The organism is Sphingopyxis sp. Soil_C_28 (genome assembly GCF_057657055.1).
On sequence record NZ_JBDGJE010000001.1, the window covers coordinates 1,359,800 to 1,416,112 of the forward strand.

A 56,313-nucleotide genomic window follows, 5' to 3' on the forward strand; every position below is an offset into this window, starting at 1 on the left:
TTGTCGGTATAGCGGTCACTCACGTCTGCTTCTCCATCCATTCATCGCGCAACAAGCCGAAAATCAGCGAATCGCGGATGCCGATATGCGTTTCCCATTCGCCGCGCAGCCGGCCCTCGCGCTGGAAACCCAGCCGTTCGAGCAGTCCGATCGAGCCAGGATTTTCCGGGTCGGTGTCGGCAAAGATGCGGCGCAGTCCGAGGTCGCCGAACCCATGATCGATCACCCGAGACACCGCTTCGCGCGCGATGCCGCTGCCCCAGCGATCGCGGCGCAGGATATAGCCGATCTCTTTGACGTCGGGTTTGCCGTCGATCAGGATCACCCAGCCGAGCGCGGTGTCGTCCTTTGCCTCGGTGATCGCCCAGCAGGCATAGCCACTATCCTCGGCCGCATTGCCTTTGACATAGTCCGCGGTCTCGGCGAGCGACTGGTGCGGTCCGCTCGACCACCAGATCATCACGTCCGGATCGGACAGCACGGGAAAAAGCGCGGCGGCGTCGTCCTCGCGCAACTGGCGCAGCACGAGGCGCGCGGTGGTTAGCATTGGCGCGGGCATGACGGTTATTTGCCCGCCTTTTTCTTGCGCATCGCGTCGTGGAAGCGGTCGGCCCAGCCGGGTTTGATCAGCTGCTCGCCGCGCACGAGGCGCAGCTCGCCATCGGCGACGTCGCGCGTCACGGCGCTGCCTGCGGCGACGATCGCGTCGCGCCCGATCTTTACCGGGGCGACAAGCGCGCTGTTCGATCCGATGAAGGCATTTTCGCCGATCTCGGTCTTATATTTGAAATAGCCGTCATAGTTGCAGGTGATCGTCCCCGCCCCGATGTTCGCGCCGGCCCCCACGGTAACGTCGCCGAGATAGGTCAGATGGTTCGCCTTCGCGCCCTTGCCCAACACCGCCTTCTTCGTCTCCACGAAATTGCCGATCTTCGCCTTCTCACCCAAAATGGTGCCCTCGCGCAGCCGTGCAAAGGGGCCGACTTCGCAGCCGGTGCCGATCGCCGCGCCCTCGATATGGCTGTTCGCACGGATCCGTACCTTGTCGGCGACGGTCACGCCGGGGCCGAAAAAGACGTTGGGTTCAATCGTAACGTCACGGCCGAGCTGGGTATCCCACGCGAACCAGACGGTGTCGGGCGCGATCAGGCTGGCGCCGTCGGCCATCGCCACAACGCGGCGCCGCACCTGCCACTCGCCCTCCATCGCGGCGAGCTCGCCGCGGCTGTTGATACCGGCGACGTCATACGGATCGGTGACGACCACCGCGCAGTGCCGCCCGTCGGCGTTCGCGATATTGACGATATCGACGAGATAATATTCCTTGGCCGCATTGTCGTCGGTGACACGCGCGAGCAGCGCGAACAGGTCGGCCGATTTCGCCGCCATCAGCCCCGAATTACAGAGGCGGACCGCGCGCTCGGCCTCGGTCGCGTCCTTGTGCTCGACCATTTTCGTGACGCGGTCGCCTTCGGTGATGACGCGCCCATATTGCTGCGCATCCGCAGGCTCGAACGCAAGCACGACGACCGCGGGCGCATCGGGGGCGTTCAGCCGGTCGATCATCGCCTGCATCGTCGCCGCGGGAACAAAAGGCACATCGCCATAGAGGATCAGCACATCGCCGTCGAAATCCGTCAGAGCGCCCGCACCCTGCTGTACCGCATGGCCGGTGCCGAGCTGCGGCTCCTGCACCGCCAGATCGGCGCTGCCACCAAGCGCGGCTTCGAGCTGGTCGGCCTTGTCGCCGACGATCACGACCTTCTTCGCCGGGTTCAGTTCGTCGACGCTCGCCATCAGGTGCAGCAGCATCGGCCGCCCGGCGATCGGGTGGAGCACCTTGTGGAGGTCGGACTTCATGCGGGTGCCCTTGCCCGCGGCGAGGATGATAGCGGCGATCGGATTGCTCATGCGCGCTGCCATGCCAGCAAATCATTGCGGTTTCCAGAGCATCGCGCCATGCGGCAAGGATGAACGGATTTCCTTTTGCGATCGTCGGCTTCGATCTCGACGGCACGCTTGTCGACACGCTGGGCGACCTGACCGCAGCGGTGAACCATGCCCTGTCGCTGGTCGGCCGCGCGCCGCTGACCGAAATCGAAGTCCGGCCGATGATCGGCCTCGGCGCAAAGCATATGCTCGAACAGGGATTAAAAGCGACGGGCGGCGTGCCGGATGGCTCCATCGAGCGGCTCTATCCCGAGCTGCTCAGCTATTATGAGGCGCATATCCTTGTCCACAGCCGCCCCTTCCCCGCCGTCACAGCGATGCTCGACCAGCTCGACGCTCTGGGGGTTCGAACCGCGGTCGTGACCAACAAGGCCGAGCATCTGGCGCGCAAGCTGCTCGGCGGGCTCGGCCTCGCCGACCGTATGGCGACCATTATCGGCGGCGACACGCTGGGTGTCCGCAAGCCCTCTCCTGCACCGATCCACGCGATGATCGATCAGTGCGGAGGTGGGCCCGCGACCTTTGTCGGCGACAGCATCTACGATGTGATGGCGGCAAAGAATGCCGACGTTCCCAGCGTCGCGGTCAGCTTCGGATTTCTGGACCGGCCCGTCGGCGAGCTCGGCGCCGACCATGTCATCGATCATTATGACGAACTGATCCCGCTGCTCGAAACCCTCTAGCGCTTTCGCCATTTGGTCCACAGATGCCGCGCCAGCAGCAGCGGCGGCATGCGCAGCCAGTGCGAGCGAATATAGAACGCCTGTTCCAGCAGCGGGCGCGTCACCCGGCCCCAATCGTCGCGCGCGAACAGGCGGCGCCGAAACCAGCCGTCGGCCGGATCGGCGCGGTCCCATCCCGCCGGCAATCGCGCTTCGTACAGGTCGCGTGAGAGCCGCGCGGCGCGGTGCACCGCATCCTGCAAGCCGTGAAGCGTGGCGCGCGCATCGAGTTTCCCCCAGAACCCCGGATCGGCGGCGGCGAAGTCGCGAGTCATCGTGTGGAAATCCCACAAATTGCGCAGGCCGCCCTGCAGGTCGCCGTCGGCCAGCACATGTGCGGCGCAATGGCATGCCATATCGGCGGGGTTCAGCACCGCAAATCCGTCCGCACCCATTGCCGCGTCGCTCATCAGCGCGAGCGCATCGGGAGTGATCCGGTGCGTGCGCGGCAAGATTGTGTGGTGGACGTCGATCATCCGGTCGCGCGCCTTGTGGATCAGCGGCGGCAGCTCGTGCATATGTTCGCGGTAATAGGCATCGTCATAGGGATCGGACTTCACCCATTCCCACCCGGCCTTGAGCAGCAAATTCTCGGCGCGGCGGATGTCGGATGCGAGTACCAGAATGTCGAGATCGCCGATCTGCCGTCCTTCGGAGCATGCCATCCCGGTGGCGGCGTAGGCCGCCCCCTTCAGCAACACGAACTCGATCCCCGCAGGAGCGAGCGCGCGCCGTGCCATCTCGGCCTCCCACAAGGCCTGGGTCTGGGCGACCTTCGCCGCGGCGCGCTGGTCGGCGAACAATGCCGCGATGGAAGGCGGCAGGCCCGTACCGTCCACCCGGTGTGCGAGCGTGGCGAGCATCGCTTCGCTGCGCGCAACGCCGATCACGCCATCCCAGTCGCGCGGCGCCAGCGCAGCCGGATTGCGGCGGCCCGCGAGCAGGTCAACGAAGGTCCGCACCGCGCTCATCGGGCGGTTTCCAACCATAATTGCTCGACCAGTGCGATCCCGGCCGCGCTGTCGGGATAGGAAATGCCAAAGGCTGGCGTCTCGCGGACCAGGCGCGTCAGCGCGGCAAAGCCCGCCTCGCCGAGCGCGACATAGTTGGTCGACGCTTCGGTCAGGCGCACAAAGGCTTCACCCTCGCCCATCGGCTCGACCGCAGCCTCGCCGCCGAAGCGCGGGAAGAGGAGCAGCGCGGGGCGCGCGGGTTCGTGCATCGCGGCGATGGCTTCGGGTCGGGGGATCAGGTGCCGAATATCGCCCTTTGGCGTTCCCGCGAGCAACGGCCCCATCCGGGCAGGGTCGACGCGCGCCGCAACCGCGGCGATCGCTTCATTCTTCAGGCTGACCGCACGCGGAAAGGCGAAGGCATCACCGCCGGCTGGATCGATCAACGTGAACTCGTCGCCCATCAAGCGCCAGCCATCCTCGCCCAGCAACGCCGCAAGGGTCGATTTGCCCGACCCCGATTCGCCCGACAGGATGACCGCGCGCCCATCCCGCGCGACCGCGCTCGCGTGGAGCAGCATATGCCGCCGCCATCCGAGCGCGACCTGCAAATTCATTCCCATCTCGGCCGCGAGCAGCCCCATCGACAGCGGCAGTGGCAGCGCGTCGGGAACGACAAAATCGCCGCCGATATGCACCGACGGGCGCAGCCAGCGCCGCCACGGCCGCGCCGCGAACAGCCGCACTGTCGCCTCGGCAGGGCGCGCATCGTCCTGCGGATAGCCCGCGTAAAGCCGTTCGAGCGCCGCGATCGGCTCCGGCCAGTCGCTGCCGATACGGAACTGCACGGGGCCGACCGCGATGCGTATGCTATGCCTCACGCGCGCTCCACCAGCCCCATTTCCGCGAGTTCAACGAGCCGCTCCGCCAGGATCGGCTCTACCGCATTCGCGCCTCCGAGGTCGAAGGCCGTGGCAAGGCGCGCGCCCAGGGTCGCGGCGCTACATGCGTCTTCGCCCATCGCGTCCAGGATCTCGGGCATCGGCGCGACGACAAGATGCGTCTGCATCGAACGCCGGTCGAAAATCGCGGTGAGTTCACCGAGGGGCTCGATGCGCAGCGCGCCGGGCGGCGCGGCGCGATAGACGCGATCAGTCATAATCTTCGGCGGCGGCAGTCAATTTCGCGAGGATGGCCATCAGCGTGGCGCGTTCGTCGGCGCTGATATTCGATTCGAGTTGTGCTTCGCTCGCCAGCGCCGCCGGCACGATCGCGTCGTAAAGCGAGCACCCGGTTTCGGTGAGCTCGAGATGGTGCGACCGGCCATCGGCCGCGTGCGCCTGGCGCGCAATCAGCTGGCGATCGGCCAGCGCCTTTGCCGCGCGGTTCACCGTCACCTTGTCCATGCGCGTCGCCTCGACCAGCTCGCGCTGCGTCTTCGGCTGCCCTTCGCCGAGCACCGCCATCAGCCGCCATTCGGGAATCTTCATGCCGAAACGATTTTCATATTCGGCGGCAATCCGGCTCGACAGGGCATTCGATGCGATGGACAGGCGGTACGGCAGGAAATTATCGAGATTCAGCTTCTTCGCGGCCATGCCTTATCAATCCCCAACGTCCCACCCGGTCGGCGCCATCCTATCGCCTGTTTCGGGCCTGTGAAGGGCGGACCGCCGGATAATCAGAAAGAAACGCGCGCGCCGACCCACAAGGTGCGCGGCGTTGCGCGCTCGACGATCCCCGCCGACGAGATCGCGGCGGGCACCAGTTCGTCGAACAGATTTTCGCCGCGCGCCTCGATGCTGATCGCCTTGGCCAGTTTCCACGAAAGCCCGGCGTCGAGCGTCAGCGCATCGTCCAGCTCGAGCAGGCCGAGGTCATCCTCATTCTGCTTGCCGACATAGCGCAGCGTCGCGAAGCCGCCGAACGGGCCGCTTGCGTTGCTCCGCAGCGACACGCTGCCGCCATGCTTCGCAATCTGCGCCGGGCGGCGGCCGTCGAGCGTCGCGGCGCCACCCGAAGCCTCGGCCTTGGCGTCGGTAAAGGCATAGGTCGCACGCAACGTCGCGGGGCCGATCCGCTGTTCGGCGCTGACCTCGACACCCTTGCTATCGATCGCGTCGAGATTTTGCCGCTGGTTGAGGTTCGGCGCGAGCGTCACATTGGCGATGGCGTTCGTCAGATGATTAACAAAGAGTGTCGCCGACAGCTTCGTGTCGCCGCTGTTCCAGTCGATCCCGACCTCGCCGCCCCACAGCCGTTCGGGCCTCAACATTTCGTTCGCGGTCGTCACCTCGGCGCCGACGCGAAACGGGCGATAGAGTTCGTTGAGCGTCGGCAGACGCCAGCCGCGATAACCCGCGGCGCGTAGCGCGAAGGCGTCGGAGGTCCAGCGTACGCCGGCACGCCCGCTGCCTTCCCAGCCCTGCCGTGCTGCAAAACCGAGGTTCGTGATGACCGGTCCTGCAATATTGCGTTCGAGCCGGTATCCCTCACCCAGCCACCAGCGGTCGACCCGGCCGCTCAGCGTCCAGAGGAAACCATCGGCGGCATCGCCCGACGTCCATTCGGCGAAAGCGCCGACCGTGTTGCTGCTGCCGCCCGCGATCCGGTGGCGGCCGGGGGTCGTGCCGGCAAAGAAGAAATCCTCTTCGGTACGCCCCACCGTCCGCCGCCAGTCGGCGCCGATCCGCAGCGGATTGGCGCCGTCGATCGCCGGGCGCCACTCGAAACGCGCGCCAAGGCCGGTAGCGGGCACGCGCTGAAAGAGCGCCGGCGCCACGCTATTCCGGCCGGCCGCGACGCTGGCGAAACCGCTTTCGAAATCGCGGAGTTGGACGTAGCCGAGCGCGAGCCACTGCGTCTCACCAACGGGATCGTGGACGAAGCGCAGGCTGGCGTCGATCCCGTCGAACTGGCTTTGGGTGAAATCGGTCCCGCGGTCGCGCCGGTCCGAAAAGCCTCGCACGCTTGCCTCAATCCGGCTGTCGTCTCCGGCATCGAAGCGCAGGCGCAGGCCAAGCCCGCCTTGCTCATATGGCGCCGCACGGTCGACCGAACCGCGCTGTCCCTTCGCGACCGGCACGAAGCCGTCGCCGCGACTGTAGCGGCCGTCGAGCGCGATCTGCCCGTTACCGATTTCGCCGCCAACCGATGCCGATGCATCCCAACTGTCGCGGCTGCCGTAAGCGAGACTCGCTTCGGCGCCATCGGTCATTTCCGAATAGAGGCCGACCGTGCCCGCCAGCGCGCCCGGACCATCGACCCCGCTGCCTCCGCCGCGCGTGACGATGATGCCGCCGAGGTTGATCGCGTCGTAGGCGCTCCACGCGACCCAGCCGCCGAACGGATCGGCTTGCGGCACGCCATCGAGCGTAACGAGCGCGCGCGCCGACGCATTGCCGCCAAGCCCGCGCAGCGTGATGCCCTGACTTGTCGGATGCGCCGACCGCCCGTCGGAGCGGCGGAACTGGACAATGCCCGCCTCGTCGCGCAGACGGTTCTCGATGCGCGCTCCCAGACCCTGTTCGGGATAGGCGATCAGGCTGGAGGCCTGGACCGTATCGCTGTCGGCCGGCTGAAGCGCACCGCTCCCCCTCACGACGATGATTTCGGTCGGAATGCGCGGAACCCAGAAGCTGCAGCAGCCGCCAGCTTCTTCGGCGGCCGCCTGGTCGATGGCAACTGCAGCCACTTCGTCGACGGCAGCGCCCTGCGCCATTGCCGCCGCCGGCAACGCCAGCACGGCACCCCCCACCAGAAGCCGGATCACGCTGGCTTGACCGCGTCGGGATGCGCCGTCTGGAACGCTTCAAGCTCCATGCACGCGGCGTCGATCTCAACCAGCCGGGGATAATCGTCCAGCGGAACCTCGAAACGCCGCGCGTTGTAGATTTGCGGCACAAGGCAGCAGTCGGCAATCCCCGGCGTCTCGCCGCCGAGATATTTGCCGTCGCCCGCCATCGCCTCCAATGCCTCGAACCCCTGCGCTATCCAGGTCGCGATCCAGCGATCCTTGGTCTGCTCGTTGAGCCCGAGGTCGCGCGTCAGATATTTGAGCACGCGGAGATTATTGAGCGGGTGGATGTCGCTCGCGATCAGCTGCGCCCGCGCCAGCGCCACGGCGCGCGGCATCGCCTCTTCGGGGATCAGCCGCGGTTCGGGATAGGCGCGGTCGATCCAGTCGATGATTGCCATGCTCTGGATGATCGGCTCGCCATCGACGACGAGCATCGGCACAAAACCCTGCGCATTCTGCTCAAGATAGGCATCGCTGCGCTGGTCGCCCGCGATCAGGCTGACCTCCACGCGTGCGTAATCGAGCCCCTTCAGGTTCATCGCGATGCGAACGCGAAAGCTGGCCGAGGAGCGGAAATAATCGTGAAGGACAAGCTGGGTCATGGCCCGCCTAATGCGATGCTTTCGGCATCTCCGCAATCCATTGCCGCAGCAGCGCCGCGCCCTCCTTATGCACCGTCGAGCGCCCGACCTCTGGCATCGCGATGCCGGGGTCGGTGCTTTCGAGGCGATAAATGAGGAAGCTGTGCGCGGGATCGCCGGGCGCGATGGCGAAATCCATCCCGCCGCTGCCGCGCCCCGCCGCGGTCGGGCGTTTTTCAATGCCGTAATTCACGCCTGCCGGATCATCGGTCCAGCGCAGGAATAGCCCGCTGTTCGACGCGCTGCCCGCCGGATTGTGGCAATGCGCGCAATTGACGTCGAGATAGGCGCGGGCGCGGTCGGTGACGCTGCCGCTTTTGGGATCGTCCCATTGCGGCATCGTCGGTTTGAGCGCGGCGGGGATCTCGAAATAGAGGCTGCGCAGCTTTTCGGATGCCGCCGGGTCGAGGATGAAGTTGCGCGCCTTCGGCCCGATCGGCACGATCTCGCCGTTCAGGCTGTGGCATTCCTTGCACTGGTTCTTGTTCGGCACCGCATAACGGATGCTGTGCGTCTCGCCATCGGGGCTCTTGAAAGTCACCGGCACGCGGCGCCCGCCAAGCGCAAGCGTCGCATCCTTGCCGTCGGCGTCCCAGATATAGGGCAGCGCGGTCCAGCCCGACGCGCGGCGGATCAGCAGCCGGGTTTCGACAGGGCGCCCCTCGTTGACGGCGCTCCAGCCAAAGCTTTTGACGAGCACGGTCCCCACGGGGAAATCGATCACCCCATCCGCGAGAATCTTTGCCTTCTTTCCGGCAGGGATCGAAATGAAACGGTGTTTGTCAGTGTAATCGCTAAACAGCGGCGCGCGGAGCGTATAGCCGATGCCGATCGACGGCGTTTTTGGATCATTGCCGCGAAACAGCCCGAACGCCGACAGTTTCGTCGGCATCGCATCGCCCTCGACCACCGCCTGATCGACCCCCGGCAGCGATCCCGCCGCACCGCCGCTCGCACACAGCAGCGCCGCTCCGACCGCAGCAAATACCCGTCTCACCGGACCTTCGCCTCCATCGCATCGGGCAGCTTAATCGCCGGCAGCGCCGCAGGCGGTGTGCCTTTCGACAGGTCGGCGGGCGATGGCTTCGCCTCGCTCTGCGGCGTTTTCACATCGGGCAGGTTCAGCGACAGTACGCCGACCTTGTCGAGCACCACGGCATCGCCCGCGCCGTCCCACAACACCGGCGGGATGCTGCCGCCCATTGCCGCCGCGATCATGTCGCCGCCCGCGAATTTCGGCGCATAGCCCGCCTTGCCATGCTGATTGTCGCGCACGACGATCTGCCGGGGCAGCGGCTGATATTTCGGATCCTTATGCTCGTAGCGATAACCGACGATCATCACGTTCGCGGTGCCATTGTCGGCGAACACATTGCCGAAAATCTCGACATTGCGGTTCGCCATCACCAGCACGCCCGTCCCGGTCGGCACGCTCGCGACGATATTGCCCTTCGGCGCGAAGTTCGGCGTGCTGTTGTCGTTCACGATATTTTCGAAGACGCGGACATTGTGCCCGCCCTGCATCGGCAGGCTCGGCAGGTCGAACACCAGGATGCCGCCGGTGTTCTTGGTCGCGATATTATCGTGGACGTCGGCGTCATAGCTGTTCTCGATCTCGATCCCCGCGACATTTTCGGTGGCGACCGAATCGCGGACGACGATATTCTTCGACTGGCCGACATAGATGCCGGCGTCGGACGCGCCGCGCACGAAAACACTGTCGATCAGCACATCGCTGCTTTCGACCGGATAGATGCCATAGGCGCCGTTGGTTTCCTTCGGCCCCGCGGTCCATTCGACGCGCAGCTTGTGATAGACGATGCGGTCGGCGCCCTTCGACTTGATGCCGTCGCCCTTGGTATTGAGCACCGCGAATGCGGTCAGATACACATCGTCGGAGGTGACGAGCAGCCCCTCGCCCGCGCCCTGTTGTCCGGTAAAATCGAGGATCGACCCGCCCTCGCCCGCCCCGGCACCCCGGATGGTGACATTGGCGACGTCGAGCGACAAGCCGTCGGTCAGCTTCCACACACCCGCGCCCAGCTGCACCACATCGCCGGGCGCCGCGAGGATCAGGGCTTCTTGCAGCTTTTCGTTCGCGTCGGGCGTTGTCGCACTGACGCTGATCACTTTCGCCGCCGCCGGATGGGCGGCAAGAACTGCCACGATGCAAAGCGTCGCCGCGTGGCGCAGGCCATGGAATCGCATATGTCTCTCCCCTTATTTTGGCGGAGCATGGTGCAAGACTTGACGGATGCCAAGCGATGTTGCTGACATATGTGTAGCTAACCGGGGAGAGGTCGCTTTGATTCACAGATACGCATTGGCGCTTGTCGCCTTGATTGCCGTGCCGTCGATGGCGGCGGCGCCCGCGTCGATTACCGGACGCTGGAAAACCGACGACGGCAAGGGTGTCGTCGTGATGGCCGCGTGCGGCAACAAGATGTGCGGGCGTGTCGAACGCCTGCTGATCAAACAGCCGGCCGGGGGCCAGCTCGACGAACGCAATCCGGACAAGGCGAAACGCACCCGCAAGGTCACGGGATTACAGATTTACTGGGATCTCGTGCCCCACGGCGATGGCTGGAAGGGCGAAGGCTATAGCCCGGAGGACGGCCGATATTACAAGGCGCATCTGCGCGCCAATGGCGGCAAGATGACGATGAAAGGCTGCGTCAGCCTGTTTTGTCGCACCGTGACATGGACGAAGATGAGCTAAGCCACATCCCCTCCCGCAAGCGGGAGGGGAGAAGGATCAACCCTCGCCCAAAATCCAGTCGACACCCGCCGCAACATGAATGCGCGTCGTGTCATAGATCGGCAGGACATTGGCGTCGGCGTCGACCAGCATCACCAGTTCGGTGCACGCGAGGACGATCGCCTGGATATCCTGTTTCGCGATGTCGGTGATGAAAGTCTTCATCGTGCGGCGCGAACTTTCGTTCACCTTGCCCAGCATCAGCTCTTCGTAAATGATGCGGTCGATTTCATCGACGCGCGTCGTGTCGTAGGGCGCCAGCGTCAAACCATGCTGGACGAGGCGCTGGCGGAACCAGGGCTCGGTCGTCACATTGCGCGTGCCGATGACCGCGGCGGCCTTGATCCCGTCGGCCTTCATCTTCTCGCCGGTTTCGTCGACGATATGCAGGATCGGGATCGAGATCGCCGCCGCGACATCTTCGGCGACCTTGTGCATCGAATTGGCCGCGATCATCAGCGCGGTCGCGCCCGCGGCCTCGAGCCGCTGCGCCGAGGCGATCAGCACCTCTTTTGCATGCGTCCACCCCTCAGGCGTCGTGATCCGCGACAACTCGCAATAGTTCAGGCTCTCCATCACGATCGGCGCCGAACAGGCGGTGCCGAGGCGCTTTTGCACGCCCTTGTTGAGATGGCGGTAATAAAGCTCGGTCGATGCCCAGCTCATTCCCCCGATCAGGCCGATTTTGCGCAAGATGGTCCTCCAAAAAACAACAGGACCGGGTCGTTGCCGGCCCGGTCCCGCGTATCGCTAGATAAAGTGATGCCCACGGGCAAGGCCGGGGGCAAAACTTTGCGGCAAAGCGTCAGTGTCCGCTGCCGTTCAGCGCCTTGACGATGTCGTCGGCCATCTTCTTGGCATCGCCGAGCAGCATCATCGTCTGGTCCATGTAGAAGACGTCGTTGTCGACGCCGGCATAGCCGACCCCGCCCATCGAGCGTTTCACGAACAATACGGTCTTGGCATTGGCGACATCGAGGATCGGCATGCCATAGATCGGCGACGTCTTGTCGGTCTTGGCCGACGGGTTGGTCACGTCGTTCGCGCCGATGACGAAAGCGACGTCGGCCTGCGCGAATTCGCCGTTGATGTCTTCCAGCTCGAACACCTCGTCATAGGGGACGTTCGCTTCGGCGAGCAGCACGTTCATATGGCCGGGCATACGCCCCGCGACCGGGTGGATCGCATATTTGACCGTCACGCCTTCCTTCTTCAGCTGGTCGGCCATTTCGCGCAGCGCGTGCTGTGCCTGCGCGACCGCCATGCCGTAACCGGGAACGATGATGACGGTATCCGCCTGGCTCATCAGGAAGGCGGCGTCTTCGGCGCTGCCGGGTTTCCACGGACGCTGTTCCTTCGACCCGCCGTCGCTCGGCCCCGCGTCGGCGCCAAAGCCGCCCGCGATGACGCTGATGAAGCTGCGGTTCATTGCGCGGCACATGATGTACGACAGGATCGCACCCGACGAGCCGACGAGCGCGCCGGTGATGATCATCGCGGTGTTACCGAGCGTGAAGCCCATCGCCGCCGCCGCCCAGCCCGAATAGCTGTTCAGCATCGACACGACGACAGGCATGTCGGCGCCGCCGATCGGGATGATCAGCAGGAAGCCGATCGCGAAGCTGAGCCCCGTGACCGTCCAGAACACCCAGGGCGACTGGTCGACGGTGAAATAGGCAACGAGACCGATGATCGCGGCGAGCGTCGCGAGGTTGATGACATGCCGCCCCGGCAGCATGATCGGCGACCCCGACATATTGCCGTTGAGTTTCAGGAAGGCGATGACCGAACCCGAGAAGGTGATCGCACCGATCGCGATGCCCAGACCCATTTCGATCCGGCTGACCGTGAAAATCTGACCCGCCGCGTCGGCGATACCGAACGCCTGCGGATTGAGATAGGCGGCGGCGGCCACAGCGACCGCGGCCAGGCCGACAAGGCTGTGGAAGGCCGCGACGAGCTGCGGCATCGCGGTCATCGCAATGCGGCGCGCCATGACGATGCCGATGACGGCACCGATGCCGATGGCGACGAGAATTTCGATCAGGCCGACCGTATCGAGAGCGCCGTCCATGTTGACGGGCGCGTGGGTCAGCAGCGTGGTGACGACCGCGATCGCCATGCCGGCCATGCCGAAACGGTTGCCGCTCTGCGCCGTCGCCGGGCTCGAAAGTCCGCGAAGCGCGAGAATGAACAGGACGCCCGCTACCAGATAGGCGACGGCCGCCCAGGGATTGACCGCGAGGCCGTGGCCGCCGGTTGCGGCGGAAAGGATCGACTGAAATTCCATCTCAGCGCTCCTTCTTCTTGTACATCGCGAGCATGCGCGCGGTGACGGCAAAGCCGCCGAAGATGTTGATGCTCGCCATCACGACCGCGGCCAGGCCGAGCCATTTCGACGAGGCCGAACCCGCCGCGGCGCTGGCGATCAGCGCGCCGACGATGATGACCGACGAAATGGCGTTGGTGACGCTCATCAGCGGCGTGTGCAGCGCCGGGGTCACCGACCACACGACGAAATAGCCGACAAAACAGGCCAGGACGAAAATCGAAAAAATAGCGATAAAATCCACGGCAAGCTCCCCTGCTGATTCCGCGAGCGCACCTCTTGCCGTGACGATGCCAGCCTGTCGACTCCAAAGCGGTCAAAAAGAAGGGCCCACATTCCGCCAGAGGAGAAAGGCAGGCCCTTTGAGACAGGAAATGTCGTCGGGCCGGGTACGCCGACCCAAAGGATTACATTTTGGGTACGAGCACCGCGTCGATGACGTGGATGATGCCATTCGACTGGCCAACGTCGGCCTGAGTGACCGTCGCCTTGTTGCCGCTCGCGCTGGTCAACAGGATCGAATCGCCGCTCTTCGTCGCTGTCAGGTCCTGCCCATCGGCGGTTTTAAGCATCGCCTTGCCGCCGCCTTCGGTGATCTTGGCAGACAGATCGGCCGCCGTAAACTTGCCGGGGACCACATGATATTTCAGGATTCCGGCAAGAACCTCTTTCTGCGCAGGACGCATCCAGCCGTCGCGCGTGACCGGCGTGACCTGGTTGAAAGCTTCGTCGGTCGGCGCGAAAACCGTGAACGGCCCTGCGCCCGAAAGCGTGTCGACCAGACCCGCCTGCTTTACGGCGGCGACCAGCGTCTTGTGGATCGGCGACGCCGACGCATTTTCAACGATGGTCTTTGTCGGGAACATCTCGGCGCCGCCAACGAGCGGATTGGTGGTCGCCGCTTCGGGCGTTGCCGTTTCACCGCCCGCGACGGTCGTCGTCTCGTTAGGGGTTTCGGTTTTGCTGCCGCAACCCGCCAGCGCGAGCGCAGCCGCTGCGGCCGTCAGTATCAGATGAGTTTGCATGTGCTTATCCTTTCAAAACGACCGCATTGGCCGGGAGTTTAGCCGAGGGTCGGCATCAACACGCCGTTGATGACATGAATGTTACCGTTCGACTGCTCGACGTCGGGCTGGGTGATGAAACCGCTGCTGCCCTGCGTGCCGTCGACCTTGATGTTGCCCTGCACCTCGGTGAAGGTCAGCGTCTCGCCTTCGACGGTGGTCAGCGTCGCCTTGCCGCCGCCGGCCTTGATCTTCGCGAACAGATCCTCGGACGTCACGCTGCCCGGGACGACATGATAGGTCAGCACCTTGGCAAGCGATTCGGTGTTGGACGGGTTCATCAGCCAATCGGTCATCGGCTGCGGCACTGCGGCAAACGCCTGATCGGTCGGGGCAAAGAGGGTGAAAGGCTGTCCGGCGAGCTTCTCGGAAACCCCCGCCGCGGTCAGCGCGGTTGCCAGCGTCTTGTGGTCGGGCTTGGCGGCGATTTCGAGCGCGATGCCGGTCGGCTGGGCGGGCGCAGCCGGCGCGGCAGCTTCAGCCGGCGCCGCAGCATCTACAGCAACGTCAGCAGGCTCGGCCGGCGCGGCCGTGTCCTGCGCATAAACGGGCGAGAGAGTAGCAAGCGCAAGGAGGGGAGTGGCGAAAAGCTTCGCAGACAACATCAATCATTCTCCAGTTGGTTGAACGTCAGGGATGGAAAACCCCGTACGCACCCTAACCGAAGAAAGTTTCATGAAAAGGCCGAAATCGGCCATTTCCACGATGGATTTAGCCCAAAAGGCGCTCGTTGACGACCTTGCCGCCCTGCGTCAGGCGCACCGCATTGCCGATTTCCTCGTCGAGCACGGGCTTGCCCGCTTCCTTGTCCCAGAAGGCCGACAGGAAGTTGAACAGGTTGCGGCTGAACAGCGCGCTGGTGTCGGCGGGCATCAGCGCGGCGATATTGCTCGCGCCGATCACGGTGACGCCATGAATGCGTTTCGCCTCACCCGATACCGAACCTTCGACATTGCCGCCGCTTTCGGCCGCCATGTCGACGATCACGCTGCCGGTGCGCATCGTCGCAAGCTGCGCGTCCGAAATCAGCCGCGGCGCGGGGCGCCCCGGAATCAGCGCGGTGGTGATCACGATGTCCTGCTTGGCGATGTGCGACGACACGAGTTCAGCCTGCGCCGCCTTATATTCGTCGGACATTTCGGTGGCATAGCCGCCCGCGCCCTCGCCCTCGATCCCCGCGACGCTTTCGACGAAGATCGGCTTGGCGCCGAGCGACAGGATCTGTTCCTTGGTCGCGGCGCGCACGTCGGTCGCGCTGACCTGCGCACCCAGACGGCGCGCGGTGGCGATCGCCTGCAGCCCGGCGACGCCGACGCCCATCACGAAGGCTTTCGCGGCGCTGACGGTGCCGGCCGCGGTCATCATCATCGGAAAGGCGCGGCCATAAGCGTTCGCCGCGATCAGCACCGCCTTGTAACCCGCAAGATTCGCCTGGCTCGACAGGATATCCATCGACTGCGCGCGCGTGATGCGCGGCATGAATTCCATCGCCAGCGCTTCGAGTCCCAGCTTCGCATAGGCATCGACGCGCGCGCGCTCGCCAAAAGGATTGAGCCCGGCGGCCAGCCACGCGCCGTCGGCAAAGCCCGAAAGCCCCTTGGGATCGGGCCCCTGAATCGCGAGAATGATGTTCGCGCCCTTCAGCGCATCGGCGCGGCTGCCGACGCTGGCACCCGCGGCGCTATAGTCGGCATCGGCGATCGAGGCCTGCTCGCCTGCTCCCGATTCGACAGCAACTTCGGCACCCAAGCCAATGAATTTCTTCACGGTTTCGGGGGTAGCGGCGACGCGGGTCTCGCCAGCGGCGAGCTCCCTCAGGACAGCGATGCGCATGCGCGAAGCCGGTCAGGACGCGATGAGCAGGACGACGCCGACGGTGACGACCGCGGTGATGATCGACCCGATCTTGAACAGGCTGATGAAACCCGAATAGGTTTCTTCGGCTGCCTTCATTTCCTGCTGTGCCATCGCTTTTCCCCTGTTATCGCCATTGCATATGGGGGAGCGCACGGCGCCCCGCCCAGAATCGGCTTCGCGCCGGTCTTAGCCACGCACCTTGCGATGCTCAAGTGCGGGTTTGGCACCTCTGCGACGCTGTGGCAAAAGACCATTGGCCTTAATCGCCCTTTTACCCCTATCGGATAGATATGCAGCCCTCAGCAGAACAAACCCATAGCAATGTCGGTTCAGGGGGCAGATTCGATACGATGACGAACACGCGCGACACGCGGATGGTGATGATCGTCGACAGCGAGCCTGCTCAGCAGCGCTTTCTGGCGGCACTGGTGTCGCGCGGTGGCTGGCGCAGCGTCATTGCCGCCGATACCGACACCGCCCTCGCCAAGCTTGGCACTCAGGAAGGCATGACGCTCGACGCCGTGCTCGTCGATCAGGGTGCGCCGGGGATGGATATCTCCGAATTCGTCGCCGAACTGCGCCGCTGGCGCCCCGCGCTGCCGCTGGTCGTCATCACGATGCGCAACGGGGTCGAGGTCGCCGTCGGCGCGATGCGCGCCGGGGCCAGCGATTTCGTCCAGAAACCCATCGCGCCCGACCGCCTGCTCGAAGCGCTCGACCGCGTCGTGTCGACCGGCGGGCCGCAGGGCGAACTGCGCCCGCTCACCGAAAAGCTTCGCGCCCCCCTGGCGTTCGAGGAAATCATCGGATCGAGCCCCAATTTCCGCAGCGCGCTCGCGATCGCCGCCAAGGCCGCGCGCGCGCGCGTGCCGGTGATGATCAACGGCAAGCCCGGCACCGGCAAGGAAGTCTTTGCCCGCGCAATCCACAGCGCCAGCCCGCGCGCCCGCGGCCAGCTCGTCATGGTCGATTGCTCGGCGGTCTCGCCCGGCCTGATCGGATCGGGGCTGTTCGGCCACGAACGCGGCGCTTTCGCCGGCGCCTTCGATCGCCAGGTCGGCCGGCTCGTGCAAGCCGACGGCGGCAGCATCATCATCGACCATGTCGAATGTATCCCGCTGGAAACGCAGGCCAAGCTGGTCGAATTCCTGAACAGCGGCGAAGTGCAGATGATCGGCGGCTCGATCCGTCAAAGCGTCGACGTCCGCATCATCGCAACAAGCACCAGCCCGCTCGACAAGCTGATCGAGGCCGGTCACTTCCGCGAGGACCTGTTCTATGCGCTGTCGAGCGCGCAATTCACCCTGCCCTCGCTGTCGGAGCGGCGCGGCGACGTCGGCCCGCTGACCCGCCACCTGCTCACGCGTATCGGCGGCCTGCCCGGCATGGCATCGATCGGCGTCACCGATGACGCGCTGCGCCTGCTCGCCGCCTACGCCTGGCCGGGCAACGTTCGCCAGCTGCAGGATGTGCTGTTCCGCGCCGCGGTGGGCAGCACCACCGACGTCCTCACCAGTGCCGATTTCCGCGCGATCGAGGCGACGCTGGGCGGCGGCAGCATGACCGGCGAAGGTGAAATCGCGATCAATGGCGAGGCCATCGGCGTCACGCTTTACCTCCCCGACGGCAATCTGCGCCCGCTCGAGGAAATCGAGGCCGACGTCATCCGCCTCGCGATCGGCCATTATCGCGGCCGGATGAGCGAAGTCGCCCGCCGCCTCGGCATCGGGCGCTCGACGCTGTATCGCAAGCTCAGCGACCTCGGGATCGACACCGCCGCCTGACCGGGCCAGACCCGGTCAGACGCTATTCGGTGTCAGGCGTTGGCAATCGACTTCAAAATGTCGTCGGTCGATTGACCGGTCAGCGTCTTCGCAATCTCGCCCACCAGCGCGGCTTCGAGCGACTTGTGGTAAAGTTTGCGCATCTCGCCGAGCGTGCTCGGGTCGGCGATCACGACCAGATCCTTGATCTTGTTCGACAACACGGCAGCGTTCAACGCGGTCGCAACCGATGCGGCATGACCCGCTTCCTCATTCTGGCGCGGCGAATCGCCTTGCCCCGCATTATGCGCCGATTCGTCGCTCGTCGGCAGATCGACCGCTTTCAGGCTGGGCTCCTGTTCGGTGCCGCTATTGAGAAACAGTTGGAACTGGGTGCCGTCGGCGACGACGACATGTGAGCCGGTGGGAAGTTGCATAATATCTCCTGTGGGGATCGGCGCCAAGCTGGCGCCATCGGTCCGAGGAGATACGCGGGAGGTCAGCGAGGGTTGCTTCAGGCGGTCAGCGCCGCGTCACGCAGCCCACGCCATATCCGCAGCGCCTGCCGGTTCTCCGCAATGTCATGAACGCGCAGCATCTGCACACCCTGCGTCGCCGCCTGATAGTGCAGCGCGATCGTGCCGCCGAGCCGCTGGCCGGCCGCCGCTTCATTGTCGAGCGCCCCGATCATCCGCTTGCGGCTCGCGCCGAACAGGATCGGGCAGCCCAAAGTGTGGAACAGCGCGAGACCGTTGATGAGCGCCAGATTGTCCGCGACGCTCTTGCCAAAGCCCAGCCCCGGATCGACGATGATTCTGGCGGGATCGATCCCCGCCGCAATGCACGCCGCGACCCGCGCGGCCAGCATGTCGTAAACGTCGAACAGGACATGCGCGTAAGTGCCGCCTTCGTGCGGATCGCTCTTTGCCGACGGCGCGTGCATCAGCACAACCGGGCACCCCGCGTGCACGACCACCTCCATCGCGCGGTCGTCATAGCGCAGCGCCGAAATATCGTTGACGATCCGCGCGCCCGCGGCGAGCGCCGCCTCCATCACCGCGGCTTTGCGCGTGTCGATCGACACCGCGACCCCGCCCCTCGACAGCGCCGCCACGACGCCTTCGATGCGCTTGATCTCGTCGCCTTCCCAGACCAGCGGCGCGCCGGGCCGGGTCGATTCGCCGCCGACATCGACGATCGCGGCGCCCGCCGATCCCATCGCAAAGCCGGCTTCGGCTGCAGCAACGGCATCGACATGTTTGCCGCCGTCCGAAAAGCTGTCGGGCGTGACGTTCAATATGCCCATGAGCTGCGGCTCGTTCAGCCGGATCGTCCGCTCGCCCAGCTGAAGCACCCCGCGCGGGCGGGCGACCCCGGCGCGCTGCGCTGTCGCAGCTTGTGCCAGATGATCGGGCATCGCCGCGATCCAGCCGTCCCATTCGGGAACCGGAACGATCGCCGACCGGACGACCAGATCATCGCGCAGGCTGACGTGCCACGCGGCGAACCAGACCATCGTATCGGCGAGGCGGAGGCAGTCGTCGTCAAGTTCGTGCGGCCGGTCGACGAAACAGGTCGGGCGGCAATAGATTTGCGCATCCGCCGACGCGGCGCCGAGGTCGGGCTTGGTCAGCGGCTGAAACATTACGCCTCGTTCGCCAGCAGCCAGTCCTGCCGCACCGCGTCGATCACGCGCAATTCCTTGCCATTGTCGACATGCCAGAAGGTCCAGCCGTTGCAGCTCGGCGCGCCTTGCAGGCCGGCGCCGACCTTGTGGATCGACCCCGCCGGCTGGCCTTCGCAATCGAGGCTGCCATCGACGCGCACGATCGCCTTCCAGCGCCGCTTGGCATCGGTCAGCACCGTTCCCGGCGCGATCAGTCCGCCTTCGACCAAGGTGCCGAACGCAACGCGCGTCGCAGCCTTCGGCGCCATCATCGTCTTCACCGCGCTTTCGTCGAGCGGCAAAGCCATCTGGATACGTTCTTTTGCCGCCGCGATATAATCATCCTCGCGCTCGATCCCGATATAGTGGCGCCCCAAACGCTTCGCGACCGCGCCGGTGGTGCCGGTGCCAAAGAAGGGATCGAGGATCACATCGCCGGGGTTCGAGCAGGCGAGCAGGATGCGATAGAGCAGTGCTTCGGGCTTCTGGGTCGGGTGCACCTTGGTGCCGCCCTTCTTCAACCGCTCCTGACCGCCGCAGATCGGGATCAGCCAGTCGCTGCGCATCTGAAGTTCGTCGTTCAACGTCTTCATCGTGCGATAATTGAAGGTGTAACGCGCTTTTTCGCCCATCGACGCCCATATCAAAGTCTCATGCGCGTTGGTAAAGCGCGTGCCCTTGAAATTGGGCATCGGGTTCGCCTTGCGCCACACGATATCGTTGAGGATCCAATAGCCCTGATCCTGCAGTGCGGTGCCGACCCGGAAAATATTGTGATAGCTGCCGATCACCCAGATATTGCCGCCGGGCTTCAGGATGCGCTTCGCTTCCTTCAGCCACGCATGGGTGAAACGGTCATAGGTCGCGAGGCTGTCGAACTTGTCCCAGTCGTCGTCGACCGCGTCGACCTGACTGCCATCGGGGCGGAGGAGGTCGCCGCCGAGCTGGAGATTATACGGCGGGTCGGCAAAGATCATGTCGATGCTGGCGGACGGAAGCGAGCGCATCATTTCGATGCAATCGCCCTGCAGGATGCTGTCGAGCGGCAGGTCCACGGGCGCGGCTTTCGCCGCGCGCTGCTTCGCCACCGGGGCCTTGACCCGTTCCATAACACCCATGCTTCACCCCGTTCCTTGCTCGTAAGAAGGCCCTGATGAGTCAGGCGGAGTCCGCCGTCAAGCGCAGGAGTCTAGGGAATCCGCCTCTCTAACTGGTTAACGCGATGAGAACGAAAGGAGTCTGACACACCATATGGAGTCGCGCGCGACTCGAAGACTCAACCACTGGTGGTGTGGCGATGAGGACTCACTGGCGAAAAAAATTCGCGCTGCAGGTCAAAGACCCGGATCGATGCCCGTCAGTTCGACCGAACGCGCCCACAGCTCGCGGCCCAGCTTCGGATCGCGCGCATCGCGTGTCGCGCGCGCCGGGCCCGATCGCCCGGATACCTCGCCCAGCCCCTGCGGCCCCAGATAGTCGCCGCCCTGAACCCGCGCCCCGGTCGCCGCCTGCAAGGTCGGCCATGCGCCCTGTGCCGCGCTGTTGAAAAAAGGCGCCGCCAGCGGCGTCATCGTGCGCAGCGGCAGCGGCAAATGCCGTGTCAATTCGGTGAGAGCCACGCCGGGGTGGCATCCGATCGCCTGCGTCGCCCGCCCCGCGGCGCTCAGCCGCCGGTCGAGTTCGAACATATGGACAAGGTTCGCGAGCTTGCTCATCTGATAGCGTTGCCAATTGTGATAGCTGCGCGATGCCGACAGGTCGCTGTAATCCATTTCTCCGCTCTTGTGCGCGATGCTGGATGTAATGACGATCCGGTCGTCGACATGGCCGTGGACCAGCCCGGTGAACGCGAACGTGCCCAGATGATTGACCCCGAATTGCAGTTCGAAACCCTGTTTCGTCAGCGTTTTGGGCGGGATCATCACCCCGGCATTGTTGACCAGCACATCGATCCGCGGCCCCGCGAGCACCGCCTTTGCTGCATCCTTCACCTGATCGAGATCGGCGAGGTCGAGCGGCTGGAACGACAGTTCGGCGGCGGGAACATCGACACGGATACGGTTCATCGCCGCCTCCGCCCGGTCGGCATCGCGGCATGCCAGGATGACATGCGCACCGCGCGCCGCCAGAATTTTCGTGGCTTCGAACCCGATCCCGGCATTGGCACCGGTGACAAGGAAGGTGCGGCCGGTCTGGGCCGACACATCGTCGGCCGTGAATCCCCTGCTCATCGCGCTCTCCCTCGGCTTCAGACCAGTTGCATTTGTGCGACCGGGGCAAAACTGGTCCGATGATGCGGCGTGGGGCCATGCTGGCGCAGCGCCGCGAGATGCTGCGCGGTACCATAACCCATGTTGGTTTCCCAGCCAAAGCCCGGAAAATCGCGCGCCATCGAGACCATGAACCGGTCGCGATGCTCCTTCGCGATGATGCTCGCCGCCGAAATGCACGGGTGCAGCGCGTCGCCGCCGACGATCGCCCGCGCGGTGTAGCGCCAGCGCGGCAGCCGGTTGCCGTCGACCAGTATCTCGGCGGGCTCGAACCCCAGCGCCTCGACCGCGCGCGTCATCGCGAGGAAGGTCGCCTGCAATATGTTGATGCGGTCGATTTCCGCGACACTCGCCTCGCCGACGCCCCAGCGGCAGCGCGCCTTGATCTGCGCTTCGAGTTCGGCGCGGCGCTTCGCGCTGAGTTTCTTGCTATCGTCGAGCCCGGGGATCCCGCCCTCGCAGAGGAGCACCGCCGCCGCGACCACCGGCCCCGCGAGCGGTCCGCGTCCGGCCTCGTCGACGCCGACGATCATATGCGCCACGGCGGATAACGCCGATACTCACCCGCCTGATACAGGCACAGGCGGTTGCCCGCCGGATCGGCCAGCCGCGCCTCGCGCCAGCCCCATTCCTCATCCTTCGGCATCTGCTCGAACCGCACCCCGCGCCGCGCGAGATAGGCGACCCACGCGTCGAGCGCACCGCTCTCCAGATAGGTCGTGGCGCCGCCCGCCGTGCCATCGCCGACATGGATCGACAGCGTCAGCCCGTTCGCGGCCTCGAACCGCGCATAACCATTGTCGGGGCTGTCGACGATCTGCGTCAGACCCATTTGTTTATAGAATGCCACCGACGCCGCATAATCGCTGGCAGGTAGCGTAATCTGATTGAGCGCAGGTCCGGTGAACAGCCCGTCATTGCGCACATATTGCTGCCCCATCGGGCCATGTCCCTGCCCCAGCCCGGGCGCATCGAGCAGCGACAGGCGCACGAAGTCGCGCGCGCGCGCTATCGCGGGCTCCAGCGGCATGCCTTGCGCCAAACCGCACGCGATCGCGCTCGCCAGCGTGCATCCGGTGCCATGGCTGTGCGGCGTGTCGATGCGCGGCGCTTCCCAGCGTGCGACCTCGCCCTCGCCCGTCTCGAGCAGGCGGTCGATCACCGTCTCGCCCTCGGCATGGCCGCCCTTGATCAGCAACGAGCAGCCATGCGCGAGAACCGCATCCTCGCCGCCGAGTGCGTCGAGTTCGGGCAGATTGGGTGTCGCCACCATCGCGCGATCAAGCAGCGCGCGAAACGCATCGATCGTCGCGCTGTCCGCGAGCACCGACCCGCTCGTCGCGACCATAACCGGATCGAATACCAGCGCGGCCTGCGCGAGGTCGGGCTGCGAAAGCCGCTCGGCGACCGCAGCGGCGGTTTCGGCGCTGCCGATCATCCCGATCTTGACGGCGTCAACACCGATATCCGACGCCACGCTGTCGATCTGCGCGATCACCATCGCGGTCGGCACCGGGTGCACCGCCTGCACCCCCAGCGTATTCTGCGCGGTGATTGCGGTGATCGCGGTCATCGCATGGCCGCCCAGCATCGTTACCGCCTTGATGTCGGCCTGGATGCCTGCACCGCCGCCGCTATCGGACCCTGCAATAATCAGGACGCGCGCGGTCACCCCTTATGCTTTCGCTCCGTCGAAGCCGGATATTTCGCGAGGATCGCGCCCTCGCGGAGCGGACGGTCGAGCAGATCGCCGCCGCAATTGGGGCAGATTTCGTCGAGCTTGTCGGCGCAGTTCGCGCAAAAGGTGCACTCCATCGAACAAATGAAGGCGCCATGGACATCGGCGGGCAGGTTGCGGCCGCACTTTTCGCAATCGGGTCGCATTTCAAGCATGATCAGTCTCTTTCAGTTCTACAAAAATGGATTGGTTATGCCGTCGCGGTGCGGACCGCGTCGCAGATCATGTCGACGACGCGCTCCACCTGTCCGGCGTCGTCACCCTCGGCCATCACGCGGATCAGGGGTTCGGTGCCCGACGGACGAATGACGAGGCGGCCCCGTCCCTGGAGCGCGGCTTCGCCCTCGGCGATCGCGGCCTGGACATGCACGTCGTCGAGCGGCTGGCCGCCGGCAAAGCGGACATTCTTCAAAAGCTGCGGTACCGGATCGAACTGGTGCAGCAATTCGCTCGCGGGCTTGCCAGCGGTAACCAGTTCAGCGAGCAGCTGGAGCGCAGCCAGCGTGCCGTCGCCGGTCGTCGCATAGTCGGACAGGATCATATGTCCCGACTGTTCGCCGCCGACGTTGAAGCCGCCCTCCTTCATCCGTTCGAGCACATAGCGGTCGCCGACCTTGGTCCGCTCGAGCCGCAGCCCCTCGCCTTCGAGGAAGCGTTCGAGCCCGAGGTTCGACATGACCGTCGCGACGACGCCGCCGCCCTTCAATCGCCCCTGCCGCGCCCAGCTCGCGCCGATCAGGCCCATGATCTGGTCGCCATCGACGATCGCGCCCTTTTCATCGACCACGATCAGCCGGTCGGCATCGCCGTCGAGCGCGATCCCGATGTCGGCGCCGCTCGCGACGACCGTTTCCTGCAACAGCGCAGGTGCGGTCGAACCGCATTTGTCGTTGATGTTGATACCATTCGGGGTGACCCCGATCGCGACGACGTCGGCGCCGAGTTCCCAGAACACCGTCGGCGCGCTGTTGTACGCGGCGCCATTCGCGCAATCGAGTACGATGCGTAAGCCGTCGAAGCGAACCGATTCGGGCAGGCTCTGCTTCACCGCATGAATATAGCGGCCGCGCGCGTCGTCGATGCGCTTCGCGCGCCCTATATGCGTCGCGTCGGCCAGCTTCGGATCCTGCGTCAGCAGATGTTCAATCTGCGCCTCATCCTCGTCGGACAATTTATATCCGTCGGGACCGAACAGCTTGATCCCGTTATCGTAATAGGGATTGTGGCTTGCCGACAGCATGACCCCCAGGTCGGCACGCATCGACCGTGTCAGCATCGCGATCGCCGGGGTCGGCATCGGGCCGACCTGAACCACGTCCATCCCGACGCTGGTGAAGCCCGCAACCAGTGCGTTTTCGAGCATATAGCCCGACAATCGCGTGTCCTTGCCGATCACGACGCGGTGCTTGTGATCGCCGCGCAGGAAGTGCGCGCCCGCGGCCATGCCGACGCGCATCGCGACTTCCGCCGTCATCGGAACCTGATTGGTCAGACCGCGAATCCCGTCGGTTCCGAAAAACTTGCGCATGACACCTCTTGCTACTTACGCCGATGGTCGGGCAATCGCCTGCCCCGGCACTCACAGGATGGCCCCCAAGGAGCATTTCCCGGCCCAAAAACCGGTTCCCGTTTCTTCCGGGAGGTGCTCTAAGTCACCCTCTTTTGCTTGGCAAGCAGGCCAGAATAATCGCCGGGAGAATCCGTCTTGAAATCCGCTTGGTTCATCTTGTCCTCTCTGGTCGCCGGCATGTTACTCGGGATTGGCGTCGAGATGATTTCGGTCCCGTGGGGAACCGCATCGCTGCCCTATATCGAGTGGATCGGCCTGCTCTGGCTCAACGCCCTCAAAATGACGATCATCCCGCTGATTGTCGCTCTGCTCATCACCGGGATCACCGCGACGGCCGACGCCGCGCGCGCGGGCAAGCTGGCGGGCCGCGCGGTCGCGATCTTCGTTGGCGCGAATCTGGTCGCGGGCCTGATGACCTTGCTGGTGTTGCCGCTTTTGCTGCAAGCGTTTCCGATGTCCGCCGCGGCGGCGGCCGGATTGCGCCATGGGCTCGGCGGGTCGACCGAAGCCATACCATCGCCCACCTTCACCGATTTCGTCCTCGGCCTCATTCCGACCAACCCGATCGCTGCGGCGGCCGAGACCAAGATCCTGCCGCTGATCGTCTTCACGACCATCTTCGCCTTCGCGATCAGCCGCATCGGCAGCGCCGAACGCGCAACGCTGTCGGGCTTTTTCAAGGCATTGGGCGATGCGATGCTCGTCGTCATCGGCTGGGTGCTCGCGCTCGCCCCGATCGGGGTCTTCGCGCTCGGCTATGCGCTCGCGATCAAGGCGGGCGTCGCGGCGTTCGGCGGGCTGGTCCATTATGTGCTGATGCTGTCGGCGATCGGCGTCTGCACGATCATCCTCGGCCTGGCACTGGCGGTCTTCGTCGTCGGCGTCCCGCTGCCGCGCTTCGTCCGCGCGATGGTTCCGACCTTCGCGGTCGCGATCAGCACGCAAAGCTCGCTCGCCAGCTTGCCCGCGATGCTCAAATCCTCCGAGGAACTCGGGGTCGACCCGAAAAAGGCCGACGTCGTCCTGCCGCTTGCGGTCGCCTTGTTCCGTTTCACCAGCCCGGCGATGAACCTCGCGGTGGTCGTCTATGTCGCCTGGCTGTTCGGGGTCGAGCTGACGCCGTGGGAGATGGCGGTCGGGCTCTTGGTCGCGCTGGCGGCTGCGCTAAGCTCGGTCAGCCTGCCCGGCTCGATCAGCTTCGTGACCTCGATCGCGCCGATCGCGATTGCGATGGGGGTGCCCGTTGCCCCGCTCGGCCTGCTCGTGGCCGTCGAAACCTTCCCCGACATCTTCCGGACGCTCGGCAATGTCGTCGGCGACGTCGCCGCGACCAAATATGCCGCCGATGGTATAGAGAACGATGTTCCCCCAGCAGGAGTCGCACCATGAAATATCGCAAGCTCGGCCACGGCCTCACCGTCTCGGCGATCGGCATCGGCTGCATGCCTATGATCAAGGGCGGCAATATCCTGTATGGCGAAGCCGCCGACCTCGACGAATCCACCGCGACGATCCACCGCGCGATCGACCTTGGCGTCACTTTTTTCGACACGGCGCAAATCTATGGCCCGTTCAGCAACGAGGAACTGCTCGGCGCCGCGATCAAGGGCAAGCGCGACGGGCTCGTCATTGCGACCAAATTCGGCTTCAAATTCGACGGCAACCAGATCGTCGGGGTCGACGGCTCGCCCGCCAACGCGCGGGCGGCGTGCGAAGGCTCGCTCCAGCGGCTGGGCATCGACACGATCGACCTGTTCTACCAGCACCGCGTCGATCCCTCGATCCCGATCGAGGAGGTCGTCGGCGGCATGATGGAGCTGGTGAACGAAGGCAAGGTCCGCCACATCGCGCTCTCCGAAGCCGGCGCCGACACGATCCGGCGCGCCGCGAAAGCCGCGCCGATCACCGCATTGCAGAGCGAATATTCGATCTGGGAGCGCGACGTCGAGGACGATATCCTTAGCGCGTGCCGCGAAAACGGCGTCGGCTTCGTCCCCTATTCGCCGCTCGGCCGCGGCTTCCTCGCGGGCGCGGTGCGCAGCCGCAACGAGCTTCCCGAAAATGACTGGCGGCGGAACGATCCGCGCTATTCGGACGAACACCTCCCCGCCAACCTCGCGATCGTCGATGCGATCGGCGCGGTTGCCGACAAGCATGGCGTCTCAAAGGCGCAGGTCGCGCTCGCCTGGCTGCTCGCGCAGGGCGACGATATCGTCCCGATCCCCGGCACCAAGCGCCGCGCGACAATGGAAGATAGCGTCGGCGCGGCGGAGGTTACGCTGACCGCTGACGATCTCGCGGCGATAGACGCGGCAGCGCCGAAGGGCGGGACGAGCGGGCCGCGCTACGGCGAGATGGGAATGCGGATGGTGCGGCTTTAGTCGCACTATCGATGGGGCAGGAATCGACAGATAGCTGACAGGTGGAGAACGCACTATGATGTGGCGATGCAGCTTCGAATCATTATCGCGCTCCTGTCGCTTCTCAATGTCGGCCCAGCACTCGCTTGTTCGCGACCCGATGGTGCGCCCATACTTTCCAATGAGGAAATTGTTAAAATAACGAAGGAACGAATTTCGCGGGCCAATGCGATAGTTGATGGCATTGTGATTGAAGAGAAAGATGACAGAGTCTTTTTGAAACCAATCAAGGTTTGGAAAGGTAAGCCTCTTCGCCGTTATTACATCGAGAATTCCGGCTGCGGCGTCTTTTTGTCAGCTGGAACTAAAATCCGGGCGTTGCTGGAGGGTGAATCAATTGGACTGATGATGATGGCCCCACTTGGTGAAAATCGGCTCAAAACGCAGTTATATGATAGCCTCATAGATGCGTACTTGGGCCAAGTTCGTCCGGCCGATTTTGAGAACGGCGGCTTGCCCTACCCGCCGCTGCCCTGACTCGTGGCGGGACTGTCTCGCATCTCCAAGGAGGGCATCGACCGCAGTCCTTTGCCTACCCCTTAACTTCCATCCGCTCGCAAAGCGCATCGACCTTCCCCGCCAGCTCATGAATCCGCATCTGGTCGATCTTCTCGTGCAGCCGCATGATTTCCAGCTCGGCGCGCAGGTTGATTTCATAATCGAGCCCCGCCGCGATCCGGTCTTTTGCCGAGGCGCGGTTCTGGCTCATCATGATGATCGGCGCCTGCACCGCCGCCAGCGTCGACAGCATCAGGTTCAGGAAAATGAACGGATAGGGATCGAACGCCATCCCCCAGCGCTCGAGCACCGCTGAATTGAGCAGCATCCAGCCCACCAGCACGACGGTGAACAGGATGATAAATCCCCAAGAGCCGCCGACCTTGGCAACCTTGTCTGACAACCGCGCGCCAAAGCTCGCCTCGGCATCGTCCATATCGGCGGCGTCGCGACTGATCAGGCGCCGCTCGGCGATTGCGTCGAGAACGCGGCGTTCGTCATCGTCGAGCTCGTCAAGCGGGCGCCCGAGCAGGCGAAGCGACAGGTCGGCGGTCGTCGTCGCGTCGTGCATTATGTCACCCCATCCAGCGCCAGATGCCGGCAACCATATAGCCCAGCGCGCCATGCGCCCAGGTCGCCACAAACCAAAGCACGGTCCCGCCGAGCAATGCATGCGACCGCGGGATCGTATCGCCCCATGGCGCCGCGCCGCCCAGCTGCCGCGCAAACGGTAAAAAGCTCGTCCGCGCCGCCCAATGCCGCCAGGCGTCGCCCATCAGCCGCGCCTTCTTCGCATCCTGTCCCGCCGAACCGACGAGCGCGAGGAATATGATCGTGCCCGACAATATGATCTGCGCACCCGTCGGCATCACCATCGCATGCGCAACCGCCCACAAAGTAAAGCCCCACATCATCGGGTGACGCGTGACCGCGAACACGCCGCGCGGCGCAGTCTGCGCCGCCTTCGCCGCTCCCGGCGCGGGCAAGGCCGGATTGCCGATCAGCGATCCCATGAACAGGATGCTGGCGAACAGCACGAGCGCCGACGCAACGATCCACAACCCGTCGCCGACGCCCCACAAAGGCGTTTCGGGCGGCATCCCGCGCCACGCCTGCACGACCATGATCAGGGTCGCGATCGCGACGACCGAATAGACGATCTGGAACCCCCGCTCACCCATCCGCCCCGCGAGCCCGTCGCGGAGAGGATGCGATAACGCGAGGTGCGAGCCGACGAACAGCGCGCAGGTCGTGATCAAAAGCGACATCGGTTGCATGGAAGCCTCTCCCTCTCCCCTTCGCCGCCTTGGATCAGGTGCGGCTTTACCTGTCGTAAGCCTTGGGCAAGGCCCCTTCCTGCGGGGTCGCATAGCGGTCGCGCAGGCGATCCTGCCGCGTCGTCAGCGACTGTGCCTTGCCGTCGATCCAGACTGCCGTCGGGCGGCTGCCGAGTTCGAGCGGGTCATTGTCCCAGATCACGACGTCGCCGACGCGGCCCGGGCGCAGCGATCCGATGCTGCCCTCCATACCGACTGCGCGCGCGGGAACGCTGCTGATCGAGGCGAAGGCCTGATCCCAGCTCAGCCCGCTTGCGCCCGACACCCGCGTCAGCCCGACGAGGTTTCCGGCATATTGCGTCGCATAGCCCATCTTGTGCGCGTCATCGTCGTCGAACACGCCGACCGACACGTCGACGCCGGCTGCCTTGAGGCGGCCCGCGTTCGACTGCGTCGCGCCAAGCTGTTCGAAGCTCGACGGCAAATCGGTGAGCGGCGAGACGAGTACGGGCACCTTCGCCGCCGCGATATCGCGCGCGACGAGCCAGCCTTCGGTGACCCCGACCAACACCAGCTTCAGCGCGGGAAATTCGCCCTTCAGCTTCAGTACATTGACGATGTCGACCGCGCGATCGACGCGCACGAACAACGGCGTCGTGCCGTCGATCACGCGCACCAGCGCATCGGCATCGGCGCGCTGGATCATCGCGTCATTGCCCCATTCGGCGAGCGTCGCGGGGTTGCGCGCATAGCTGCGTGCCGCCAGCAATTGTTCGCGGAACAGCAGGAACAGCGCCGCGCGGCTGCCCCCCGCCTTCGCCGAGCCATCCTCGCCGAACGCCACATATTGCAGCGCGCGCGGTCTGGTCACCATGTCCATATCGTCGGCCAGATCCACCACCGCGCCCTGCCCGGCGAACAGATTGCTGCTGCCCCCCGGCGCGACGATCGCACGGGTGACGCCCGAGGCGCGATTGACCGCGACGGGCGAGCCCATCGGGTTCAGCGCCGGAGCAATGTCGAGCCCGGCCGAGAAGCGGGTACGCGGCGCATTGCGATCGTTGGTACCGGTCACCGCATCGACTTCGGTCAGGCCGACGCGACTGAACGCCGCGACGATGCCCGGCGTCACATATCGGCCCTGCGCATCGACGCGCTCGACGCCTGCGGGCACGGCAACGCCGGCGCCTGCCGCCACGACCTTGCCGCCGCGCACGACGACGGTGCCGCCCTCGATCGGCGCACTGCCATCGCCGATGACGAGCCTGGCATTGACGATAGCAATATCCTGCGCTGCGGCCGGAACAGCGATCAGCGCCGCAGCGGAAAGAAGAAGGGCGCGCATCATTTCACGTCTCCTTCGCCCGGCTGGCCCAGCTCGAAATCGCTCACCGGACGCCGCTTCGGATCCTGTGCGTCGAACATCAAAGCCCCGTCGATCCAGACCTTTTCGGGCCGCGTGTATGCGCTGAACGGATTGCCGTTCCACAGCACGACGTCGGCCATCTTGCCGGGCTTCAGACTGCCGGTGCGATCACCGATGCCCAGCGCCTTGGCGGGATTATACGACAGCCAGGTCCACGCCTGTTCGTCGCTGACGTCGATGCCGATACGGCGGCCCGCGGCGCGCGCTTTCGCAGCTTCCTGATTCAGGCGCTGAATCTGGTTCGCGTCGTCCGAATGGACGATCGTGCACGCACCGGCCTTGTAGACGAGCGGGATATTCTCGTTGACCGAGTCATAGGCTTCCATCTTGAAGCCCCACCAGTCGGCCCACATCGCCGAGCAGATGCCTTCTTTGGCAAGGATATCGGCGATCTTGTAGCTTTCGACCGCATGGTGGAAGGTCGACACCTTATAGCCGAATTCCTTCGACATATCGATGACGAGCGCCATTTCGTCGGCGCGGTAGCAATGATTGTGGACGAGGATTTCGCCCGACAGCACGCCCGCGAGCGTTTCCATCGCCAGATCGCGGTCGACGGCTTTCCCGTCGTCCATCTTCTTCTTGTACGCCGCCGCCTTCTGCCAGGTCGCGCGGTTCACCGCGAAATTGCCCATGCGGGTCGAAGGCGCGCGACCCTTGCCGCCATAAACGCGCTTCGGATTCTCGCCGCACGCCATCTTAAGGCCATAGGGCGCGCCGGGGAATTTCATGCCCTGCACCGTGCGCGAGGGCACATTTTTCAGCGTGATCGAGCGTCCGCCCATCAGGTTAGCGCTGCCCGGCAGGATCTGCAGACTGGTCACCCCGCCATTGGCGAGCGCGCGGCTGAACCCCGGGTCCTGCGGCCAGACGCTATGTTCGGACCAGACTTCGGGGGTCGTCGGCGACGTCGCTTCATTGCCGTCCGAATGGGCATCGACGCTGGGCGAGGGATAATCGCCAAGGTGGCTATGGATGTCGATGACGCCGGGGGTCAGATACTTGCCGGTGCCGTCGATCACGTCAGCATCGGTCGGCAAGTCCATGTCGGGTCCGCCGATCCGATCGACCTTGCCGCTCGTCATCACGATCGACCCATTGTCGATCCGTCCGCCCTCGCCGTCGAAGATCGTGACACCCTTCACCACCGTCAGGCGGGTCGGATATCCCTTGTACGTCGACGGATAGGGATCCTTGTTGAACTTGGCTGGCTTTTCGGCGGGGGCGGGTTTATCGCCCGCCGAAGCCGTTTCCCCCTTGCTCGCCGCACAGCCGACGAGCGCCAGCGACACCGCAGCCAGCAGGCTGCCCTTCACACCCCGGATCATAGTTTACGCCCCCTTGGATTCGGGATGGATGCCAGCCGCTTGCGGTTCGGCGAGTTCGTTCTGGCCGGCAAGACCGTCGGCATCGCTAAGCGTGTCGAGGTGCATCAGCTTCTTGATCAGCGGAGACACGATAATCACGAGGATGCCGAACCCGACCGCCCACAGGCCGATCGTCTGATAGACGTCGAGCACGAGCGCCTTGCCCGCCCCCTCACCGCTCGCCTTTTCAGACCCCGTCGCCGCCGCGATCAGGCCCGCGGCGAAATTGCCGGTTGCCGATGCGAAGAACCAGGTGCCCATGATCAGCGAGGCCATATGCGCCGGAGCCAGACGGTTCATCGCGCTGAGACCGACGGGCGACAGGCAAAGCTCGCCGGTCGTGTGAAGCAGGTAGATCAGGAAGATGAACAGAACGGGCGTCGCATTTTCCATGCCAGCGGCCTCGGCGCCCCATTTGAGGACGAAAAAGCCAAGACCGAGCTGGAGCATCGCGAGACCGAATTTGGCGGGCGCCGAAGGCTCCCACCCGCGGCGGCCGAGCCAGGTCCACAGCGCCGCGAACAGCGGCGCGAACAGGACGATATAACCGGCGTTGAGCGACTGGAAGACCGATGCAGGAACCCCCGCGCGATCAACATAGCGATCGGCGAACAGATTCAGCGACGAACCGGCCTGTTCGAACAAGGCCCAGAAAAGGATCGAACCGAGGATCAGGAACAAGGCGGCAAAGATGCGGTCGCGGTCCTGCGGCGGCAGTTTCACGACGGCGGTGAAAACGACATAGGCGACGAGGGCGGCGCCCGCGACGCCGAGGAAGGTCCCGACCAGCGCCTGATTCTGCACCATCCACCAGCAAACGCCGACGGCAAGCAGGCCGACGATGTAGAGCAGCCATTCGAACTTGATGCCCATGACGGGCTGCGCCAGCTTCTCCGGATTTTCGGGTTCGCCGCGGCCGAGCAGCAACGGCTTGCCCCAGATGAAGACGATCAGGCCGAGCAGCATGCCGAAGCCAGCGGCACCAAAGCCATAGGACCAGCCATAGGTTTCGCCCAGATAGCCGCAGAGCAGCGAGCCGAGGAACGCGCCGAGGTTAATCCCCATATAAAAGATGGTGTAAGCGCCATCGCGGCGCACGTCGGTGCGCGGATAGAGCTGGCCGACGATCACCGAGATATTGGCCTTCAGGAAACCCGAGCCGACGATGATGAAGGCGAGCGCCAGCCAGAAGATGCTGAGGCTGGCCGGATCCTGTCCGCCGTCGCCCTCGAACCCCATGATGAAATGGCCGAACGTCAGCAAGATGGCGCCGTAAGTAACCGCTTTTCGCTGCCCCAGCCATCGGTCGGCCAGATAGCCGCCGAGCACCGGCGTGATGTAAACAAGCGCGGTATAGGCACCGTAGATGACGCCCGATTCCCCGTCGGAGAACAGCCAGTGCTTGGTGAGGTAGAAAATCAGGAGTGCGCGCATCCCATAATAGGAAAAACGCTCCCACATTTCGGCGAAAAACAGGACAAAAAGGCCCTTCGGGTGGCCGAGAAACGTCCCGGCGGCATCCCCGTGCTGGGCATAGGCTTTGGTCATGGCGACCCTTCCCTGAATATGGTTGTTGGCCCTCGAAACGGGGCAGATGGCCGTAACACTAGCGTCAAAATTGCGTATGGGAAGAATCTAATTGCGCTTGAAACCACCGCAATCGGGCCGAAATTTATTGCGAATGGCTCGCAACACTTGCGCAAAGGCGCGCAAAAGGCCACATGACGGCCCATGTTCAACGACACCTCCTCGCTCCTCGCCCATCTCGCCACCCGCCGTTCGGGCAAGGCCCGCGATATGATCGCCCCCGGCCCCGATGCCCCGACGCTGCGCGAGATTATCGCGCTCGCGCTCCGCACGCCCGATCATGGCAAACTCGCCCCCTGGCGCATCGTCACGATCGCCGACGACCAGCGCGAGGCGTTTGCGGCGCTGCTGAAACAGGCATGGATCGCCGACAATCCCGGCGCGGCCGGTATGGACCTGTCCGCGCTCGACCAGTTCGCGCATCAGGCGCCGACCCTGCTCATACTCGTCTCGACTCCCGTTCCGGGCAGCAAGATCCCCGTCTGGGAACAACAGATGTCCGCAGGCGCGGTGGGCATGAACCTGCTGCACGCTGCCCACGCGCACGGCTTCGTTGGCAGCTGGCTGACCGGCTGGGCGGCGTTCAGCCCACAGGTCGCCGCCGCTTTTGGTGCCGGCGAGGGCGACCGGATCGTCGGCTATTTCTTCCTCGGCACCGCAGCGCGCGAACTCGATGAACGCCCCCGACCCGAATATGATGATGTCGTTCGAAACTGGGAAATTTAGTTACGCGACACGCGAAACATTTGTAACAATCGGAATTTGACTGTGCTGCTGTCTTATGGCATTAAGGCGGCATGCTCGATCAGTCCAAACCCGTGTATCAGCGTCTGCGCGATGTCATCGCCAACGCCATCCTCGACGGCCAGTTTCGCGATGGCGACATGTTGCCGTCGGTCCGATCGCTCGCCGCCGAAGAGGGCGCGAACCCGCTGACGGTGGCGAAGGCCTATCAGACCTTTCAGGACGAGGGGCTGGTTACGGTCAAACGCGGCGTCGGTATGTTCGTCGCCGAGGGCGCGACCGAACGCCTCCGCGACCTGATGCGCGCCGATTTTCTCGCCAATGTCTGGCCGCCGGTCGCGCAACAGATGCGCCGCATTGGCCTCGACGCGCGAACTTTGCTGGATCTGGCAGAAGCCTGAGCCTTAACGCCCGATCTGGCTCGCCTTGTCGCGCAAGTCGATTGCCGCCTGCTTATTGCCGCGGCGTTCGAGCAGGTCGGCGTAAAACGCCATGATCCCGGCATTCAGCGGCTGTAATCGATACGCCCTGTCGATCAGCGGCAGCGCGCGTTCGTCCTCCCCCTTTGCCGCCCACGCGCGCGCCAGTTCGCGCAGGATGACGACGTCGCGGTTGCCGATCCGGCTGCGCACATGTTCGAACTGCGCGATCGCCTGATCCCAATGCTCGAGATCCATCGCAAGGTGTCCCGCCAGCCGGTCGGCGGCGATGCTCGACGGCTGGCTGTCGCGCAGCGCAAGGATTGCCGCGCCCGATCCGGCGGCATCGCCCGCGCGGAACAGCGCATTGGCGAGCCGCAACGTCGTGCGCTCGCTCGCGTCGAGATCACGCGCGGCGCGGTAGGCCTGAACCGCCAGATCATAGCGGCCGCCGGCAAGCGCCGCATCGCCGAGCAGGATATGCGCATCGGCAACGCCGCGGTTGGCGTCGCGCAGCCGTATCGCGCGGGCAATCGCGCGCGCGCTGTTGCCGGCCGATAGATCCGCGGAAATCGCGGGGATCGCCTTGGCGGGATCGAGCGGGTCGGAATCGGCCGCCATCGTCAGAAGCCCATAATCATCGTCGGCGGCAAAAGGCACCGCTTCGCCCCGCGCCAGCGTTGCCGCGCGCCCCAGATAATCGGCCGATTCGATCCGGCGACCCAGCTCCGCCGCCGCGCGCGCGGCAAGCAGCAGCGACCAGCTGTCGGCGTCGGGACGCTGGACCAGCGGCAACAGCGCCTCGAGCGCGCCGTCGGCGTCGCCATCGGCCCAGTCGGCCGCGGCGAGGATGCGGCGCGCGGTAAAATTCTCCGGCTGCTCGGCCAGCAACCGGTCAGTCCAGGTCGCCGCGACCGCTTCGCCGCCCAGCTTGAGTTCGACGATCGCGCTCAGCAGCATGAACGACGGCTGTGCGTCGAGTTCGCCGCGCGTGCGCTGAAGCAGGCTGCGCGCGAGCCGGTAATTGTCGGCGCGCGCCGCGAGCACGGCTTGCAGATAATAGAGGCGCGGATCGCGCGGAACGATCGTCGCGGCGTGGCGCAGCGCGGTCAGCATGTCGCGATAGCGCCCCAGATCGCCCAGCGTCGCCGCCTGTTCGATCAGCGCGTCGGCGTTGTCGGGATCGGCCGCGAGCGCATCGTCGTACCAGGCGAGCGAGGCGCTCAGCCCGTCCGCGGTCCGCACCAGATTCGCCTTGAACGCCAGCGCGGCACTGTTCGCCTTGTCCAGCTCGATCGCATAATCGACCGCGTCGCGGGCGCCGAGCACATCGGCATTGGCATCGCGGAACCGTGCGACATCGACCCACAATCCGGAACTGCGCGGCAGCTCGTGCACCGCGCGATCATAGGCTTCGCGCGCCGCGCCCATATCACCATTGCTCAGGTGGACGTCGCCCGCGACCCATGCCGCCTCGCCGATCATCTCGGGAATGACCGGCCCGTCGTCGAGCGTTGCGAGCGCGCGGCCGCCTTCGCCCTGCATGGCATAGGCGCGGGCGAGCAACGGCCGCAGCGCCGCGTCGTTGGCGCCGGCCGCCAGGGCCCCTTTTACCGCAGCCTCGGCACCGACGCCGTCGCCCAGCCGGATGGCGACGCGCGCCAGTTCGACGCGCCGGGCGATGTCTTTGGGATCGCTGGCGATCGCTTCCTGCAACGCGGCGCGGCGCGCCTCATACGCCTTGCGCGGTGCGCCGGGCGCGCCGTCACATGCCCCCAGCAGCAGCGTCGCCAGCAGCAGCGCGCCGGTCCAGACGCGGCGAAAATCCATTCAGGCCTGCATCCGATATTGCTTGAGCAGATCGTACAGCGTCGGTCGGCTGATCCCGAGCAGCTTCGCGGCGAGCGAAATATTGCCCTCGCTCTGCATCATCGCGCGGCGGATCGCGACGCGGTCGGCGGCCTCGCGCGCGCTGCGCAGGTTCAGCCACGCCTTCTCGCTCCCGGCCCCATTGGCGCCTTCGCCGCCCGCCATATCCAGATCCTCGCGCATCACCAGCTTGCCGTCGGCCATGATAACGGCGCGCTTGATGCGGTTTTCAAGCTCGCGGACATTGCCGGGCCAGCGCCCCTCGTCGATCGCGTGCAGCGCATCGGGTGCGAAACCGCGCACGCCGGGGTTCATCTCGGGCGCATATTGATGGAGAAAATGCCGCGCGAGCAGCACCGCATCGCCCGGCCGTTCGGCGAGCGAGGGGATTTTCACGACCATCTCGGCGAGACGGTAATACAGATCGTCGCGAAAGCTCTGCTGCGCGATCATTGCGTCGAGGTCGCGATGGGTCGCGCACACGATCCGCGTATCGACCGCGATCGCCTTGCGCCCGCCGATGCGCTCGATCGTGCGCTCCTGCAAAAAGCGGAGCAGCTTGACCTGCAGCAGCAGCGGAATGTCGCCGACCTCGTCGAGGAACAAGGTGCCACCATGCGCCAGCTCGATCTTGCCTTCGGTCGTCTTCACCGCGCCGGTGAACGCGCCCTTTTCGTGCCCGAACAGCTCGCTTTCGAGCAGATTCTCGGGGATCGCGGCGCAGTTGATCGCGACGAAGGCGCCGTCGCGCCGCCCGCTCGCCTCGTGCAGCCCGCGTGCGAGCAACTCCTTGCCGGTCCCGCTCGCGCCAAGCAGCATCACACTGACGTCGAGGTTCGCGACGCGTTCGATCGTCCGCGCGACCTTCAGCATCTCGGGCGCGCCGGTGATCATCCCGCCGAGGACGCGATTGTCGCTGCTGCCCTGCCCGGCAAGGCGCGCATTTTCGACCTCGAGCTCACGGACGTGAAAGGCGCGGGCAACGATCAGCCCCAGTTCGTCGATGTCGATCGGCTTCTGATAAAAATCCCACGCGCCGCTCGCGATCGCGGTCAGCGCGCTCGCGCGTTCGCCATGCCCCGACACGACAATCACCTTGGTGTCGGGCTTGACCTCAAGGATCGTCTTCAGCGTCCGGAACCCTTCGCGCGTGCCGTCGGGGTCGGGCGGCAGGCCAAGGTCGAGCGTCACCACATCGGGTTCCTCGGCGCGCAACAACTCGATCGCCGCGTCATGGTCGCCCGCGACGAATAGCTGATAATCCTCATACGCCCATTTGAGCTGCGTCTGCAGCCCGGCGTCGTCCTCGACCACCAGCAGCTTGCGCAGATAGGCCCCGCTTTCGCTCATTTCGATCCCACTTTCATCACGCTCGCATCGACGCCCGCGTCGCCGCGCGTATCGGCCAGCGGCAACCACAGGGTGAAGCTGCTCCCGTGACCGGGCTCGCTCACCACCTCGATCGCGCCACCCATCGCCTGCGCAATCTGCAACGCTTCGAACGCGCCCAGCCCGAAGCCCGATTCCTTCGTCGACACAAAGGGCTTGAACAACTCGTCGCGGATGAAGTCGCGCGTCATGCCGCTGCCCTGGTCGATCACGTCGATCCGCACGCGCCCCTGTTCGGCGACCGCAACGACTTGCACCGACGTCCCGGGATCGGACGCATCGATCGCATTGGCGACAAGATGCCCGACGATCTGCCGGATCGCCCCCGCATCGCCCCATGCCGACAATCCGGCCTGACAGCCGATGAACAGCGCGCGGCGGGGCCGCACCTCGGCCGCGACATCGTTCAGCACGGGTTCGACCAGCGTACGCCCGGCCTCCGCCGCGGGGCCACGCTCGCGCGGCGACAGACGAACGAGCAGGTCGCTGAGCCGTCCCGCCGAAATCTTGAGCGTCTCGACCATGTCGGCGCGAAAATCGGGCTTGTCGGCATGGCGCTCGGCGTTGCGCGCGAGCAGCCCGATCTGGCTCGCCAGATTTTTGATGTCGTGCATGATGAACGCGAAGCGCCGGTTGAATTCGTCGAATCGCCGCGCCTCCGACAGCGCCTGCTGGCTCTGTGATTCGGCAAGATAACTCGCCGCCTGCTGCCCCGCGATGCGCAGCACGTCGAGGTCTTCCCAATCGAGCGCGCGCGAAACCGCGGGGCGGTGCAGCACGACGATCGCGATCATCCGCTGGAAATGCAGCACCGGCACGACGACCCACGCGCGCGTATCGGCGATCAGCCAGTCGGGGATCGCCAGATCCGCGACCGCCTGCCCGCGCCGCTCGGCGTCGAGGTCGACGATATGCTGCGTCTCCTGCAGCATGAAGGCGGATCGCAGCGACAGCGTCGCCTCCTCACCCGCGCCGTCGGGCCAGTGCCATTGCTCGGCAATGCGAAAGCCACCCGCGGCGCCCGGCGTCATCAGCAACGCGGCCGGGCTGCCCGTCAGTTCGGCGAGCGCCTTGGCGACGCGGCGATAAAGATTGCGGTCATCCTCGCCCCCGTCGCCTTTGGCGCCTTGCCCCAGCGTCGCGGTGAAGCGCATCCACTCGGCGCGATAGTCATAGCGATGCTCGAAGAAATGCTTGGAGATCATCACCGACAGCCACGCCCGCGACCGCGATGATGCGAGCATCAATCCGCCGGCGCCGAGCGCGACCGATAGGGAAATCGCCTGCGCCAGCTCGGCATAATCGCCGCCGACCGCGCGCGCCACCGCGCCGGCCAGCGCGATGACGATCAGATAGGCCGCGCCGCCGAGCAGGATCAGCGTGCGCATCGCCGCTGTGCGCGACAGGCGCATCCGCTCGCGCCCGACATCCATCGCCGCGATGACATAAAGCGGCAGGGTCAGCAGCACGACGGCGGGCAGCAGGGCGATCAATGTCGACGCCTTCTGCCCGGTCAGCGCCCCGATCAGTTGGACATTGAGTTCATAGGCCCACAGCATCGCAAAGCCGCCGGCGACCGCCATCACCGGCATCCGCTGCCCCGCGCTCGCATGGCGAACACCGCCGTCGATGATCAGCAGCCCGCCGACCGCCACGACCACCGCGGCGAAACCCAGCGTCGGCGTCATCCACGATTCGGCCGCCGCGCCGGCACGCAAATGCGCCGCCGCGCCGAGGAGCAGCGTCAGCACACAGATCGTCACGAGCATACGCAAGATCAGGCGCAGCGGCCGCGACATCGGGGCGCGGGGTGACCAGAAGGTCGCGCCAAGCCAGATGAGCATCGCCAGATCGCGCAAGGTCTGGACGACCAGCGACTGCGACGATCCGGGCGAGTAGAGGAAGATGGCCATGCACCACAGCGCGGTCGCCGCGGCGGTCGCGGTGAGCAGGCGCGGCGCGGACACCAAGGCCGCCATCCGTGCGCGCGGCCGCATCAGCAGCCACAGCGTGACGCCGGCAAAGCCCGCCAGTGCAAGACCGGACAGGATTTGCGACAGGCCTGCAAACGCGCCCACGGCTACCGCGCACCCTCCGGCCACAGCACGACACGCACGGTCTGGAGCAGGATCAACAGGTCGAGGAAGGGCGAGTAATTCTTGGCGTAGTAGAGGTCATATTCCAGCTTCACGCGCGCATCCTCGACCGATGCGCCATAGGGATAATTGATCTGGGCCCAACCGGTCAGGCCGGGTTTGACCATGTGGCGCTCGGCGTAATAGGGCAGCTTCTTTTCGAGTTCCTCGACGAAGCTCGGCCGTTCGGGACGCGGCCCGACAAAGCTCATGTCGCCCTTCAGCACGCACCAGGTCTGCGGCAGTTCGTCGATGCGCAGCTTGCGGATCACCCGGCCGACGCGCGTGACGCGCGGATCATTCTCACTCGCCCACACCGCCTTGCCCTCGGCTTCGGCGTCGGTGCGCATCGAACGAATCTTGAAGATGTCATAAGGTTCGCCGAACAGGCCGACGCGCGGCTGGCGATAGAAAACCGGCCCGCGGCTATCGAACATCACGGCGATGCCCGCGATGATGATCAGCGGCAGGCCGACCACCAGCACAAGCAGGCTCGCGACAATATCGAACAGCCGCTTGCTGACCTTTGAAATCCGCTGCCCTGCCGAAAAGCCGTCGGAAAAGATCAGCCCGCTGGGGTTGGTCGTCGCCAGGTCGACGCGCCCCGTCTCGCGTTCGATGAAGCTCGCGATGTCGTTGACATGGACCCCCGTCGTCTTGACCCGCAGCAGGTCGTTCAGCGGCAGCGCATTGCGCCGTTCCTCCAGCGCGAGCACCACTTCGCCCGCCCGCAGCGTCACGACATGGTCCGACAGATTGTCGAGCTGTTCGCGCGGTATGGCGCCTGCCACGGTCTTTTCGGCCGCACTCATCGCAACGAAGCCGACCATCTCTAGCCCGCTTCCGGGCGCGTCGGCCAGGGCCGCCAATCGCGCGGCGCGCGGCCCGGCGCCCAGCACTAGGATACGGCGCCGAAAGGCCTCGGCGCCCCCCGACTGGGTCAGCGCGAGCCGGATCACGAACAGGACCGCGATGGCAAGGACCATCGCATACAGGCTGTTGGCGCGCCACAGTGTCGCGGTCGGCAACAGAAAACCGAGCACCGACAGGAAGATGACGCCAAGCGAAATCGCGGCGAGCAGGCGCGCGGTCGCAAAGCGCATCGAACGCAGCCCCTCGTTCCCGTACATTCCGGTCGCCATCATCGCGAGCGAATTGGAAAGCCCGAAGGTCATGAGCGGCAGCCAGCGGCCCGCGAGCGGTCCGGCGTCGAACCCCGCCTGATGCGCGTAAAGATGCCACGCCCCCTCGGCCGAACCGAGCAGCGCGAAAAATTCGATCAACGCCAGCCAGACGACCGCGTGCGGAACATAATGTTTAAACAGCCGGAACATGGAAAATCGCTGACCCTTTCGACGCGGCGATACTACAGCCGAGGCGTCAACTGTCGGTTAATTTTACACTCGTCCCGGCCCAAATCAAATGATGACCGGCAGCATCCAACGCGATAGACCCCGCTTCTATGACGCTGATGATCCAGCCTGTTATCCTGTGCGGCGGCGCCGGCACCCGCCTCTGGCCCGAATCGCGCGGGACCCGTGCCAAGCAATTCCTGTTGCTGCACGGCGAACGCAGCCTGTTCCGCCAGACGGTCGAGCGCGTCCCCGCGGGCCCCGATTTCCTGCCGCCGATCATATTGTGCGGCGACGGGCATGTCGCGATGGTTCGCGAACAGATGCGCGACCGCGAGGAAACGCTTCTCGTCGAACCGATGCCGCGCAACACCGCCGCCGCGATCGCGCTGGCCGTGGCGCGGGCCGACGCCGACACGCTGCTGCTCGTGATGCCGAGCGATCATGTCATCGCCGATGTTCCCGCGTTTCATGCCGCGATCGCCAGGGGCGTCCGCCTCGCGCAGCAGGACTGGCTCGTTACCTTCGGCATCGCCCCCGACGGCCCCGAAACCGGGTTCGGTTATATCGCCGCGGGCACCGCGCTCGGCGAAGACGGCTTCGTCGTCGACCGGTTCGTCGAAAAGCCACCGCTCGCCGATGCCGAGGCGATGCTCGCGGACGGCGGCTATAGCTGGAACGCCGGGATTTTCCTGTTTCGCGCGGCGCGAATGCGCGACGCGATGCTCACCCATTGCCGCGAAATCTTCGAGGCCGCCGACCGCGCAGTCGCAGCGGGCATGTACGACGGCGACGCGCTTTACGCCGACGCCATCGCGTTCGCAAAGGCGCCCTCGGTTTCGATCGACTATGCCGTGATGGAAAAGGACGACCGCGTCGCCGTCGTTCCCGTGGCAATGGGCTGGTCCGACCTCGGCAGCTGGCACACCATCCACGCGCTCGCCGAAAAGGACGATGCCGACAATGCCGTCACCGGCGACGCCTTCCTCCACGACAGCCACGGAAATCTGGTGCGCGCGGGCGACAAGCGGATCTCGATCCTCGGCATGGACAATATTGCCGTCATCGTCGACGGCGACGATATCTTGATCATCCCGCTCGAACGGTCGCAAGAGGTCCGCGCGGCCGCCAGGGCGCGCGAATAGGCGCCATGGCATCGCTGCCCTGCTTCGCCGATGCCCCGCTCGGGCTGCTCGACCATGGCCCCGGCGAGTTGCGCGACCGGCATCGCCACGAGCATGCGTTTGTCGCGGTCGTGCTCGAAGGCGGCTATCAGGAAGCCGGCGACGAAGGCCGCTGGAACGTCCGCCCCGGCGACGCCCTCATCCACCACGCTTATGAATCGCACCTCGACCGTTTCGAGGCGAAGGGCGCACGCGTTCTCGTCCTGTCGCTGCCGGACGGCCTCGCCGCGACGACGGATCTCCGCGGCCAGGTCTCCGATCCCGACCGCCTCGTTCGCCTTGCCGAACGCGACGGCCGCGCCGCGTCGGCGCATTTCGCCGAGCTGTTCGTCGCCGCCGCACCGGCGGCGCTCGACTGGCCCGACCTGCTCGCCGACGACCTGCGCCGTCTCGATCCCTTCGCGCTTTCGCGCTGGGCCGAGGAAAAGGGCGTCCGCGCCGAAACGCTCAGCCGCGGCTTTCGATCGGCTTATGGTTGCACGCCGAAATCCTATCGCGCGGGCGTCCGCGCCCGTGCGGCCTTTGCCGCGGCGCGCATGGGCGACGAGCCTTTCGCCGAGATCGCGCACCGTCTCCACTTCACCGATCAGGCGCATATGACGCATGCGGTCGCGAGCCTGACCGGGGCGCCCCCCGGTTGGTGGCGACGACATCAAATGGATACAAGACAGCGCTGAACTCGCCGTTATAGTCGAGCAATACACACTGATGGAGACCTCCCCATGCTCGACCGCCGTACCCTGCTCGCCACGCTCGCCGCGACCTCTGCCATTGCCGGAGTCCGCTCGCCCGCGCGCGCGATGCTCGCCGACGCGCCCGCCGGCGAAGGCGCAAAGCTCACCGCGATCTATGAGCGCATCTACGACATGCTCGTCGATCAGGACCCGGAGTTCGCGACCGCGCTCGGCCTCGACAAGGGCGACAATGTTGCCGCCAAATCCAAACTCGCCGACCGCTCGCCCGCGGGCATCAAGCGCGGCCATGATCTTTATCGTACCGGCCTTGCCGAGCTCAAAAAGATCGACGTGTCGAAGCTGTCGGGCATGGATCTCGTCAATTATGAAACCTTCCGCGGCCCGTGGGAGGATTATGTCAAAGCCTATGACACATTCACCTACGGCCTCCACAGCTGGCCCGAACCGCATCCGGTGACCCAGCTCAGCGGCGCCTACCGCTCGATCCCCGACTTCCTGATCAACCAGCACAGCATCGCGAACGCCGCCGATGCCGAGGCGTATCTCGCGCGCTGCAACGATTTCGCGGCCCAGCTCGACAACGAGACCGGACGGGTCAAGGCCGACCATGCCGCCGGCATCATCCCACCCGACTTCGTCATCGACCGCACACTTGGCCAGTTCGACCGCATCTGGGCTCCCGCGCCCGACGCCAACGGCCTCACCACCAACCTCGCCGCCAGGACGAAGGATATCCCGGGCGACTGGTCCGCGCGCTGCGCCGCGATCGTCAAGGATCGCATCTATCCCGCGATGCGCCGTCAGGCCGACGCGTTGCGTGCCGTGCGGCCCAAGGCGACGCACGACGCCGGCGTCTGGCGCCTGCCCAAGGGCGATGAATATTATGCCTATGCGCTGCGCTTCGCGACGACGACGGGGATGACGGCAGAGGAAGTCCACAAGCTCGGGCTCGACCGCGTCGCCGAACTCAGCGCCCGCGCCGATGCGATCTTCAAGGCGCAGGGCATGACCAAGGGAAGTGTCGCCGAACGCCTGCGCGCGCTCGGCAAGGACCCGCGTTTCCTTTATCCGAACACCGACGCGGGCAAGGAAAAGCTGATCGCCGAACTCAACGCCCAGATGCAGGCGATCCAGGCACGGCTGCCCGAAACCTTCGGCCGCCTTCCCAAGGCAAAGGTCGAGATCCGCCGCGTCCCTGCGGACATCGAGGATGGCGCGACCGGCGGCTATTACCAGATCCCGGCGCTCGACGGCTCGCGCCCGGGCGCTTATTATATCAACCTGCGCGATACCGCCGAAAATCCCAGCTGGACGCTGCCAACGCTGACCTATCACGAAGCATCGCCGGGCCATCACCACCAGATCGCGCTCGCACAGGAGGCGACCGGTATTCCGCGCCTCCGCCGCCTGCCCGCTTACTCGGTTTATACCGAAGGCTGGGGCCTCTACGCCGAACAGCTCGCTGACGAGATGGGCGTGTATGAAAGCGACCCATGGGGCCGGCTCGGCTATCTGCAAAGCTATATGTTCCGCGCCGCACGCCTCGTCGCCGACACCGGGCTCCACCACTTCCGCTGGACCCGCGAGAAGGCGATTGCCTATTATAACGAGACGCTCGGAACCCCCGAGCCGTCGAATGTGACCGAGATCGAGCGCTATTGCGTCTGGCCGGGCCAGGCGACGAGCTACATGGTCGGGCAGACGAGCTGGGTCCGCATCCGCGAAAAGGCGAAGGCGACGCTTGGCGACAAGTTCGACCTGCGCGGTTTCCACGACACCGCTTTGTCGGCGGGTGCGATGCCGATCTCGGTGCTCGCGTCGGTTATGGAACGCTGGACCGCGGCGCAAAAGGCTTGATGGCGAACCCTTCGCCCGGTTCGCAGGCGAAGGGTTTCCGGCTCAATCTGGCGGCCGGCGGACGGACGCCGGTCAGCTCTGGGCGCCCCGCGGACCGATCGGCTGATCGGGGTCGCGGTCGGCAACGGCCTCGGCACCACCCGCCAGAATCCGGTGCCGCAGCACGTCCCAGTCATGGAAACGCCAAAAGCCGGGACTGTCGCGCCCGATAATCCGCGGATGCTCGGCCGACGGCGCAACCGCCCGGTCGATCGGCTCGATCTCGCTCAGCGTTTCGCAGTCGAAAAAGGCGCGGACGACCACATCCTCGGCCGCCTCGCCGCCGCTTCCGATTACAACGCCCAGCTCGCCGGTCGACAGCCGCACCAATGTCCCGACCGGAAAGATGCCCAGGCTGTCGGCAAAGCGGTCGAGCAGAGCCGGGTCGAAATGCCCCGCCCATTTTTGCATCGCGGTTAACGCCTCACACGGCGTCCACGCGGTCTTGTACGGGCGGTTCGACGTCACGGCGTCATAGACATCGCAAATCGCGCCCATGCGCGCCGCGAGCGACAGTTCGTCACCTTTCAGGCCGCCTGGATACCCCGACCCGTCGATCTTTTCATGATGCCGCAGACACAGCTCGAGTACCAGATCGGGCGCGCCAGGCGAGCTTGCGAGCAGGCGATGACCGGCAACCGGATGTGTTCGCACCGACCGCATTTCGCCTTTCGACAGCGCGCCGGGCTTGTTCAATATCTCGTCCGAAACCGCGACCTTGCCGACGTCGTGGAGCAACCCCGCCACGCCCAGATCCTCGATCTCTTGCGAATCGAGGCTCAGGTGGCGTGCGAAATTGATCATCAACGCGCAGACCGCGACCGAATGGAGATAGGTATATTCGTCCTTTTCCTTCAACCGGACGAGATTGATCAACGCCTTGGAATCGCGCTCGATCGACGCGCCGATCGACGCGGCAAGCTTGACCATGCGCCGTACCTCGACCGCCCGGCCAAGCCGCGCGGCGTCGAACATGTCGACCACAGCCTCGCGCGTCCGGTCGATCGCGCGCCTGGCGCGGCGGCATTCGCCCGCATAACCGCGACGGCGGCGCGGCGCGTCGCGCGCGGGGGTCTGCGGGGGAGCGAAGGTCGGCGCGGGGCGGAACGACATCGCATCGCCCCACGGGCGCTCCGATGTGGGCGGCTGTTTCGCGCGCACATTTTTGGCGGGCGGTTTTTCCTCGGCTTCGGCCTCGGGCAAATCCTCGGTCGGACCGAGACCGCGCTCGGCGTCGATCACGATGCCATCGATGCCCGAATGGCGAATACGCTGCAGCTGATCCTGCGTTTCGACCGAGAAATAGCGGCGCCAGAACGGGTGATCGAACCACGACCCTTCAAAGGCGTGGATGAACATGCCGATCTCGACGTCTTCTGGCCTTATTCGAACAAGCATTTTTGGTCCCGTCGCGGCCGATCACCGCGCCTGTTCTCAATACGGCACGCCGCGTGCCACTTTAAGCGGACTTTGCGCCGAACGGAGAATCAGTCGCCCGCGAAATCGAACGCGCTGACACCGCGCTCGCCCTCGCGGAAGCGCAACGGGCGGCCAAGCGGCGGCATCGACCGTTGGACGCAGCCGGTGCGCGTACAGCGCCGGCACCCAAGCCCGATCGGCGTCGCGGGACTGCGCATCAGGTCGATCCCGCGCGCCGCGATCAGCGGCGCGGCGACCTTCGCGTCAACCCCGACACATACGGCGAAGCGTGCCGGCGTGCCGCTGCCGGTCGAACCGGGGGCGGCCACGTTGCGCGACTGAGTGAACCAGCGCGACCCGTCCTCCAGCTCGACCAGGTCGGCGATCACTTCGCCCGGCCGCGCAAAGGCTTCGTGAACGCCCCACAAAGGACAGCGTGTGTCGCCATCGACCAGCGGCGACTGGCTCGCCCCGGCATAACGCTTCGACCCCTGCCCCGCGCGGTCGATCCGCAGCATGAAGAAAGGCAGCCCGCGCGCCCCGACGCGCTGAAGCGTCGTCAGCCGATGCGCGACCTGTTCATAGCCCGCGCCGAAACGCCGCTGGAGCAGCAGCAGATCATATCCCGTCGCGTCGCACGCCCGCAGGAAACGGCTGTACGGCATCATCAGCGCCGCGGCGAAATACTGGATCAGGTGGCGCTCAAACAGCTTGGCCGCCGCCGTCTCGGCGAATTCCGCGCCCGCGACGAGCGCATCGATCTCGGCCTTCGCCTCGATCTGCGCCAGCGTCGCCGCCGCCTGAAAGGTCCGCGATGCAGGGCGCAGCAATTCGTTGAGCATCAATTGCCGCGCGTGCCAGTCGAGCCAGCGCAGCCGGTCGGGCATCACATCGCTCGGCAGGATGCGGATGCCGAGCTGGTGCCGCGTGCGCAACCGCTCGGAAATCGTGCCGTACAGGTCACCGCCCGCAAGCCGCAGCTCGTCGGCCAGTTCCTCGGCGCGCGCGTCGAGATCGGGGAAATGGTTGCGCCATTTTTCGATCGCGCGGCGCACTGCGGCAACTTCGGGCGCATCGCCTTCACCTTCCGCGCGCCCTTCAGGCGCCTCGTCGAACAGTCGCGCAAAGGCGGCGGCAGTCGCCGGCGCGGTCTGCAGCCACTCCTCGACCTCCTGCGCCCCGATCCCCAGGTCGGCAAAGCGTGGATCGCCCAGCCGCCGCCGCAGCCCCGCAAGCCCGCCCGGCACATCCTCGGCACCCAGCTTCGCCGCGTCGAAACCGAAGCGTTCGGCCAGCTTGACGATCACCGTGGCGCTCAGCGGCCGCTGGCCATGCTCGATCAGATTGAGATAGCTCGGCGAGATGGCAAGCGCCTCGGCCATCGCCGCCTGCGTCATGCCGGCTTCGCGCCGCACTTTGCGCACCGCCGGCCCTGCAAACACTCGCCGCTCCGCCATTTTGTAACTTTCTTTACTAATTTACAGCCTGATTTACACCTATCGGCCATATTTCACAAATATTATTGACAAAGCTTTTCACTTTCCGCGACACTTTCGCCAACTTCCACCCATCACCTCCGCACAAGGATAAGACGATGGGTTATCAGGAAGACATGGCGCAGGCAGGCCGCCTCATCCGCGACTACGACGGCACATGGGATGGCATCAGCGGCGAAAGCATCGCCCGCATGCGCGCCCAGAACAAGTTCAAGACCGGCCTCGACGTCGCCCGTTACACCGCGCGCATCATGCGCGCCGACATGGCCGCCTATGACGCCGATCCCGCGAACTACACCCAGTCCTTGGGCTGCTGGCATGGCTTCATCGCGCAGCAGAAGATGATTTCGATCAAGAAGCATTTCGGCACCGTCAAGGGCCGCTATATCTACCTCTCGGGCTGGATGATCGCCGCGCTGCGCAGCGAATTCGGTCCGCTGCCCGACCAGTCGATGCACGAAAAGACCAGCGTCCCGGCGCTGATCGAGGAAATCTACACCTTCCTCCGCCAGGCCGATGCCCGTGAACTCGGCATGCTGTTCCGCGATCTCGACGCCGCGCGCGCCGAAGGCGACGAACTCAAGGCGAAGCAGATCCAGTCGACGATCGACAATCATGAAACGCACGTCGTGCCGATCATCGCCGACATCGACGCAGGCTTCGGCAATGCCGAGGCGACCTATCTGCTCGCCAAGAAGATGATCGAAGCTGGCGCCTGCGCGCTCCAGATCGAGAATCAGGTCTCGGACGAAAAGCAGTGCGGCCATCAGGACGGCAAGGTCACCGTGCCGCACGAGGATTTCATCGCGAAGATCCGCGCCTGCCGCTACGCGTTCATGGAACTCGGCGTCGAGGACGGCATCATCGTGACGCGCACCGACAGCCTTGGCGCTGGCCTGACCAAGCAGATCGCCTTTTCGAAGGAAGCCGGCGACCTCGGCGACCAGTATAACAGCTTCCTCGATTGCGAAGAAGTCGAGGGCGCGGGGAACCCCGGCGATGTCCTGATCAACCGCGACGGCAAGCTGGTGCGTCCGAAGCGCCTGCCCTCGAACCTCTACCAGTTCCGCGCCGGAACCGGCGAAGACCGCTGCGTCATGGATTGCATTGCGTCCTTGCAGAACGGCGCCGACCTGCTGTGGATCGAGACCGAAAAGCCGCACATCGAACAGATCGCCTCCATGGTCGACCGCATCCGCGAAGTCGTCCCCAATGCAAAGCTCGCGTACAACAACTCGCCAAGCTTCAACTGGACGCTGAACTTCCGCCAGCAGGTGTTCGACGCATGGGAGAAGGACGGCAAGGACGTCAGCGCCTATGACCGCGCCAAGCTGATGAGCGTCGATTATGACGGCACCGCGCTGGGCGACGAAGCCGACAACCGTATCCGCACCTTCCAGCGCGATTCGGCGAAGCGGGCCGGGATCTTCCATCACCTGATCACGCTGCCGACCTATCACACCGCAGCGCTGTCGACCGACAATCTCGCCAAGGAATATTTCGGCGACGAAGCGATGCTCGGTTACGTCAAGGGCGTCCAGCGCGCCGAGATCCGCCAGGGCATCGCCTGCGTCAAGCACCAGAATATGTCGGGCAGCGACCTTGGCGACGATCATAAAGAGTATTTCGCCGGCGAAGCGGCCCTCAAGGCCGCAGGCAAAGACAATACGATGAATCAGTTCGCCGCTTAACACACGAGCTTGGCGCGGGGCCCCGTTGCAACCCCCGCGCCTTCCCTCTTGGCGCGGGGCGCCTTGCACAGATCGCCCCGCGCCACCCGAGCTTTCCTGGGGAGGAAAGCCTGTCCGTCGGAAGCCGCAAGGCCTCCGGCGGACATTTTTTATTGCGGCAACGCCGCGCCCTCTTCGCGCGTCTTGACCAGCGACCAGATGATCCCGCCTGCGATCAAGGCCACGGTGACACCTAGGCTGACGAGAGGCGGGAACTTCGCGCCGTCCAGAACGAAGTCGGCGACGAAGATCTTCGACCCGATGAAGATGAGCACCAGCGCGAGCGCATATTTGAGATAATGGAAACGGTGTACCATCGCCGACAGCGCGAAATAGAGCGCACGCAGGCCAAGGATCGCCATGATGTTCGACGTGTAGACGATGAAGGTGTCGGTTGTGATCGCGAAGATCGCAGGCACGCTGTCGACCGCGAAGACGAGGTCGGCGAGGTTGATGACGACGAGCGCGAGGAAGAGCGGCGTCGCGGCCAGCACGATCTTTCCGGTCTTCGTATCGGGCACCCGGACGAAGAATTTCTCGCCGTGCAATTTCTCTGTGATCGGCATTCGGCGCGACAACCATTTGACCACCGGGTTGCCCTTCACGTCCATCGGCTTTTCGCTCGCGAACAGCATCTTCACGCCGGTAAACACAAGGAACGCCGCGAAAATATAGAGCAGCCAGCCATATTCGGTGACCAGCGCCGCGCCGCCCGCTATCATGATGCCACGCAGCACGATCACCGCGACGATGCCCCAAAGGAGCGCGCGATACTGATAGCGCGGCGGGATCGCGAAGGTTGTGAAGATCAGCGAGATGACGAAGATGTTGTCGATCGACAGCGCCTTCTCGATGAAGAAGCCGGTATAATATTGAAGACCCGCCTCGCCGCCTTTGGCGGCCCACACCCAAGCGCCGAACGCGGTCGCGATACCGATATAAAGCGCCGAGAGCTTCAGGCTCTCGCCAATCCCCATCTCCTTGTTTTCCTTGTTGAGGATGCCAAGGTCGAAGGCGGTGAGCGCGATCACGAGCGCGATGAAGGACAGCCAGAACCAGGCCGGGGTGCCCAGCCAGTCGGCAAACAGAAATTCCATGATATCTATTCCCTGGATATGCCGAGCGCGCCGCCTTTCGGCAGCGCACTCGATTTTCGATTATGTCGGATTAGCGAGCGAGCGCCGGTCGCAGCGCGGGCCGCAACGTCAAGGCTGCGAGCCGTTCCTTCACCACGAGCTTGAGCGCTTTCAGCCGCAGCAGACGGAATGGATCGGCACCGCGACGGCGCACCTCGCGGCGTTCGGCATCGTCGAGTTGACGATGCAGGACAGTCAGACGGTAGAGATTGGGATTGAGTGTCATTGAAATGGGCCTCCTGATCGAGAAATCAAGCAGGTGACGCCAATGCCGCAACCCCGGAAACAGGGGGGAGATAGGGCCAGAGCATCGGGGTCACCCGATGCGGTCCGACATCACGTGGCGAGAAATATCTCGCCGACGCCAGAGGGGCCCGGCCCGCATTTCTTTTATTTAGGACGCCGCCCCGTCGCTTGCAAGTCCCCCGACGTCCCGGCACGCTGCGATGAACGAAAGAGGAGGGTTCGAATGAGCGTACTAATCGAAAGCGATGGCCCCGTAACGATCGTCACCATCGACCGCCCTCACCGCCGCAACGCCGTCGATCCCGATACCGCCGTCGCCCTGCGGAACGCCTTTGCAGCCTTCGCCGCCGACGAAAATGCACGCGTCGCGATCCTGACTGGCAGCGACAGCCATTTTTGCGCCGGCTTCGACCTCAACGCCGTCGGCACCTCGCGCTACGACCCCGACGCCCCCGGCCCGATGGGGCCGACGCGCATGCTGCTCGAAAAGCCGGTGATCGCCGCGGTCGAAGGGCATGCCGTCGCCGGCGGGCTGGAGCTGGCGCTCTGGTGCGACCTGCGCGTTGCCGCCGCCAGCGCGATATTCGGAGTCTATTGCCGCCGTTGGGGCGTACCGCTGATCGACGGCGGCACCGTCCGCCTGCCGCGCATCGTCGGTCAAGGCCGCGCGCTCGACATGATCCTGACCGGCCGGTCGGTTACCGCTGACGAAGCGCAGCGCATCGGCCTTGCCGACCGTATCGTTCCCGATGGCGAAGCGCTCGGTGCGGCGATCAAACTGGCAAAGCAGATCGCCGCCTTTCCGCAAATCTGCATGAACAGCGACCGGATGAGCGCCTATCGCCAGTGGGATTTCGATTTCGAGGGCGCGCTCGCGCACGAAGCGCACGCCGGGATCGCCCCCTTGCGCGATGGCGCGGCGGCGGGAGCCAAGCGCTTTACCGAAGGCGCGGGCCGCGGCGGCAGCTTCGCCGCCTTCAAGGGGGAGTGAGGACGAAGATATGCATTGCGGCGCGGCTCTTTTCCGCATGGAAAAAAGGGACAAGGCGGCCCCCCGGGGGCAAGCCCGGGGAGCCGAAGTGGGAGGGGCATATCGGCGGGCGTGTGACGCCCATACTTCGCGGAACGCGCGGAGCGTCAAGGCGAGTGAGTATGTTAGCGCCAGGCGATCCGGCGGTGGAAGCTGACCTGCGATCAATCAATTCGATTGAAATGCGTCGTTTCCAGTTTTTGACGATTGTCGGCAGACCAGACAATCGTTTCGGTCATGGATTTCAGATCCTTGGCGACGGTATAGACGCGCGTCGAAACCCGCGCTCCCGCCTTGCCCAGCGTCATGACCAATGTGTCCGGCGCCGGCTGACGCAGAGCAACACTGTCGATAAAATCCATATTGCCGGTGATCGGTACGGGGACGCCATCGAGAGCCGCGGTCGATTCCGAATGTTTGCTGGAGCCGTCCGGCGCGACGATTTCCACGCGCGTTGTCCATTTTCCGTCCTGCGATGGATGGAACGTCATCGTGACCCGTTGAGGGCGTTCTTTTTCGGGCATGAGCGATGCGTCGAGCGACCAGCTTCCGACCAGCGGCAGCTGCCTGGATGCGGCGCTGTAAACGGCGTTCGATGTTCCGGCCTGATCGGCGGAAGGAGCAGCTGCGACCATTAATCCAGCGGCGGCCATGGGTATTGCAATGAGCATGACGATCATTCCTTTCGAACCGCGAACCCCGACGGCTGCGGTGTGCACCAAGTCCTTCCCGTTGGGGCGCTGTCTCGAAAGATCGATATTTTCGTCACAAATTTTTTGGAGGTCCAGAAGGCGCGCCAATTCGCGGCTGCTGCCCACGCCCGTCTTGCGGCGGGCGGAGCGCAAACGTTCGTTAATCGAGGTTTCCGAACGGCCCAGGCGCGCTGCGATGGTCTTCACAGTATGTCCGGCGACCAACAGACGCAGAATTTCCATTTCCCGGTCGGTGAGGCATGCGGTCAAGCCGAGAGCAGGATCATTGGACGACATGTCTCTTGCTCACCACAGCCTCACGAACAGGTCCATCCCAATTTATTTGGGAAATGCCAGCGCGCTACGGTAATGACTGCGGGGCTGGTCGTCCCAGGCGGTTTCCGCGTCTCCGGCTACTTCTTCGCCATCAGCTTCATCGTCATCGCCGTCAGCGCCTCGGTCGCGGTCGAGATGACGGCGGGCGCATCGGGTGCCCAGAAGGGCGAATGGAGGCTCGGCAAGGTGCGCCCTTCCTTCTTCGCCGCATCATATTCGGCCTGAGGCACCCCGCCGACCCAGACGATAAGACTCTTGATGCTCTTGTCCTCGCGCCAGAAGCGGCTGAAATCCTCGCCGCCCATCACCGGCGGCATCTGCACGACGCGTGTCTCGCCGAAGCTCGTTTTCAGATACGCCGCCATCTCCTCGGTGAATTCGGGCGTGTTGAAGGTCGACGGCGTATATTCATTCTTGTCGACGCTCACGACCGGCATCTTGTCGTCAGGCATCCCTGCAGCGATGGCTTCGCCCTTTGCGATGCGCGCAATGCCATCGAGCAGATGGTCACGCACTTCATCGCTATAGCTGCGAACGGTCAGTTGAAGCTTCGCTTCGTCCGAAATGATATTGTGCTTCGCGCCGGCGTGGAAGCTGCCGACGGTCACCACCGCGCTGTCGAGCGGGCTGATCTCGCGCGAGACGAGCGTCTGGAGCGCGCCGACGATGCGGCTCGCGAGCACGATCGGATCCTTGGTCGTCTGCGGATAGGCGCCGTGACCGCCGACCCCTTTTACCAATATGTCAACACTGTCTACATTGGCAAGCGCATAGCCTGGCGTATAGCCGATCTTGCCAGCGGGGAACTGCGCGGCGTCGTGGAAGGCGAGCGCATATTGCGGCTTGGGAAAACGGGTGTACAGGCCATCGGCGAGCATCATCCGCGCGCCCGCGCCGCGTTCCTCGGCGGGCTGGCCGATCATCACCAGCGTGCCCGACCATTTCGCCTTGTTCGCCGCCATCAGCCGCGCAACACCGACCCATGCGGTCATATGCGTGTCGTGGCCGCACGCGTGCATCACTCCGGTTTCGACGCCCTCTTTCGTAGTCACGCGTATCTTCGATGCGCCGGGCAGGCCCGTCTGCTCGGTGACCGGCAGGCCGTCCATATCGGCGCGCACCAGAACCACCGGACCGGGACCGTTTTCCATCACGGCCACGATACCCGTCCCGCCGACCTTTTCGGTGACCTTGAACCCCAGCTTGCGCGCCTCGGCGGCGAGAATGCCAGCTGAACGCACTTCCATAAAGCTGAGTTCGGGATTGGCGTGGAGGTCCTTGTAGATCGCCATCAGCGACGGCATCTGCTTCTCGACCTCGCCGCCGAGCGTCTGCGCGGCTGCAGGCATGGCGCCCAAAGCGCCAAGGGCCAGCGCTGCCGCGCCCGTCCGCAAAATTCGCATTCGTCGTTCCCCTGTTTTCTCGTTAGCTCGCCGGGACCAGTTCGATCACGTCGAGCAAGGATTCATAGGCGGGCGCAGGCAATACGAGCCGCCAGCGATTGTCCCCGATCCGCTCGACCAGTCCCGCCATGTCGCGCATCCGGTCGCTGCCGTAATTGACCGCCATCTTTTCGTCGCCGAGTTCGAGGGTGCCGAGAAAAACCTGCCGCTTCAGATTGTCGGGAAAGATCAGACCGACGGGGCGCTGCGACCCCGTGATCTTGGTCAGGCTGGACAGCCCCTGTTCGGGCGCGACGCGGCACCGAAACCAGCCATAGCCGACATAGCCCAGACCCGCGCGTCCCTGCGCGCCAAGCTTGACCGTCCTGCACCGATAATCGCCTGCGGGAAGATGCGGATTCGGCAGCGCAGCCATCGGCTGCAGCAGCACCCCTTCGCGGTCGATGTCGGCACCATTGCCCTTTGCCCGCGCATCGGCGAGCGCGGTCTGCCAGCTGCTGTACCAGCCGCGAATCCGCTCCTGATCCTGGACGGTCGCGGTGCCGCGCCAGGTGCCGGTCTCGGGCGGCGCGTCGGCCACAGAAGGCGGTATCGGCGGCACCGTACGGCACGCACCGACGGTCGAGCCCAACATCAGGGCTAAAATAAACTTGGTACGACCCCTCATTCTCCGTCACTCCCCGGTCCGGTTGCGTTAACCTTAGGAGGGCAAAAGAGATTGCTCAAGGCCGCAGCGCATCACCCGGCGGTCCAGCCGCCGTCGACACTCAGATTTGCACCGGTAATATTCGCCGCCTCGTCGCGCGTCAGGAAGGATGCGATCGCCGCGACCTGTTCGACCGTGACGAATTGCTTCGTCGGCTGGCCGGCGAGCAGCACATCATTGATCACCTGCTCGCGCGTCATATTACGCGCCTTCATCGTGTCCGGAATCTGATTTTCCACGAGCGGCGTCCAGACATAGCCCGGACTGATGCAGTTTACCGTGATCCCCGCATCGGCAACTTCCAGCGCGACCGTCTTGGTCAGGCCGGCCAGACCGTGCTTCGCGGTGACATAGGCCGATTTAAACGGCGAGGCGACGAGCGAGTGCGCTGAAGCCGTGGCGATAATCCGCCCCCATTTCTTCTTGCGCATCCCGGGCACGGCATGACGGATCGTGTGGAACGCCGCGGTCAGGTTGAGCGCGATGATCATGTCCCATTTTTCGGGCGGGAAATCCTCGACCGGCGACACGAACTGCATCCCCGCATTGTTGACGAGGATATCGACGCCTCCGAAATCCGCATCGGCGCGTTGGAACATCGCCTCGATCTGCTCGGGCTTCGTCAGGTCGGCGCCGTCATAAGCGGCTGTGCCGCCGCTGATAGCCTCCAGTCCGTTGCGCTCGGTTTCGATCGCATCGGCGTCGCCAAAGCCGTTGATGATGATGTTCGCGCCTTCGGCAGCAAATATCTTCGCGATGCCGAGCCCGATCCCGGAAGTCG

Annotated in this window: 56 protein-coding genes (2 of these 56 only partly in view); 13 read left to right on the plus strand and 43 right to left on the minus strand. The window is 64.8% G+C overall.

Annotation, left to right across the window (positions count from 1 at the left end):
* The 3 genes in view from AC3A43_RS06415 to glmU are tightly spaced (at most 5 nt apart) and all read right to left on the minus strand, a layout consistent with a single transcriptional unit that may run on beyond the window.
* Positions 1-23 carry the 5' end (the start) of a hypothetical protein gene (locus AC3A43_RS06415; RefSeq protein ID WP_487791681.1) on the minus strand. 292 nt of this gene lie to the left of the window's left edge, so only the first 23 of its 315 coding nucleotides appear in the window; it begins with the start codon at positions 21-23; its stop codon lies off the left edge, out of view.
* The gene (locus AC3A43_RS06420) at positions 20-559 is read right to left on the minus strand and encodes a GNAT family N-acetyltransferase (RefSeq protein ID WP_487791682.1); all 540 of its coding nucleotides are present in this window, start codon (positions 557-559) and stop codon (positions 20-22) included. The genes AC3A43_RS06415 and AC3A43_RS06420 overlap by 4 nt, the downstream gene beginning before the upstream one ends.
* Before the next feature lie 5 nt (positions 560-564).
* Entirely contained in the window at positions 565-1,911 is a 1,347-nt protein-coding gene (gene glmU / locus AC3A43_RS06425; protein ID WP_487791683.1) for a bifunctional UDP-N-acetylglucosamine diphosphorylase/glucosamine-1-phosphate N-acetyltransferase GlmU, read from the minus strand.
* 59 nt (positions 1,912-1,970) lie between these two features.
* Here glmU and AC3A43_RS06430 point away from each other — a divergent pair, with 59 nt between their 5' ends.
* Complete coding sequence (locus tag AC3A43_RS06430; RefSeq protein ID WP_487791684.1) at positions 1,971-2,633, plus strand: HAD-IA family hydrolase; 663 nt, start codon at positions 1,971-1,973, stop codon at positions 2,631-2,633.
* Here the strand turns inward: AC3A43_RS06430 and AC3A43_RS06435 are convergent.
* The 8 genes from AC3A43_RS06435 to AC3A43_RS06470 all read right to left on the minus strand — a co-directional run bounded on the left by AC3A43_RS06435 (position 2,630) and on the right by AC3A43_RS06470 (position 10,273).
* Entirely contained in the window at positions 2,630-3,643 is a 1,014-nt protein-coding gene (locus tag AC3A43_RS06435; RefSeq protein ID WP_487791685.1) for a nucleotidyltransferase domain-containing protein, read from the minus strand. The two genes, AC3A43_RS06430 and AC3A43_RS06435, sit on opposite strands and share 4 nt — an antisense overlap.
* The gene (locus AC3A43_RS06440) at positions 3,640-4,506 is read right to left on the minus strand and encodes an HprK-related kinase A (protein WP_487791686.1); all 867 of its coding nucleotides are present in this window, start codon (positions 4,504-4,506) and stop codon (positions 3,640-3,642) included. The genes AC3A43_RS06435 and AC3A43_RS06440 overlap by 4 nt, the downstream gene beginning before the upstream one ends.
* Entirely contained in the window at positions 4,503-4,784 is a 282-nt protein-coding gene (locus tag AC3A43_RS06445; RefSeq protein ID WP_487791687.1) for an HPr-rel-A system PqqD family peptide chaperone, read from the minus strand. The genes AC3A43_RS06440 and AC3A43_RS06445 overlap by 4 nt, the downstream gene beginning before the upstream one ends.
* Positions 4,777-5,223: a MarR family winged helix-turn-helix transcriptional regulator gene (locus tag AC3A43_RS06450; RefSeq protein ID WP_487791688.1), complete on the minus strand. Its 447-nt coding sequence runs from the start codon at positions 5,221-5,223 to the stop codon at positions 4,777-4,779. The genes AC3A43_RS06445 and AC3A43_RS06450 overlap by 8 nt, the downstream gene beginning before the upstream one ends.
* An 83-nt stretch (positions 5,224-5,306) precedes the next feature.
* Positions 5,307-7,370, minus strand: a complete 2,064-nt coding sequence (locus AC3A43_RS06455; protein ID WP_487791689.1) for a TonB-dependent receptor — start codon at positions 7,368-7,370, stop codon at positions 5,307-5,309.
* Between the two features lie 23 nt (positions 7,371-7,393).
* The gene (gene maiA / locus AC3A43_RS06460; protein WP_487791690.1) at positions 7,394-8,026 is read right to left on the minus strand and encodes a maleylacetoacetate isomerase; all 633 of its coding nucleotides are present in this window, start codon (positions 8,024-8,026) and stop codon (positions 7,394-7,396) included.
* Positions 8,027-8,033: 7 nt separating this feature from the next.
* Positions 8,034-9,062, minus strand: a complete 1,029-nt coding sequence (locus AC3A43_RS06465) for an SO2930 family diheme c-type cytochrome (protein ID WP_487791691.1) — start codon at positions 9,060-9,062, stop codon at positions 8,034-8,036.
* Positions 9,059-10,273, minus strand: a complete 1,215-nt coding sequence (locus AC3A43_RS06470) for a parallel beta-helix domain-containing protein (protein ID WP_487791692.1) — start codon at positions 10,271-10,273, stop codon at positions 9,059-9,061. Before AC3A43_RS06470 ends, AC3A43_RS06465 begins: the two co-directional genes overlap by 4 nt.
* 97 nt (positions 10,274-10,370) lie before the next feature.
* On the opposite strand from AC3A43_RS06470, the gene AC3A43_RS06475 reads away from it, so the two are divergent.
* Positions 10,371-10,784 carry a DUF2147 domain-containing protein gene (locus AC3A43_RS06475; RefSeq protein ID WP_487791693.1) on the plus strand — a complete coding sequence of 138 codons (414 nt, stop codon included), beginning with the start codon at positions 10,371-10,373 and terminating at the stop codon, positions 10,782-10,784.
* A gap of 36 nt (positions 10,785-10,820) precedes the next feature.
* On the opposite strand, the gene AC3A43_RS06480 is transcribed toward AC3A43_RS06475, so the two are convergent.
* The 7 genes from AC3A43_RS06480 to AC3A43_RS06510 form a co-directional block, all read right to left on the minus strand.
* Positions 10,821-11,516, minus strand: a complete 696-nt coding sequence (locus AC3A43_RS06480; RefSeq protein WP_487791694.1) for an aspartate/glutamate racemase family protein — start codon at positions 11,514-11,516, stop codon at positions 10,821-10,823.
* 112 nt (positions 11,517-11,628) lie between these two features.
* Complete coding sequence (locus AC3A43_RS06485; RefSeq protein WP_487791695.1) at positions 11,629-13,113, minus strand: NAD(P)(+) transhydrogenase (Re/Si-specific) subunit beta; 1,485 nt, start codon at positions 13,111-13,113, stop codon at positions 11,629-11,631.
* Between the two features lies 1 nt (position 13,114).
* Positions 13,115-13,396 (minus strand): proton-translocating transhydrogenase family protein, encoded by a 282-nt coding sequence (locus AC3A43_RS06490; RefSeq protein ID WP_039573456.1) that lies wholly within the window; start codon positions 13,394-13,396, stop codon positions 13,115-13,117.
* 163 nt (positions 13,397-13,559) lie between these two features.
* A complete protein-coding gene (locus AC3A43_RS06495; protein WP_487791696.1) occupies positions 13,560-14,177 on the minus strand; it encodes a fasciclin domain-containing protein in 618 nt (205 codons plus the stop codon).
* Between the two features lie 38 nt (positions 14,178-14,215).
* Positions 14,216-14,821 (minus strand): fasciclin domain-containing protein, encoded by a 606-nt coding sequence (locus tag AC3A43_RS06500; protein ID WP_487791697.1) that lies wholly within the window; start codon positions 14,819-14,821, stop codon positions 14,216-14,218.
* A gap of 106 nt (positions 14,822-14,927) precedes the next feature.
* A complete protein-coding gene (locus AC3A43_RS06505; protein ID WP_487791698.1) occupies positions 14,928-16,049 on the minus strand; it encodes an NAD(P) transhydrogenase subunit alpha in 1,122 nt (373 codons plus the stop codon).
* Positions 16,050-16,061: 12 nt separating this feature from the next.
* A complete protein-coding gene (locus AC3A43_RS06510) occupies positions 16,062-16,184 on the minus strand; it encodes an aa3-type cytochrome c oxidase subunit IV (RefSeq protein WP_487791699.1) in 123 nt (40 codons plus the stop codon).
* Between the two features lie 239 nt (positions 16,185-16,423).
* Between AC3A43_RS06510 and AC3A43_RS06515 the strand changes: the two genes are divergently transcribed.
* Positions 16,424-17,857, plus strand: a complete 1,434-nt coding sequence (locus tag AC3A43_RS06515) for a sigma-54-dependent transcriptional regulator (protein ID WP_487791700.1) — start codon at positions 16,424-16,426, stop codon at positions 17,855-17,857.
* A gap of 32 nt (positions 17,858-17,889) precedes the next feature.
* Here the strand turns inward: AC3A43_RS06515 and AC3A43_RS06520 are convergent, their stop codons facing one another.
* From AC3A43_RS06520 to glmM, 8 genes are all read right to left on the minus strand, one after another.
* Complete coding sequence (locus AC3A43_RS06520) at positions 17,890-18,273, minus strand: host attachment family protein (RefSeq protein ID WP_487791701.1); 384 nt, start codon at positions 18,271-18,273, stop codon at positions 17,890-17,892.
* A 77-nt stretch (positions 18,274-18,350) separates the two neighbouring features.
* Positions 18,351-19,481 carry a dihydropteroate synthase gene (folP, locus tag AC3A43_RS06525; RefSeq protein WP_487791702.1) on the minus strand — a complete coding sequence of 377 codons (1,131 nt, stop codon included), beginning with the start codon at positions 19,479-19,481 and terminating at the stop codon, positions 18,351-18,353.
* Entirely contained in the window at positions 19,481-20,620 is a 1,140-nt protein-coding gene (locus AC3A43_RS06530) for a DNA methyltransferase (RefSeq protein WP_487791703.1), read from the minus strand. Before AC3A43_RS06530 ends, folP begins: the two co-directional genes overlap by 1 nt.
* Positions 20,621-20,836: 216 nt before the next feature.
* Positions 20,837-21,733: an oxidoreductase gene (locus AC3A43_RS06535; protein ID WP_487791704.1), complete on the minus strand. Its 897-nt coding sequence runs from the start codon at positions 21,731-21,733 to the stop codon at positions 20,837-20,839.
* 17 nt (positions 21,734-21,750) lie between these two features.
* Positions 21,751-22,305 (minus strand): ribonuclease HII, encoded by a 555-nt coding sequence (gene rnhB / locus AC3A43_RS06540; protein WP_487792035.1) that lies wholly within the window; start codon positions 22,303-22,305, stop codon positions 21,751-21,753.
* Positions 22,302-23,444 (minus strand): bifunctional hydroxymethylpyrimidine kinase/phosphomethylpyrimidine kinase, encoded by a 1,143-nt coding sequence (gene thiD, locus AC3A43_RS06545; RefSeq protein WP_487791705.1) that lies wholly within the window; start codon positions 23,442-23,444, stop codon positions 22,302-22,304. The genes rnhB and thiD overlap by 4 nt, the downstream gene beginning before the upstream one ends.
* A complete protein-coding gene (locus tag AC3A43_RS06550) occupies positions 23,441-23,665 on the minus strand; it encodes a DUF1272 domain-containing protein (protein WP_487791706.1) in 225 nt (74 codons plus the stop codon). Before AC3A43_RS06550 ends, thiD begins: the two co-directional genes overlap by 4 nt.
* A 35-nt stretch (positions 23,666-23,700) precedes the next feature.
* Entirely contained in the window at positions 23,701-25,038 is a 1,338-nt protein-coding gene (glmM, locus tag AC3A43_RS06555; protein WP_487791707.1) for a phosphoglucosamine mutase, read from the minus strand.
* 177 nt (positions 25,039-25,215) lie between these two features.
* Between glmM and AC3A43_RS06560 the strand changes: the two genes are divergently transcribed.
* The 3 genes from AC3A43_RS06560 to AC3A43_RS06570 all read left to right on the plus strand — a co-directional run bounded on the left by AC3A43_RS06560 (position 25,216) and on the right by AC3A43_RS06570 (position 27,977).
* Positions 25,216-26,469, plus strand: coding sequence for a dicarboxylate/amino acid:cation symporter (locus tag AC3A43_RS06560; protein ID WP_487791708.1), 1,254 nt, complete (start codon positions 25,216-25,218; stop codon positions 26,467-26,469).
* Entirely contained in the window at positions 26,466-27,461 is a 996-nt protein-coding gene (locus AC3A43_RS06565) for an aldo/keto reductase (protein WP_487791709.1), read from the plus strand. The genes AC3A43_RS06560 and AC3A43_RS06565 overlap by 4 nt, the downstream gene beginning before the upstream one ends.
* A gap of 66 nt (positions 27,462-27,527) precedes the next feature.
* On the plus strand, positions 27,528-27,977 hold the full coding sequence (locus AC3A43_RS06570) for a hypothetical protein (protein ID WP_487791710.1): 450 nt from the start codon (positions 27,528-27,530) through the stop codon (positions 27,975-27,977).
* Positions 27,978-28,032: 55 nt separating this feature from the next.
* On the opposite strand, the gene AC3A43_RS06575 is transcribed toward AC3A43_RS06570, so the two are convergent.
* Genes AC3A43_RS06575 through AC3A43_RS06595 form a run of 5 tightly spaced genes read right to left on the minus strand, consistent with a single transcriptional unit; the run spans position 28,033 to position 33,616 of the window.
* A complete protein-coding gene (locus tag AC3A43_RS06575) occupies positions 28,033-28,569 on the minus strand; it encodes a DUF1003 domain-containing protein (RefSeq protein WP_487791711.1) in 537 nt (178 codons plus the stop codon).
* A gap of 4 nt (positions 28,570-28,573) precedes the next feature.
* The gene (locus AC3A43_RS06580; protein WP_487791712.1) at positions 28,574-29,275 is read right to left on the minus strand and encodes an NnrU family protein; all 702 of its coding nucleotides are present in this window, start codon (positions 29,273-29,275) and stop codon (positions 28,574-28,576) included.
* A gap of 46 nt (positions 29,276-29,321) precedes the next feature.
* Positions 29,322-30,623, minus strand: a complete 1,302-nt coding sequence (locus AC3A43_RS06585; RefSeq protein ID WP_487791713.1) for an amidohydrolase family protein — start codon at positions 30,621-30,623, stop codon at positions 29,322-29,324.
* Positions 30,620-32,029 carry an amidohydrolase gene (locus tag AC3A43_RS06590; RefSeq protein ID WP_487791714.1) on the minus strand — a complete coding sequence of 470 codons (1,410 nt, stop codon included), beginning with the start codon at positions 32,027-32,029 and terminating at the stop codon, positions 30,620-30,622. The genes AC3A43_RS06585 and AC3A43_RS06590 overlap by 4 nt, the downstream gene beginning before the upstream one ends.
* A 3-nt stretch (positions 32,030-32,032) precedes the next feature.
* On the minus strand, positions 32,033-33,616 hold the full coding sequence (locus tag AC3A43_RS06595; RefSeq protein ID WP_487791715.1) for a peptide MFS transporter: 1,584 nt from the start codon (positions 33,614-33,616) through the stop codon (positions 32,033-32,035).
* 183 nt (positions 33,617-33,799) lie between these two features.
* Between AC3A43_RS06595 and AC3A43_RS06600 the strand changes: the two genes are divergently transcribed.
* Positions 33,800-34,381, plus strand: coding sequence for a nitroreductase family protein (locus tag AC3A43_RS06600; protein WP_487791716.1), 582 nt, complete (start codon positions 33,800-33,802; stop codon positions 34,379-34,381).
* A 71-nt stretch (positions 34,382-34,452) separates the two neighbouring features.
* On the plus strand, positions 34,453-34,800 hold the full coding sequence (locus AC3A43_RS06605) for a GntR family transcriptional regulator (protein WP_487791717.1): 348 nt from the start codon (positions 34,453-34,455) through the stop codon (positions 34,798-34,800).
* Positions 34,801-34,803: 3 nt separating this feature from the next.
* Here AC3A43_RS06605 and AC3A43_RS06610 read toward each other — a convergent pair whose 3' ends face one another.
* From AC3A43_RS06610 to AC3A43_RS06625, 4 genes are read right to left on the minus strand one after another with little or no spacing between them, the layout of a single operon-like run.
* Complete coding sequence (locus tag AC3A43_RS06610; RefSeq protein ID WP_487791718.1) at positions 34,804-36,648, minus strand: tetratricopeptide repeat protein; 1,845 nt, start codon at positions 36,646-36,648, stop codon at positions 34,804-34,806.
* Entirely contained in the window at positions 36,649-38,037 is a 1,389-nt protein-coding gene (prsR, locus tag AC3A43_RS06615; protein WP_487791719.1) for a PEP-CTERM-box response regulator transcription factor, read from the minus strand.
* Positions 38,034-40,154, minus strand: coding sequence for an XrtA/PEP-CTERM system histidine kinase PrsK (gene prsK / locus AC3A43_RS06620; RefSeq protein WP_487791720.1), 2,121 nt, complete (start codon positions 40,152-40,154; stop codon positions 38,034-38,036). Before prsK ends, prsR begins: the two co-directional genes overlap by 4 nt.
* Before the next feature lie 2 nt (positions 40,155-40,156).
* Entirely contained in the window at positions 40,157-41,545 is a 1,389-nt protein-coding gene (locus tag AC3A43_RS06625; RefSeq protein ID WP_487791721.1) for a TIGR03013 family XrtA/PEP-CTERM system glycosyltransferase, read from the minus strand.
* A gap of 128 nt (positions 41,546-41,673) precedes the next feature.
* Between AC3A43_RS06625 and AC3A43_RS06630 the strand changes: the two genes are divergently transcribed.
* The 3 genes from AC3A43_RS06630 to AC3A43_RS06640 are packed head-to-tail and all read left to right on the plus strand — an operon-like array spanning position 41,674 to position 45,299.
* On the plus strand, positions 41,674-42,708 hold the full coding sequence (locus tag AC3A43_RS06630) for a mannose-1-phosphate guanylyltransferase (protein WP_487791722.1): 1,035 nt from the start codon (positions 41,674-41,676) through the stop codon (positions 42,706-42,708).
* A 5-nt stretch (positions 42,709-42,713) separates the two neighbouring features.
* Positions 42,714-43,424 (plus strand): helix-turn-helix transcriptional regulator, encoded by a 711-nt coding sequence (locus AC3A43_RS06635; RefSeq protein WP_487791723.1) that lies wholly within the window; start codon positions 42,714-42,716, stop codon positions 43,422-43,424.
* Positions 43,425-43,469: 45 nt separating this feature from the next.
* Positions 43,470-45,299, plus strand: a complete 1,830-nt coding sequence (locus tag AC3A43_RS06640; protein ID WP_487791724.1) for a DUF885 domain-containing protein — start codon at positions 43,470-43,472, stop codon at positions 45,297-45,299.
* A gap of 72 nt (positions 45,300-45,371) precedes the next feature.
* Here the strand turns inward: AC3A43_RS06640 and AC3A43_RS06645 are convergent, their stop codons facing one another.
* Complete coding sequence (locus AC3A43_RS06645; protein WP_487791725.1) at positions 45,372-46,736, minus strand: HD-GYP domain-containing protein; 1,365 nt, start codon at positions 46,734-46,736, stop codon at positions 45,372-45,374.
* An 89-nt stretch (positions 46,737-46,825) separates the two neighbouring features.
* The gene (locus AC3A43_RS06650) at positions 46,826-48,214 is read right to left on the minus strand and encodes a helix-turn-helix domain-containing protein (protein WP_487791726.1); all 1,389 of its coding nucleotides are present in this window, start codon (positions 48,212-48,214) and stop codon (positions 46,826-46,828) included.
* A 137-nt stretch (positions 48,215-48,351) separates the two neighbouring features.
* Between AC3A43_RS06650 and AC3A43_RS06655 the strand changes: the two genes are divergently transcribed.
* Complete coding sequence (locus AC3A43_RS06655) at positions 48,352-49,944, plus strand: isocitrate lyase (protein WP_487791727.1); 1,593 nt, start codon at positions 48,352-48,354, stop codon at positions 49,942-49,944.
* A gap of 149 nt (positions 49,945-50,093) precedes the next feature.
* Here the strand turns inward: AC3A43_RS06655 and AC3A43_RS06660 are convergent, their stop codons facing one another.
* Together AC3A43_RS06660 and AC3A43_RS06665 are read right to left on the minus strand one after the other, a co-directional pair.
* Positions 50,094-51,080 carry a TerC family protein gene (locus AC3A43_RS06660; protein WP_487791728.1) on the minus strand — a complete coding sequence of 329 codons (987 nt, stop codon included), beginning with the start codon at positions 51,078-51,080 and terminating at the stop codon, positions 50,094-50,096.
* A gap of 70 nt (positions 51,081-51,150) precedes the next feature.
* Positions 51,151-51,345: a DUF465 domain-containing protein gene (locus AC3A43_RS06665; protein ID WP_487791729.1), complete on the minus strand. Its 195-nt coding sequence runs from the start codon at positions 51,343-51,345 to the stop codon at positions 51,151-51,153.
* Between the two features lie 243 nt (positions 51,346-51,588).
* Between AC3A43_RS06665 and AC3A43_RS06670 the strand changes: the two genes are divergently transcribed.
* Complete coding sequence (locus AC3A43_RS06670) at positions 51,589-52,356, plus strand: crotonase/enoyl-CoA hydratase family protein (RefSeq protein WP_487791730.1); 768 nt, start codon at positions 51,589-51,591, stop codon at positions 52,354-52,356.
* A 203-nt stretch (positions 52,357-52,559) separates the two neighbouring features.
* On the opposite strand, the gene AC3A43_RS06675 is transcribed toward AC3A43_RS06670, so the two are convergent.
* The 4 genes from AC3A43_RS06675 to AC3A43_RS06690 all read right to left on the minus strand — a co-directional run.
* The gene (locus tag AC3A43_RS06675; protein ID WP_487791731.1) at positions 52,560-53,384 is read right to left on the minus strand and encodes a helix-turn-helix domain-containing protein; all 825 of its coding nucleotides are present in this window, start codon (positions 53,382-53,384) and stop codon (positions 52,560-52,562) included.
* A gap of 116 nt (positions 53,385-53,500) precedes the next feature.
* Positions 53,501-54,826 (minus strand): amidohydrolase, encoded by a 1,326-nt coding sequence (locus AC3A43_RS06680; protein WP_487791732.1) that lies wholly within the window; start codon positions 54,824-54,826, stop codon positions 53,501-53,503.
* Between the two features lie 22 nt (positions 54,827-54,848).
* Positions 54,849-55,493 carry a DUF4893 domain-containing protein gene (locus AC3A43_RS06685; RefSeq protein WP_487791733.1) on the minus strand — a complete coding sequence of 215 codons (645 nt, stop codon included), beginning with the start codon at positions 55,491-55,493 and terminating at the stop codon, positions 54,849-54,851.
* A gap of 71 nt (positions 55,494-55,564) precedes the next feature.
* On the minus strand, positions 55,565-56,313 hold the 3' portion of the coding sequence (locus AC3A43_RS06690; RefSeq protein ID WP_487791734.1) for a 3-hydroxybutyrate dehydrogenase. It continues 37 nt past the right edge of the window; 749 of the gene's 786 nt are visible here — the last part of the coding sequence; its start codon lies beyond the right edge, outside the window; it ends in the stop codon at positions 55,565-55,567.

Bases quoted from the DNA above. Each gene is read 5' to 3' on its own strand.
- rnhB (WP_487792035.1), bottom strand. From the start codon at position 22,305: ATGATCGTCGGCGTCGACGAGGCCGGACGCGGACCGCTCGCGGGGCCG.
- AC3A43_RS06635 (WP_487791723.1), top strand. From the start codon at position 42,714: ATGGCATCGCTGCCCTGCTTCGCCGATGCCCCGCTCGGGCTGCTCGAC.
- AC3A43_RS06605 (WP_487791717.1), top strand. From the start codon at position 34,453: ATGCTCGATCAGTCCAAACCCGTGTATCAGCGTCTGCGCGATGTCATC.
- AC3A43_RS06565 (WP_487791709.1), top strand. From the start codon at position 26,466: ATGAAATATCGCAAGCTCGGCCACGGCCTCACCGTCTCGGCGATCGGC.
- AC3A43_RS06450 (WP_487791688.1), bottom strand. From the start codon at position 5,223: ATGGCCGCGAAGAAGCTGAATCTCGATAATTTCCTGCCGTACCGCCTG.
- AC3A43_RS06675 (WP_487791731.1), bottom strand. From the start codon at position 53,384: ATGTCGTCCAATGATCCTGCTCTCGGCTTGACCGCATGCCTCACCGAC.
- AC3A43_RS06550 (WP_487791706.1), bottom strand. From the start codon at position 23,665: ATGCTTGAAATGCGACCCGATTGCGAAAAGTGCGGCCGCAACCTGCCC.
- AC3A43_RS06645 (WP_487791725.1), bottom strand. From the start codon at position 46,736: ATGCTTGTTCGAATAAGGCCAGAAGACGTCGAGATCGGCATGTTCATC.
- AC3A43_RS06580 (WP_487791712.1), bottom strand. From the start codon at position 29,275: ATGCAACCGATGTCGCTTTTGATCACGACCTGCGCGCTGTTCGTCGGC.
- AC3A43_RS06655 (WP_487791727.1), top strand. From the start codon at position 48,352: ATGGGTTATCAGGAAGACATGGCGCAGGCAGGCCGCCTCATCCGCGAC.
- AC3A43_RS06470 (WP_487791692.1), bottom strand. From the start codon at position 10,273: ATGCGATTCCATGGCCTGCGCCACGCGGCGACGCTTTGCATCGTGGCA.
- AC3A43_RS06625 (WP_487791721.1), bottom strand. From the start codon at position 41,545: ATGTTCCGGCTGTTTAAACATTATGTTCCGCACGCGGTCGTCTGGCTG.
- maiA (WP_487791690.1), bottom strand. From the start codon at position 8,026: ATGACCCAGCTTGTCCTTCACGATTATTTCCGCTCCTCGGCCAGCTTT.
- AC3A43_RS06685 (WP_487791733.1), bottom strand. From the start codon at position 55,493: ATGAGGGGTCGTACCAAGTTTATTTTAGCCCTGATGTTGGGCTCGACC.
- AC3A43_RS06535 (WP_487791704.1), bottom strand. From the start codon at position 21,733: ATGAGCAGGGGATTCACGGCCGACGATGTGTCGGCCCAGACCGGCCGC.
- AC3A43_RS06585 (WP_487791713.1), bottom strand. From the start codon at position 30,623: ATGATGCGCGCCCTTCTTCTTTCCGCTGCGGCGCTGATCGCTGTTCCG.
- AC3A43_RS06630 (WP_487791722.1), top strand. From the start codon at position 41,674: ATGACGCTGATGATCCAGCCTGTTATCCTGTGCGGCGGCGCCGGCACC.
- AC3A43_RS06575 (WP_487791711.1), bottom strand. From the start codon at position 28,569: ATGCACGACGCGACGACGACCGCCGACCTGTCGCTTCGCCTGCTCGGG.
- AC3A43_RS06485 (WP_487791695.1), bottom strand. From the start codon at position 13,113: ATGGAATTTCAGTCGATCCTTTCCGCCGCAACCGGCGGCCACGGCCTC.
- AC3A43_RS06445 (WP_487791687.1), bottom strand. From the start codon at position 4,784: ATGACTGATCGCGTCTATCGCGCCGCGCCGCCCGGCGCGCTGCGCATC.
- glmU (WP_487791683.1), bottom strand. From the start codon at position 1,911: ATGAGCAATCCGATCGCCGCTATCATCCTCGCCGCGGGCAAGGGCACC.
- AC3A43_RS06590 (WP_487791714.1), bottom strand. From the start codon at position 32,029: ATGATCCGGGGTGTGAAGGGCAGCCTGCTGGCTGCGGTGTCGCTGGCG.
- AC3A43_RS06665 (WP_487791729.1), bottom strand. From the start codon at position 51,345: ATGACACTCAATCCCAATCTCTACCGTCTGACTGTCCTGCATCGTCAA.
- AC3A43_RS06610 (WP_487791718.1), bottom strand. From the start codon at position 36,648: ATGGATTTTCGCCGCGTCTGGACCGGCGCGCTGCTGCTGGCGACGCTG.
- folP (WP_487791702.1), bottom strand. From the start codon at position 19,481: ATGTTTCAGCCGCTGACCAAGCCCGACCTCGGCGCCGCGTCGGCGGAT.
- AC3A43_RS06570 (WP_487791710.1), top strand. From the start codon at position 27,528: ATGCAGCTTCGAATCATTATCGCGCTCCTGTCGCTTCTCAATGTCGGC.
- AC3A43_RS06660 (WP_487791728.1), bottom strand. From the start codon at position 51,080: ATGGAATTTCTGTTTGCCGACTGGCTGGGCACCCCGGCCTGGTTCTGG.
- AC3A43_RS06500 (WP_487791697.1), bottom strand. From the start codon at position 14,821: ATGTTGTCTGCGAAGCTTTTCGCCACTCCCCTCCTTGCGCTTGCTACT.
- prsR (WP_487791719.1), bottom strand. From the start codon at position 38,037: ATGAGCGAAAGCGGGGCCTATCTGCGCAAGCTGCTGGTGGTCGAGGAC.
- AC3A43_RS06435 (WP_487791685.1), bottom strand. From the start codon at position 3,643: ATGAGCGCGGTGCGGACCTTCGTTGACCTGCTCGCGGGCCGCCGCAAT.
- AC3A43_RS06670 (WP_487791730.1), top strand. From the start codon at position 51,589: ATGAGCGTACTAATCGAAAGCGATGGCCCCGTAACGATCGTCACCATC.
- AC3A43_RS06515 (WP_487791700.1), top strand. From the start codon at position 16,424: ATGACGAACACGCGCGACACGCGGATGGTGATGATCGTCGACAGCGAG.
- AC3A43_RS06640 (WP_487791724.1), top strand. From the start codon at position 43,470: ATGCTCGACCGCCGTACCCTGCTCGCCACGCTCGCCGCGACCTCTGCC.
- AC3A43_RS06520 (WP_487791701.1), bottom strand. From the start codon at position 18,273: ATGCAACTTCCCACCGGCTCACATGTCGTCGTCGCCGACGGCACCCAG.
- AC3A43_RS06505 (WP_487791698.1), bottom strand. From the start codon at position 16,049: ATGCGCATCGCTGTCCTGAGGGAGCTCGCCGCTGGCGAGACCCGCGTC.
- AC3A43_RS06680 (WP_487791732.1), bottom strand. From the start codon at position 54,826: ATGCGAATTTTGCGGACGGGCGCGGCAGCGCTGGCCCTTGGCGCTTTG.
- AC3A43_RS06530 (WP_487791703.1), bottom strand. From the start codon at position 20,620: ATGGGTGTTATGGAACGGGTCAAGGCCCCGGTGGCGAAGCAGCGCGCG.
- AC3A43_RS06495 (WP_487791696.1), bottom strand. From the start codon at position 14,177: ATGCAAACTCATCTGATACTGACGGCCGCAGCGGCTGCGCTCGCGCTG.
- AC3A43_RS06650 (WP_487791726.1), bottom strand. From the start codon at position 48,214: ATGGCGGAGCGGCGAGTGTTTGCAGGGCCGGCGGTGCGCAAAGTGCGG.
- AC3A43_RS06420 (WP_487791682.1), bottom strand. From the start codon at position 559: ATGCCCGCGCCAATGCTAACCACCGCGCGCCTCGTGCTGCGCCAGTTG.
- AC3A43_RS06430 (WP_487791684.1), top strand. From the start codon at position 1,971: ATGAACGGATTTCCTTTTGCGATCGTCGGCTTCGATCTCGACGGCACG.
- AC3A43_RS06510 (WP_487791699.1), bottom strand. From the start codon at position 16,184: ATGGCACAGCAGGAAATGAAGGCAGCCGAAGAAACCTATTCGGGTTTC.
- AC3A43_RS06595 (WP_487791715.1), bottom strand. From the start codon at position 33,616: ATGACCAAAGCCTATGCCCAGCACGGGGATGCCGCCGGGACGTTTCTC.
- AC3A43_RS06600 (WP_487791716.1), top strand. From the start codon at position 33,800: ATGTTCAACGACACCTCCTCGCTCCTCGCCCATCTCGCCACCCGCCGT.
- glmM (WP_487791707.1), bottom strand. From the start codon at position 25,038: ATGCGCAAGTTTTTCGGAACCGACGGGATTCGCGGTCTGACCAATCAG.